49 protein-coding genes and 1 pseudogene (2 of these 50 only partly in view) are annotated in these 57,671 nt (G+C 55.3%); 38 read left to right on the forward strand and 12 right to left on the reverse strand.

The features are described from left to right. The 4 genes in view from ACI1P1_RS07865 to ACI1P1_RS07880 are tightly spaced (at most 44 nt apart) and all read left to right on the forward strand, a layout consistent with a single transcriptional unit that may run on beyond the window. Positions 1-309: the end of a sensor histidine kinase gene (locus ACI1P1_RS07865; protein ID WP_416215816.1), read on the forward strand. The gene continues 1,494 nt to the left of window position 1, outside the view; only the last 309 of its 1,803 coding nucleotides appear in the window; its start codon lies beyond the left edge, outside the window; it ends in the stop codon at positions 307-309. Then, positions 281-2,035: a response regulator transcription factor gene (locus ACI1P1_RS07870; RefSeq protein ID WP_416215817.1), complete on the forward strand. Its 1,755-nt coding sequence runs from the start codon at positions 281-283 to the stop codon at positions 2,033-2,035. The genes ACI1P1_RS07865 and ACI1P1_RS07870 overlap by 29 nt, the downstream gene beginning before the upstream one ends. A gap of 25 nt (positions 2,036-2,060) precedes the next feature. After that, positions 2,061-4,859 (forward strand): sugar-binding protein, encoded by a 2,799-nt coding sequence (locus ACI1P1_RS07875; protein ID WP_416215818.1) that lies wholly within the window; start codon positions 2,061-2,063, stop codon positions 4,857-4,859. Between the two features lie 44 nt (positions 4,860-4,903). Then, the gene (locus ACI1P1_RS07880; protein ID WP_416215819.1) at positions 4,904-6,988 is read left to right on the forward strand and encodes a beta-galactosidase; all 2,085 of its coding nucleotides are present in this window, start codon (positions 4,904-4,906) and stop codon (positions 6,986-6,988) included. Between the two features lie 158 nt (positions 6,989-7,146). Here the strand turns inward: ACI1P1_RS07880 and ACI1P1_RS07885 are convergent, their stop codons facing one another. After that, on the reverse strand, positions 7,147-8,412 hold the full coding sequence (locus tag ACI1P1_RS07885) for a BaiN/RdsA family NAD(P)/FAD-dependent oxidoreductase (protein WP_416215820.1): 1,266 nt from the start codon (positions 8,410-8,412) through the stop codon (positions 7,147-7,149). Between the two features lie 205 nt (positions 8,413-8,617). Here ACI1P1_RS07885 and ACI1P1_RS07890 point away from each other — a divergent pair, with 205 nt between their 5' ends. The 3 genes and pseudogenes from ACI1P1_RS07890 to ACI1P1_RS07900 form a co-directional block, all read left to right on the forward strand. Continuing rightward, positions 8,618-8,740, forward strand: a complete 123-nt coding sequence (locus ACI1P1_RS07890; RefSeq protein ID WP_416215821.1) for a hypothetical protein — start codon at positions 8,618-8,620, stop codon at positions 8,738-8,740. A 152-nt stretch (positions 8,741-8,892) separates the two neighbouring features. Beyond that, on the forward strand, positions 8,893-9,324 hold the full coding sequence (locus ACI1P1_RS07895) for a BrxA/BrxB family bacilliredoxin (RefSeq protein ID WP_416215822.1): 432 nt from the start codon (positions 8,893-8,895) through the stop codon (positions 9,322-9,324). Between the two features lie 62 nt (positions 9,325-9,386). Continuing rightward, a pseudogene (locus ACI1P1_RS07900) lies at positions 9,387-9,596 on the forward strand (pyridoxal-phosphate dependent enzyme); the annotation flags it as partial. Between the two features lie 194 nt (positions 9,597-9,790). Here ACI1P1_RS07900 and ACI1P1_RS07905 read toward each other — a convergent pair. Then, complete coding sequence (locus ACI1P1_RS07905; protein WP_416215823.1) at positions 9,791-10,408, reverse strand: MBL fold metallo-hydrolase; 618 nt, start codon at positions 10,406-10,408, stop codon at positions 9,791-9,793. Beyond that, positions 10,395-10,970 carry a PadR family transcriptional regulator gene (locus ACI1P1_RS07910; protein WP_416215824.1) on the reverse strand — a complete coding sequence of 192 codons (576 nt, stop codon included), beginning with the start codon at positions 10,968-10,970 and terminating at the stop codon, positions 10,395-10,397. The genes ACI1P1_RS07905 and ACI1P1_RS07910 overlap by 14 nt, the downstream gene beginning before the upstream one ends. 251 nt (positions 10,971-11,221) lie before the next feature. Between ACI1P1_RS07910 and ACI1P1_RS07915 the strand changes: the two genes are divergently transcribed. The 3 genes from ACI1P1_RS07915 (at position 11,222) to acpS (ending at position 13,326) form a co-directional block, all read left to right on the forward strand. Next, positions 11,222-12,016 (forward strand): adenine nucleotide alpha hydrolase family protein, encoded by a 795-nt coding sequence (locus ACI1P1_RS07915; protein ID WP_416215825.1) that lies wholly within the window; start codon positions 11,222-11,224, stop codon positions 12,014-12,016. 67 nt (positions 12,017-12,083) lie between these two features. Then, the gene (locus ACI1P1_RS07920) at positions 12,084-12,290 is read left to right on the forward strand and encodes a hypothetical protein (protein WP_416215826.1); all 207 of its coding nucleotides are present in this window, start codon (positions 12,084-12,086) and stop codon (positions 12,288-12,290) included. Positions 12,291-12,927: 637 nt separating this feature from the next. Beyond that, positions 12,928-13,326 carry a holo-ACP synthase gene (gene acpS / locus ACI1P1_RS07925; RefSeq protein ID WP_416215827.1) on the forward strand — a complete coding sequence of 133 codons (399 nt, stop codon included), beginning with the start codon at positions 12,928-12,930 and terminating at the stop codon, positions 13,324-13,326. A 17-nt stretch (positions 13,327-13,343) separates the two neighbouring features. Here acpS and ACI1P1_RS07930 read toward each other — a convergent pair whose 3' ends face one another. Beyond that, positions 13,344-13,703 (reverse strand): c-type cytochrome, encoded by a 360-nt coding sequence (locus ACI1P1_RS07930; RefSeq protein ID WP_416215828.1) that lies wholly within the window; start codon positions 13,701-13,703, stop codon positions 13,344-13,346. A gap of 158 nt (positions 13,704-13,861) precedes the next feature. Between ACI1P1_RS07930 and ACI1P1_RS07935 the strand changes: the two genes are divergently transcribed. Further along, complete coding sequence (locus ACI1P1_RS07935) at positions 13,862-16,756, forward strand: FAD-dependent oxidoreductase (protein WP_416215829.1); 2,895 nt, start codon at positions 13,862-13,864, stop codon at positions 16,754-16,756. A 614-nt stretch (positions 16,757-17,370) separates the two neighbouring features. Here the strand turns inward: ACI1P1_RS07935 and ACI1P1_RS07940 are convergent. Beyond that, on the reverse strand, positions 17,371-18,237 hold the full coding sequence (locus ACI1P1_RS07940; RefSeq protein WP_416215830.1) for an AraC family transcriptional regulator: 867 nt from the start codon (positions 18,235-18,237) through the stop codon (positions 17,371-17,373). Positions 18,238-18,640: 403 nt separating this feature from the next. On the opposite strand from ACI1P1_RS07940, the gene mutY reads away from it, so the two are divergent. The 6 genes from mutY (at position 18,641) to ACI1P1_RS07970 (ending at position 24,745) form a co-directional block, all read left to right on the forward strand. After that, entirely contained in the window at positions 18,641-20,029 is a 1,389-nt protein-coding gene (gene mutY, locus ACI1P1_RS07945) for an A/G-specific adenine glycosylase (protein WP_416215831.1), read from the forward strand. A 269-nt stretch (positions 20,030-20,298) separates the two neighbouring features. Continuing rightward, complete coding sequence (locus tag ACI1P1_RS07950; protein WP_416215832.1) at positions 20,299-21,048, forward strand: metallophosphoesterase family protein; 750 nt, start codon at positions 20,299-20,301, stop codon at positions 21,046-21,048. Positions 21,049-21,085: 37 nt separating this feature from the next. Further along, complete coding sequence (locus ACI1P1_RS07955) at positions 21,086-21,649, forward strand: RBBP9/YdeN family alpha/beta hydrolase (RefSeq protein WP_416215833.1); 564 nt, start codon at positions 21,086-21,088, stop codon at positions 21,647-21,649. 186 nt (positions 21,650-21,835) lie between these two features. Beyond that, positions 21,836-22,888 (forward strand): ABC transporter substrate-binding protein, encoded by a 1,053-nt coding sequence (locus ACI1P1_RS07960; RefSeq protein ID WP_416215834.1) that lies wholly within the window; start codon positions 21,836-21,838, stop codon positions 22,886-22,888. Beyond that, positions 22,885-23,595, forward strand: a complete 711-nt coding sequence (locus ACI1P1_RS07965; protein WP_416215835.1) for a GTP-binding protein — start codon at positions 22,885-22,887, stop codon at positions 23,593-23,595. The genes ACI1P1_RS07960 and ACI1P1_RS07965 overlap by 4 nt, the downstream gene beginning before the upstream one ends. Positions 23,596-23,719: 124 nt before the next feature. Further along, complete coding sequence (locus tag ACI1P1_RS07970) at positions 23,720-24,745, forward strand: ATP-binding cassette domain-containing protein (protein WP_416215836.1); 1,026 nt, start codon at positions 23,720-23,722, stop codon at positions 24,743-24,745. A gap of 937 nt (positions 24,746-25,682) precedes the next feature. Here ACI1P1_RS07970 and pyk read toward each other — a convergent pair. After that, entirely contained in the window at positions 25,683-27,113 is a 1,431-nt protein-coding gene (gene pyk / locus ACI1P1_RS07975) for a pyruvate kinase (protein ID WP_416215837.1), read from the reverse strand. 135 nt (positions 27,114-27,248) lie between these two features. On the opposite strand from pyk, the gene ACI1P1_RS07980 reads away from it, so the two are divergent. The 7 genes from ACI1P1_RS07980 (at position 27,249) to ACI1P1_RS08010 (ending at position 33,666) form a co-directional block, all read left to right on the forward strand. After that, positions 27,249-28,166 (forward strand): LysR substrate-binding domain-containing protein, encoded by a 918-nt coding sequence (locus ACI1P1_RS07980; RefSeq protein ID WP_416215947.1) that lies wholly within the window; start codon positions 27,249-27,251, stop codon positions 28,164-28,166. Between the two features lie 166 nt (positions 28,167-28,332). After that, positions 28,333-28,584, forward strand: coding sequence for a hypothetical protein (locus ACI1P1_RS07985; RefSeq protein ID WP_416215838.1), 252 nt, complete (start codon positions 28,333-28,335; stop codon positions 28,582-28,584). After that, positions 28,560-28,910: a hypothetical protein gene (locus ACI1P1_RS07990; RefSeq protein WP_416215839.1), complete on the forward strand. Its 351-nt coding sequence runs from the start codon at positions 28,560-28,562 to the stop codon at positions 28,908-28,910. The genes ACI1P1_RS07985 and ACI1P1_RS07990 overlap by 25 nt, the downstream gene beginning before the upstream one ends. 623 nt (positions 28,911-29,533) lie before the next feature. Further along, positions 29,534-31,000 carry a circularly permuted type 2 ATP-grasp protein gene (locus tag ACI1P1_RS07995; protein ID WP_416215840.1) on the forward strand — a complete coding sequence of 489 codons (1,467 nt, stop codon included), beginning with the start codon at positions 29,534-29,536 and terminating at the stop codon, positions 30,998-31,000. Between the two features lie 196 nt (positions 31,001-31,196). Next, complete coding sequence (locus ACI1P1_RS08000) at positions 31,197-32,153, forward strand: alpha-E domain-containing protein (protein ID WP_416215841.1); 957 nt, start codon at positions 31,197-31,199, stop codon at positions 32,151-32,153. Continuing rightward, on the forward strand, positions 32,150-33,013 hold the full coding sequence (locus tag ACI1P1_RS08005) for a transglutaminase family protein (protein ID WP_416215842.1): 864 nt from the start codon (positions 32,150-32,152) through the stop codon (positions 33,011-33,013). Before ACI1P1_RS08000 ends, ACI1P1_RS08005 begins: the two co-directional genes overlap by 4 nt. A gap of 239 nt (positions 33,014-33,252) precedes the next feature. Further along, positions 33,253-33,666, forward strand: coding sequence for a GNAT family N-acetyltransferase (locus ACI1P1_RS08010; protein ID WP_416215843.1), 414 nt, complete (start codon positions 33,253-33,255; stop codon positions 33,664-33,666). Between the two features lie 395 nt (positions 33,667-34,061). On the opposite strand, the gene ACI1P1_RS08015 is transcribed toward ACI1P1_RS08010, so the two are convergent. From ACI1P1_RS08015 to ACI1P1_RS08025, 3 genes are all read right to left on the reverse strand, one after another. Further along, entirely contained in the window at positions 34,062-34,766 is a 705-nt protein-coding gene (locus tag ACI1P1_RS08015) for a DsbA family oxidoreductase (RefSeq protein ID WP_416215844.1), read from the reverse strand. A 139-nt stretch (positions 34,767-34,905) separates the two neighbouring features. Beyond that, the gene (locus tag ACI1P1_RS08020; protein WP_416215845.1) at positions 34,906-35,568 is read right to left on the reverse strand and encodes a hypothetical protein; all 663 of its coding nucleotides are present in this window, start codon (positions 35,566-35,568) and stop codon (positions 34,906-34,908) included. 170 nt (positions 35,569-35,738) lie between these two features. Continuing rightward, complete coding sequence (locus ACI1P1_RS08025; RefSeq protein WP_416215846.1) at positions 35,739-36,419, reverse strand: hypothetical protein; 681 nt, start codon at positions 36,417-36,419, stop codon at positions 35,739-35,741. 221 nt (positions 36,420-36,640) lie between these two features. Here ACI1P1_RS08025 and ACI1P1_RS08030 point away from each other — a divergent pair, with 221 nt between their 5' ends. Together ACI1P1_RS08030 and ACI1P1_RS08035 are read left to right on the forward strand one after the other, a co-directional pair. Further along, complete coding sequence (locus tag ACI1P1_RS08030) at positions 36,641-37,387, forward strand: MerR family transcriptional regulator (RefSeq protein ID WP_416215847.1); 747 nt, start codon at positions 36,641-36,643, stop codon at positions 37,385-37,387. Between the two features lie 350 nt (positions 37,388-37,737). Then, positions 37,738-38,079, forward strand: coding sequence for a DUF1801 domain-containing protein (locus ACI1P1_RS08035; protein WP_416215848.1), 342 nt, complete (start codon positions 37,738-37,740; stop codon positions 38,077-38,079). 251 nt (positions 38,080-38,330) lie between these two features. Here the strand turns inward: ACI1P1_RS08035 and ACI1P1_RS08040 are convergent, their stop codons facing one another. Beyond that, positions 38,331-38,747 carry an NTF2 fold immunity protein gene (locus ACI1P1_RS08040; protein WP_416215849.1) on the reverse strand — a complete coding sequence of 139 codons (417 nt, stop codon included), beginning with the start codon at positions 38,745-38,747 and terminating at the stop codon, positions 38,331-38,333. Positions 38,748-39,052: 305 nt separating this feature from the next. Here ACI1P1_RS08040 and ACI1P1_RS08045 point away from each other — a divergent pair, with 305 nt between their 5' ends. The 6 genes from ACI1P1_RS08045 (at position 39,053) to ACI1P1_RS08070 (ending at position 49,466) form a co-directional block, all read left to right on the forward strand. Continuing rightward, positions 39,053-39,256, forward strand: a complete 204-nt coding sequence (locus tag ACI1P1_RS08045; RefSeq protein WP_416215850.1) for a nucleotidyltransferase domain-containing protein — start codon at positions 39,053-39,055, stop codon at positions 39,254-39,256. Positions 39,257-39,287: 31 nt separating this feature from the next. Beyond that, positions 39,288-39,854: a class I SAM-dependent methyltransferase gene (locus tag ACI1P1_RS08050; protein ID WP_416215851.1), complete on the forward strand. Its 567-nt coding sequence runs from the start codon at positions 39,288-39,290 to the stop codon at positions 39,852-39,854. A gap of 84 nt (positions 39,855-39,938) precedes the next feature. Next, positions 39,939-40,577, forward strand: coding sequence for a Vat family streptogramin A O-acetyltransferase (locus tag ACI1P1_RS08055; protein WP_416215852.1), 639 nt, complete (start codon positions 39,939-39,941; stop codon positions 40,575-40,577). 182 nt (positions 40,578-40,759) lie between these two features. Then, positions 40,760-41,869 (forward strand): hypothetical protein, encoded by a 1,110-nt coding sequence (locus tag ACI1P1_RS08060; RefSeq protein ID WP_416215853.1) that lies wholly within the window; start codon positions 40,760-40,762, stop codon positions 41,867-41,869. Between the two features lie 582 nt (positions 41,870-42,451). Beyond that, positions 42,452-48,856, forward strand: a complete 6,405-nt coding sequence (locus ACI1P1_RS08065) for an S-layer homology domain-containing protein (RefSeq protein WP_416215854.1) — start codon at positions 42,452-42,454, stop codon at positions 48,854-48,856. Positions 48,857-49,049: 193 nt separating this feature from the next. Beyond that, positions 49,050-49,466 carry a hypothetical protein gene (locus tag ACI1P1_RS08070; RefSeq protein WP_416215855.1) on the forward strand — a complete coding sequence of 139 codons (417 nt, stop codon included), beginning with the start codon at positions 49,050-49,052 and terminating at the stop codon, positions 49,464-49,466. A gap of 484 nt (positions 49,467-49,950) precedes the next feature. On the opposite strand, the gene ACI1P1_RS08075 is transcribed toward ACI1P1_RS08070, so the two are convergent. Beyond that, positions 49,951-50,565: a superoxide dismutase gene (locus ACI1P1_RS08075; protein ID WP_416215856.1), complete on the reverse strand. Its 615-nt coding sequence runs from the start codon at positions 50,563-50,565 to the stop codon at positions 49,951-49,953. A gap of 454 nt (positions 50,566-51,019) precedes the next feature. Here ACI1P1_RS08075 and ACI1P1_RS08080 point away from each other — a divergent pair, with 454 nt between their 5' ends. From ACI1P1_RS08080 to ACI1P1_RS08105, 6 genes are all read left to right on the forward strand, one after another. Further along, on the forward strand, positions 51,020-51,445 hold the full coding sequence (locus ACI1P1_RS08080; RefSeq protein WP_416215857.1) for a GNAT family N-acetyltransferase: 426 nt from the start codon (positions 51,020-51,022) through the stop codon (positions 51,443-51,445). Positions 51,446-51,604: 159 nt separating this feature from the next. After that, complete coding sequence (locus tag ACI1P1_RS08085; RefSeq protein WP_416215858.1) at positions 51,605-52,171, forward strand: DUF402 domain-containing protein; 567 nt, start codon at positions 51,605-51,607, stop codon at positions 52,169-52,171. 115 nt (positions 52,172-52,286) lie between these two features. Next, positions 52,287-53,474, forward strand: a complete 1,188-nt coding sequence (queG, locus tag ACI1P1_RS08090; RefSeq protein WP_416215859.1) for a tRNA epoxyqueuosine(34) reductase QueG — start codon at positions 52,287-52,289, stop codon at positions 53,472-53,474. Positions 53,475-53,530: 56 nt separating this feature from the next. Continuing rightward, entirely contained in the window at positions 53,531-54,094 is a 564-nt protein-coding gene (locus tag ACI1P1_RS08095; RefSeq protein WP_416215860.1) for a methylated-DNA--[protein]-cysteine S-methyltransferase, read from the forward strand. Beyond that, on the forward strand, positions 54,091-55,116 hold the full coding sequence (locus ACI1P1_RS08100) for an HD-GYP domain-containing protein (RefSeq protein ID WP_416215861.1): 1,026 nt from the start codon (positions 54,091-54,093) through the stop codon (positions 55,114-55,116). Before ACI1P1_RS08095 ends, ACI1P1_RS08100 begins: the two co-directional genes overlap by 4 nt. Before the next feature lie 58 nt (positions 55,117-55,174). Continuing rightward, entirely contained in the window at positions 55,175-57,052 is a 1,878-nt protein-coding gene (locus ACI1P1_RS08105) for a heparinase II/III domain-containing protein (RefSeq protein WP_416215862.1), read from the forward strand. A 385-nt stretch (positions 57,053-57,437) separates the two neighbouring features. Here the strand turns inward: ACI1P1_RS08105 and ACI1P1_RS08110 are convergent, their stop codons facing one another. Continuing rightward, a protein-coding gene (locus ACI1P1_RS08110) for a hypothetical protein (RefSeq protein WP_416215863.1) crosses the window boundary here: on the reverse strand, positions 57,438-57,671 show its 3' portion. It continues 33 nt past the right edge of the window; only the last 234 of its 267 coding nucleotides appear in the window; its start codon lies off the right edge, out of view — the gene reads right to left on this strand; the stop codon is at positions 57,438-57,440.

Below are 57,671 nucleotides of genomic sequence, written 5' to 3' on the forward strand. Positions count from 1 at the left end.
CAGGAGGGGAGGCTTGAAGTGGAAATGGAACTCAGACAAGGAGTTCTTGTTCTGTCCGTCCACGATAACGGGACAGCTCCCGAGGCGGCTGCTTTGGAGGCATGGAATAAGCGTCTGGACCACAGAGAGCCCTTATTGGAGATCACGGGCACGATGAATGTACACCGTAGACTCCGTATGAAGTTCGGACCTGACAGTGGCATGGAGATATACAGGAATGAATGGGGCGGCGTCAGTGTGAGATTGCTGATACCTGTAGATGAATGGAAAAAGGGGGAACATGATGTACCGGATTCTGGTCGTGGATGACGAGCCATATGTAGTGGACAGCCTGGAGGAGATGCTGGCAGATGCGTACAGCGGCAGGCTGGATGTATGCAAGGCTTATTCGGTGGAGGACGCCATCACTTTACTCGACCGTTCCAAAGCAGATATTGTTATCTCCGATGTCCGTATGCCTGGAATGGGCGGACTTGCGCTGCACAGGGAAATCAGGAAGCGTTGGCCGGCCTGCAAGGTTATTTTTCTTACCGGCTATGATGATTTCAGCTATATTCAGGACTCTCTGCGTACCGGTGGCGTGGTGGATTTCATTCTGAAATTGGAGGAGGATGATAGGGTTCTTGCAGCGGTGAACAAGGCCATCGGGGAGATCGAGACCCAGATGGACCACAGTCGCGCCCTGAGCCAGGCCCGCTACAGGCTCAAGGAGGCTGTCCCCCTGCTGCAGCAGGAATACTGGCTGCATCTGTTAAGGGAGCCTCCGGACAGTCTGGCAGCCATTGACCTCCAATTTGCAGCACTGGATATTCCCTTCAGGGGGGAGGAACCGGTACTTGTAATCGTGGGCAAGGTGGACCGCTGGCAGGAGGATGTGACCTGGTCGGATAAGTCGCTTCTGCTGTACGCCATTGCCAATATCGCACAGGAGCTGTTGGGACCAGAGGTGCGGTTCGCCCAGGCCAATTGGGATTACAACAGCCTGGTGTGGTTTTTGCAGCCGGGAGACTGGAGGAAGCAGGGGGCAGGGATAGAGCCGGGAGACACTGCTAATCTGGTGGAGAACAAGCTGCAGGAGCCCGAAGGTGAAATCCATCCTGCCCATACCTGGGGTATGCTGCGGGCTTATGCCTGGGGGATGCTTGAGGCAATTCAAACCGCCTGCAGCCGGTTTCTGAAGCTTTCTGTGTCAGCCGCTGCTGCAAGCGAATCCTGCTCCTGGTCCGGGGTAGGAGAAAAAGCAGACTCCCTTAAGTTCATACTCAGCAGTGAAGACGGCAGCGGGGCAGAGATGGTTTTGATCGATGAACGGGGGCTATACGCGCCGAAGGCCGGAGTCAGCAATCCCGATCCGGCAAATCCGACACCCGCTTACGAACAGCGCTTCAGGTATAAGATGAAGGGACTGGGGCTGTTGGAGTCTTATCTGGAGCGGAGAGAAGAAGCGCCGTTCCTGGCCCAATTCCACGAGTTGGCCCAGACTATGGAGGAGGCACCCGCCACATTGCGGCTGGAATTTTTCTGTTCTCTGTCAGTGCTGCTCCTCTCCTGCATCAACAGGAGGGACCCGGCTGTATTAGCACCCGCCGGTATTAGCCTGGATAAGCTCACCGATCTGAAACTGCATGCTTCCTGGAAGGAGGCGATCCAATATCTTGCCTATGTAGCCGGGCAACTCTTCCGGTTGCAGGAGAGAGAGCTGAACCGCAGCCAGGACCATCTGATTGAACGGCTGCACGACCATATTAACCAGCATCTCTGCGATGATCTGTCATTGACAAGGCTGGCGTCACTTGTGCATCTTCATCCGTTTTATCTGTCAAGGCTGTATGTCCGCCTTACCGGCAACAGCTTGTCCGATTATATTATCCAGGTCCGAATGGTCAAGGCCAAGGAATTGCTTGCCGCAAGCGAGTTGAAAATCCATGAGATTTCTTCTGCGGTGGGCTATGAGTTTGCCCCGTCCTTCAGCCGTGTCTTTAAGAAGCTTTGGGGAATGACACCCCAGGAGTTCAGGGATCAAAGCAATAGGTAAAAATCTATTTATGAGGGAAGTGGATATGATGAACCGGATGAAACGCTATCTCTTTCTGTTTGTTGCTTTACTGCTATTTTCAAGCGCAATCCCCGCATTTCCCGCCAAGGCCGCCGCTTCCGTTAGGCTGTCCTTTGACAACGCGGCCAGTGTGGCGGAGGCGAACCTGGCTGCAGGAGGGGGACAATCCCAAATCACCCTGGATAGCACCTTGTATTTTGGAAGCGCTTCATCGGGAAAAAGTGTCAAATTGGCAGACCGGCAGAGCATGTATTACCGGCTGAAAATCATGAATGCTTTTGACGGACTGGATTTGGCTCCCGGCCAAATTTATACCATTTCCGCCAGGGTCAGAGTCAACAGTGCAAGTGTGAACAAGGCGGGGATGTTTTTTCTGTCCGTAATCGACAGCACTGTTCCCCAGGAATATACGAAGGCCGCGGAAAGCTACCTAGCCACAGATCAGGGTTGGGCCGAGCTGAAGATGATCTATACGGTGGGAACGGCGCCTGTATTGGGAATTGCCGTGGAGCAGGTCTACGCGGACTCGCACAGAAATGTGGTATCTGCCGTGAATATTGACGAGATTATGATCAGTGAATACGAGGAGCCGGCCGAGCCAGCTCCCAGTGTCCCGACGGCGGTCTATAAGGGGACTCCTGTGATTGACGGGCAGTCCGATGCCATCTGGCAGATGGCGACTGAAATCAGTACGGATATCTTCAGCAAAGGCACCTCGGGTGCAACGGCCAAGGCCCGGCTTCTGTGGGATGAATCGGCTGTTTATGTGCTGGCCGCCGTATACGATCCGGTCAGGAGCGCGGTAAATCCTCTGGCTTACGAGCAGGATGCTATAGAAATATTCCTGGATGAAAATCACGCAAAAACAAAAATATTGGACTCGGACGATGCCCAGTACCGCATCAGCTGGGAGAATCGGCGGACGCTTGGCGGGCAGGCGCTATCCAGCTTTGCATCCGCCACTGCGGCTACGAATTACGGCTATCTGGTGGAGGCAGCGATTCCGGTGCAATATGTCTCCGCAGCGCCGAATGTGATCATGGGCCTGGAGCTTCAGGTTAATGACGATCCGGGAACAGGCAAGCGGGAATCTATCGCCAAATGGCGGGACCCCACCAATAATTCCTACAAGGATGCGTCCCGCTGGGGGACGATCCGGTTGGTGGATGCCACCTTGCCCAACGATGGAGTGGAGCTCAGCCTATATCTAGATGGGAAACGGGTCCCTTTCGATGCCGCCGGACCAGAACTGCGCAACGGGGTTGTGATGGCTCCTGCAGCAGAGCTGTTCACTGCGCTGCATGCGGCTGTAAGCTCGAATTCGCAGACCGGGACGGCCTCCATTGTCCTGGGCGGTTCGACACTGACAGTCTCGGCAGGCAGTTCGCAAGCATGGCTCAACGGACAGCCGATTGCCTTGGAGGCAGAGGCTGTAATGGAAGGAGGTTTCCTGCTGGTGCCCGTCAGTCTGGCCGAAGCGCTTGGGGCAACAGTAAGCTGGGATGCGGCCGCGGAAATCGTGTATATGAAGTCCAACCACATCTATATTCAAAAGGCCCAAACGCAGCAGGAAATATGGGGATTCGGCGCATCTGCCAACAATCCTGTTAATGATCTGAAGAATTCCCCCAACCAGACGGCTAAGGAGGGCATTCTTGACAAGCTGTTCGGAACATCGGGCAACAGTGCAGGCTTGAGCATCGTACGACTGGAGATCAATCCCTTCCTCAAGACGGATCCGGTTCCAGCCAACGCCTTGCAGGCAACGGCACATCCGGCTGAGGGTGTCTGGGATTGGGATACGGACCAGCATCAGATCTGGTTCTCCAATGAAGCTATTCAACATGGAGAAGATATCCGCTTCTATGCGGTTCCCTGGAGCGCCCCCGCCTGGATGAAGGATAACCAGTCCGAGGTTAACGGCGGCCATCTCCTTCCCCAGTATTATGACGCTTATGCCAACTATTTGAAAACCTGGGTGGAACGGTACCGCAATGTGCACGGATTTGATATCCGCTGGCTCAGTGTCCAGAATGAGCCGAACACCATTGTGCCTTACGCTTCTGCGGCCTATACCCATGAGGAAATGGATATTGTCGCAGGCAAGGTGGCTGATGCGGTTCATAACGCAGGGCTGCCTGTAATGGTAGGAGCGCCGGAAGGGAATACGCGCTTAACTACCCACGAATATTTGAGCAACATGAGTGAACAGACCAAAGCGAAGCTGGACTTTATTCCCACTCACTTTTATGGAGGCAATACCAACAATCTGGCTGGCTTCGGAAAGCCATTGTTCCAATCCGAGGTTTCGTATACGACCTCTAATGTAGCCAATATCAGTGACGGGGTGGATAACGCCAAACAAATCGCCGATGCGTTGTCATTAGGTTATCATGGCTGGCTGCGCTGGTGGTTCGTCTCCCCCAACAACGGGACCAGCGGAGAGTCACTGGTGCAGCTGAGAACAGACGGCACATACAGCTATAATAAGCGGTTGTTTACCATGGGACAGTTCAGCAGGTTCATCCGTCCCGGCTATGTGAAGGTTCAAGCGGAAAGCGGCTATAAGGGGCTGATCGTAACGGCGGCGAAGGACTCTGTTACAGGAAAGGCAGCGGTTGTGGTCATCAATGATTCCATGCAGGCTATTCAATCTCCAGTATACGGCCTGACAGCCCCGTCCGTGAATGTGTACCGGACCAGCGCTTACGAGGATATGGCTGCCTTGGGTCAGCAGACTGTTGTGAACGGAACCCTAACCCGCAGCTTCCCGGCGCAAAGTGTAACAACGCTTGTAGAGTAGACACATTCAAGCCAGAATGGAACGGAATTGCGGAGGGATAGCAGATGGAGACCAGAGAGACTATACGGATTGGCAGTCAGTTGTTTATCAATAAGGAAGACACACCGGAGCAAGTGCGGCGCTGGGTATGTCAGATGGGGGAGAACGGTCTTCTTGTAATCCGGTTGTTCATGGTTTGGGAGCAACTGGAGCCGGAGAAGGACAAATGGGAATTTGCCAATTATGATGCCTGCTTTGATCAGGCGCTGGAATGCGGGCTTGCAGTGGTCCCCACCCTGATGTCAGGCAGCCCGCCTGGCTGGATGCATCTGACGGACAGCATGCAGGAGCTGGCGGATCTGGATGATCCGTCGTTTGAAGCAAGCTCAGCGAATTATATTGATCAGGTGGTCAAAAGGTACAGGGATCATCCTGCCATGGATTCATGGATTCTGTGGAATGAGCCTACCCGAGTGATTGGGCAAGGACCGCATGGAGAGCAAGCCTATGTGCGTTATTTGGAGGAGGCCTTGGGCAGCATCACTGCCTTCAACGCTGTCAGCTACCGGCAGTTCAGAAGCTTCACGGAGCTGGCGAAGGCCGGCTGCGGCAGGGGGCAGGAAGGGCAATTGCCCTTCCGTTCCTTTGCCGAGCAGATGGTGAGGAGCCGCTTCTCGGTGCATAATCTGTGCCTGCATCTGGCATTTATCCGGGACCGGATTCGCAGACTGGACACCCGGCACCCTGTTCATATCAATCCCCATAACTTGCAGCGGGAGCTGCAGCATAAGGGACAGTCTATCTGGAGAGAGGCTGAACTGGCTGATTTTCTCGGCTGCTCAGCCCATCCCATGTGGCATTCGCTGCGCTTTCCGGGACGCAGATGGGGGCAGTCGGTCGCTTTTTTCGCCGACCTGATGAAAAGCGCTACCCTGCATCCCGCAGGACTGTTTTGGGTGACGGAACTGCAGGGAGGAACGACGCTGTATTCATCCAGCCATCCTTATACCCCGTCGGGTGACGTGGTCAGGCAGTGGATCTGGGAAGGATTGGGCTCCGGCGCCAGAGCAGTTGTATTTTGGTGCTTTAATTCCCGCAGCGGCGGGTACGAGGGGGGCGAATGGTCGCTTTTGAACCAGTTGGAGCAACCTTCACCCAGACTTGAAGCGGCGCGGGAGACGGCTGAGCTTCTGAAGCGCCATGGCGGACTGCTGGAGCTGTCCACCCCTGAACCGCCACAGGTGCTGATTGTATATTCCGAGGCATCCTGTGCGCTGGGGGAAGCAGAGGGGCAGGGAACGGAACCTGCATGCCCCCGGAACAAAAATATGTACATGGACGCTATCGCTGGAGCATGGCTGATGTGCTCGGATCTGTCCATCCCTGTCATATTCCGCAATGAGGAGCGTTTTGTTCGGGAGCCGATTCCTGATTCGGTGCAGGCTGTGCTGCTTCCAAATACAATTGTGTTGGGGCAAGCGGATTTGGTGCGGCTCGAGTTATTTGCCAAGGGCGGAGGAGTGATCATAGCAGACGGACTTTGCGGCATGAAGGATGCGGCCGGGAACATCGATCGTGAATCGCTGCGGAGGGTAGCTGCCTTGTTCGGTGCCGCAGTGCAGGATATCGAGACGGACGACAGCGGTCTGCTTATGACAGACGACAGCGGAACAACATGTCCGGGATGGTTCTATCGCTTGCTGCTGGCATTGGAAGAGGAGAGCTTGCCTGCAGCCTGGTTTGAGGACGGGAGGCCGGCGGTATCTTTGCGAGCGTTAGGAACTGGGAGGCTGATCAGAGTGGGCACCATCTTTTTCCAGTCCTATTTTGCCAACCCGGATGAGCGCTTGCTTGCATTCTTTGGCGGACTGATAGAATCATCGCTGAACAGACAGGATTTAATCCGCTTAGATAACGGGAGCAGCAATCTCCGCCTCCGCCGGTTAGCCCATCCCCAGGGAGCGGTTGTTATCTTGATCAACACGGGGCAAACAAGTGCAAAAGCCTCCTTGCTAGCGGCAACCTCAGGCCAACTGATTGATCTGGCCACAGGACGCATACTGGAGGTTACGGATAGTACCTTTCCCTGTCATCTGGAAGTAGAAGGGAACGGAACAGAAGTTTGGTTCTTCCGCAGAAATGATGCATAGCTGCAGAGACAGAACGCGACGGATTTGATTTATGGTTAGCAGAGCTATCAGCGGAGGAATAAAGGATCGCTAAGCAAAAGAGGGCTGCTCCCTAGTGAAGATTCCCACTAGTGGAGGAGCCCTTGTTTTTGCGGTGTATGCCTTATCATCCGGGTCGTTCATTGTAATGCCATTGCCGCCGCTCCGGTACCTGCCGCGTGGCCGGTGCTGAAGGCAGCGGTAATGTTGTAGCCGCCGGTGTAGCCGTGGATGTCCAGGACCTCCCCGCAGAAGAACAGCCCCGGCATCAGCTTGGACTCCATTGTAGCCGGATGGACCTCCTTCAGGTTTACTCCCCCACCGGTGACGAAGGCCTCCTCCAAGGACAGAGTGCCGGAAATTTGCAGCGGGAAGGCCTTCAGCACCTGGGCCAGAGTCTGGACAGGCTGCTTGGGCAGATTGTCCCCGGTGACCTCCTCCCGCAAGCCGGACTTGGCCAGCAGTATCGGGATCATCCGCTCCGGCAGGATACGCTTGAGCACATTCTTCAGCGCCTTCTTGGGCTCCTCCTGGGTTAGCCCGGTGAGCCGCCCGTACAAGGCCTCGGCGGATTCCTCCGGAAACAAGTCCAGGGTGAGACGGACGGAGGGGAGATCAAATTGCTTCCTCACCTTATACACAAATTGGCTGCATCGTAACGCAGCGGGTCCGGAGAGACCGAAGTGGGTAAAAATCACATCGCCCCGGTGAACCGCCGCTGTTTTGCCCTTCGGGGTCCACACCGATACGGCGATATCCCGCAGGGATATCGCCTGCAGCTCCTTGCTTTGGATAAAAGCATCCCGGCTGACCAAAGGCACCTCTGTGGGGAAAAGCTCGGTAATGGTGTGGCCCGCCGTCTCCGCCCAGGCATAGCCGTCTCCCGTTGAGCCCGTATGGGGAACGGACTTGCCGCCAACCGCCACAATGACTGCGCCGCTTCCGATGATTTCGCCGGTGCGGAGCTTCACCCCCGCCGTCCGGCCTTCCTCATACAGCACCTCTGCTACCGGCTGGTTCGCGCGTATGTCTACCTGGAGCGCTCTGACCCGGTCTACCAGGGCGTTAACCACGGTTTTGGCTTTATCCGTCACGGGGAACATCCGGCCATTGTCCTCTTCCTTCAGGCGGATCCCCATCTCCTCAAAAAACGCCATGATCTCCCGGTTGCCGAAGGCAGCCAAGGCGCTGTACAAAAACCGGCCGTTGCCGGGGATATGCCGGATCAGCTCATCCAGATCCTTGGCATTGGTCACATTGCAGCGCCCGCCGCCGGAAATTCCCAGCTTGCGCCCCAGCTTGTCCCCTTTATCCAACAGCAGGGTCCTGGCCCCGCGGCTTGCAGAGGCAATAGCGGCCATCAGGCCGGAGGGGCCGCCTCCGATCACAATCACATCATATAACATGGGAAAAAGGCCTCCATTATCGTCCTGATATATATGCTTATGGTGCCTAATCCGCCGCAGTAAGTCAAGCCGGAGGGCCACCTTTCCGGATGCGAAGCTGCCATTAAGAGGGAGCCTGCCCGTCATAGTCCCTCCGGCCATAGCGCATACTAACGCCGGCAGCTGCGAAGGCGCCGATCCGATAACCGGAAAGGAGATGACGAAGATGGCCAACAAAGGAACCTCCAAGATGGAAAAAACCAAGGACTCCCTGAAAAACTTCAAGCCGAACCGGAACAAAACGGCGGAGGATAAAATGATCGACGGACCCAATGCTCCTGCCGAATAAAGCAGGGACTCCGGGGTATGCCGCCAGCCGCCCATCCGCTTTTTGCCTGCCGGTAAAAAGGGTCAATCCAGTTGCGCGAAGAGGTCCGGCATGTGATAATACTACTTAAGATTAATTCTCAAAAGAAAATTAAGCTTAAGGAGGAAACATACATGTCAATGACATTTGATGCGTATATGCGCGATGTGGTTCAACCCATGCGCGAGGAGCTGACACGGCTGGGCGTGAAGGAGCTGCGCACCCCGGAGGAAGTGACAGAGGCTTTGGATAATGCAAAGGGAACGGCGATTGTGGTGGTCAATTCCGTCTGCGGCTGCGCGGCGGGCAATGCCCGTCCTGCGGTGGCCCAGGCCCTGCAGCACAGCAAGCTGCCTGACCGGCTGTACACTGTGTTTGCCGGACAGGACAAGGAAGCGACAGCAAAGGCCCGGGAATATTTCGCGCCTTATCCGCCATCCTCCCCGTCCATTGCCATCCTGAAGGACGGCAAGCTGGTGCAGCTGATTGAACGCCACCGGATCGAGGACCGCACCGCCGGCGAAATCGCCGCCGATCTGAAGGACGCTTTTGACCAATACTGCTAAACCAATACTGATAAAGACAAGTGCCTGAAAGCATCAATCCGTTCCGGGGTTCCGGGACGGTTTTTTTTGTTGCGGACAGCATCAAGGACAGAATCGGTTATGCCATGATAACCGCGGCAGAGGAGCAGGGTTTGATCAACAAGGACTCTGTCATCATTGAACCCACTAGCCGAAATACGGGAATAGCCCTGGCTTTTGTCGCTGCGGCCAAAGGCTACCGGCTGATTATTACCCTCCCGGAAACCTTCAGCGTGGAGAGGCGGAAGCTTCTTGCCAAAAAAGAGGGGCTGCTTGCGGGCATTTCCTCCGGCGCAGCAGCCTCAGCGGCAGCACGGGTGGCGGCAAGACCCCAAAATGCCGGAAAACCATTGTGGTGCTGCTGCCGGATTCCGGCGAAGGGTATCTGTCCACTACCTTGTATGAAGACAATTCATCAATAAGGCATAGACGGCGGGAGCAATAACCGTTAATGAACCGGAAATTGGCCGCCTTCCACAGGACTGCCGTGGGCGGGACAAACCCAGTCATAAGTCGATTGGGAAATGCGCTTGACGGAGTCCTGCAGGAGGCGGTCGTCCCAGTTCCAGCCGGATGGGTAAGGGATTAAGCTGCCCTTACGGTTTTTGACCAAATCGCCGGCAAACAGGATGTTCCCGTAGAGCAGACAGACATGCCCCGGCGTATGACCGGGAGTGGGGATAACCGTCACCTCGCCGAACCGCTCCCCGTATGCGGCGACCTGACCCGGCTTTTTGACAGGGATGAGATACGGCAGATATTTCTTGAAGCTTGGCCGATGGACAGCGCCTGTAATATACGGGATATCATCCGCCGAAGCCCATAGCTGCGCCCCGGACAGCTCCTGCAATGCGGCGGCATTGCCGATATGATCAAGATCATGATGGGTCAAGAGAATATGCCTGATATCTCCGGGTTGAACGCCCATCCCCGCCAATTCCTTCAGAATAGCCTTTCTCTGCCACGGGAAGCCGGTATCAATGAGCATCACTTCTTTGCCCATGATCAAATACACATAAGCGCCTTTGGTAGAATTAAGCACATACACCCGGTCATTGATTTTCATGCCCGTCCCCCTCCATTTCTTCAAGCTCGCGGATGCATTCCTCCGCCCACAGGATTAAAGCCTCATTGGACATACGCGCCCTTTTTTCAATAAACCGCCAATAGATGGGATTTGTACCGGAAGCTGCTGTTTCCGAAGCTTTCCGGATGCCGTCTCCGATGGCGGCAATGTGAGTTTCCCTCTCGTGCTTCTTTTGGGCCCAATACCGCTTCATTTGCTCCAGCATCCCGTCCCTGCCGATTTCCGCCCCAAAAAAGATCCGGACCAGAAATTCATCCCGGGTTTCCTTTGACAGCCATTCCGGAAAATCCTGCAGCCATGCCTGAAACGCATTTTTTCCTTCACTGGTGATGCTGTAGATTTTTTTGTCAGGCCGGTCCTGCTGCGGCTCGATGACGGATAAGACCCATTCTTTTTTCTCCAATGCAGCAAGCTCCCTGTAGATTTGGCTTAATTGAGCGGGCCAAAAGTTGCCGATGGACTGGTCAAACAGCTTTTTCATTTCGTATCCGGTCATGGATTGATAGCTTAATACTCCCAAAAGGGCAAACTGTAAGGACATATGACATTCTCCTTGGTCGCATTTCATATTATACTTGTTGAATAATATTATACATGTGTAATATAATAATTTCAAATTCTTATCATTCGTCCCGCTCTTGAAATCCCCGGTAGGAGGTCTATACTAGAAGCAGACAGATTTTTGAAGTGAAGTTATATGACCTGACTGGCGGGGAAAAGAACGGATGTGAAATTCTGTAACTAATCCCGTAACGGAATCTCACCAATTTCCAGTAGAAGGGTGGATGGACCATGAGCCTGCAGGAGGAGATCATTGCCCGGTTTGGGGTGAAGCCGGTGATTGATCCGGAAGAGGAAATCGGGAAGCGAGTGGCTTTCCTGAAACATCATATGAAACAGGCGGGAGCCCGCGGCCTGCTGGTTGCCATCACCGACGAAGCGGACAGTGCGGTAGCGGCAGCCTTGTGCAAACGTGCCGCGGACTCTCTGACGGAGGAATCGGGCAGGACTTATATGACCGTGGGTGTGCTGCAGCCATATGGCGAAGAACCGGAGCTGGAGGCATGTTATGCCTTGGCCGGTGCCCTTGGTCTCAAGCATGTGATCGAAACCAATACGGAGGATGCGGTGAACGAGATCGCCCTGGAATCCGAGTTTGGCCTCAAGTCCATGGGCATCCACCAGCATTTGGGACGGGGCGGCAAGGAGCGGGTTAAGGCCCGGACGCGCAGAATTATGCAGGGGGCATTGGCAGGAGAGCTGAACCTGCTGGTGGTAAGCCATGACCATGCCTCCAAGTCGGCAGCCGGAACATCGGCAGCAGAAGCCTGGGCTGGCACTGACGTCAGACCGTTGGCTTCCCTGACAGGCAATCAGATCCGCCAATTGGCTGCGGCTCTTGGCATCCCGGGGAAAGCCGCCGGTGTGTTAAAGCACGGGACGGCGGAATTCTCCCTTTCAGTTGTGAGTCTGGAGGACTTCAGCTTGTATCTGGAGGGCGGCACACTTCCCGAAGCCACCCGCGATAAGCTGGAGGAGCAGTACCGCCGCACGGAAAAGCTGCGGTCACTTCCGCCGGGAATCTGACCTGGAGCCCACGCATCTTCCTGCCCCTTTAGGGAAAGCTATTCCCAAGGAAGGGAGGGAGCCAGTGATGGATAAAGAAGAAATCCGGAAACTCGAGCCCAAGTATATCGGCAATACCCGTCATTTGACGGAAGGGGAGGCGGGGGAAATTATGCATGACCCTGCCAATGAAGAGGACGATGACAATGACGCTTTGAGCGGGATTGCTCTTGCGTCGCTTGCTTTTGCAGCACATGAAAGCGGCAATACCGGCGGTGGAGGCACCACGCAATAAACAATCCCCCCAATGGAACAGACCTTTTCGCAAAAGAATGGAACAAAAAGCCCGCTGTATCCGGCAAAACTGGGAACGGCGGGCTTTTTTTGCGCATATCAGGGTGTGTATCTATCGAGAGCCTAGCCTGGCTGCAGCACTCCCGGGAAAATGATAGCGTACAACAAATGTATGCTATTGGCATAAAAATCCGGGAAAACCGGCAATTATCATACATAAAATGGATGCTAAAAGCGCTCAAGATCTGGAAAATCGGCAGAATGGAGGGGATAGGATACATTTTATGATCGCTATTTGCGAGAATCGGGGGCAAATAACCGAATAGGATACATTTTATGGCGCTTACGTCCAATGGGGGAGAGGAGGAGCCGCTTGCAGCAAGACTCAACCATTTCTCTCTCACGCCAAAATGCACTGTTCGACGCAAAATTACCCAGGCGTTTTTCCGCTTTGGGGTATTATTTTGTATTTTGGCTGCGATCTATATAAGATGGAGTGAAGGCGCAGAAATGGGGCCAGTCCCCCCGATGCGCAAAAAATATGCATGTGGTCTTGGTATGTGTCCGCGGATGATGTAAACTGGTAAAATAATGCCGTTTTTGTAACACATCCTTGCAAAACGAACGGAGGCAGCGGTTTGATCAGGGGCATCGGCATGGACTTGGTGGAAATCAGCCGGGTCCAATCATTTATGGAAGGCCAATCCGGAGACAGGTTTGTCAGCCGTGTGCTGACAGCCGGGGAGCAGATGCTTGTTTCGGAGCGGAAAAACAGGGCCGCGGAGTTTGTGGCCGGGCGGTTCGCCGCCAAGGAAGCGGTTGTGAAGGCTTTGGGCACCGGTATTGGCGCAACGGTGGGGCTCCACGACATAGAAGTTCTCCCGGATCCATCAGGAAAACCGGTGGTGAACCTGTCACCGGGTGCACTGGAGCGCCTGGGATATGGGTCCGATGATCTCAAGCTCCATCTGAGCATCACCCACACGCGGGATTATGCAGCCGCATATGCCGTGGCGGAGACAGCCGACGGTATGTAAGCAGAAGGGCGGGACGTTTATTTTTTCGACGCCAGCCAGTCTGTTAAGAGCTTGATTTCGTCCTCGCTGAGGCGGTCCTTGTAGGCGATCATGCCGTTGCCGCCGTGCAGGATCTTGTTTTTGATCTCATCCGGGGTGAGTGTTGCCCCTACCTTGTCCATTTTGGTGTTGGCCATCTTGCCCTCCAGCTGCGGGCCGTGGCAAACCAGGCAGTTTTTCTTATAAAGCTCAACAGCAGCTTGGACATTAGGGTCTGTGGAATTTTCGTCCACTACCGGCTGTGCGGTTTTGCCGCCGGAGGTTCCGCAGGCTGCGAGCATTACCGCCAAAGCGGCGGGCAACAGGAAACCCGCTGACGTTTTACGGAATAGATCCATGTTGCGGATGCCTCCTTTCATTTGAACATATAGTGGGTAAGCCTGTTTGCTTCCCATTTCCAATATACGCCAAAGCGGCGGAGCAAGGCAACCAAACCAACCAATTAACGTCTGTTCGGCAGACGGGGCATAGAGGTACAGAAAGTGAGGAGAGCAGCATGAATCGGGCATTATCGGCAAGTTCCCGCCGGGCGCTTATCCATGATCTGGAGGCGGGCACCTTCGATCTGGTGATCATCGGAGGGGGAATTACCGGAGCAGGAATTGCATGGGACGCAGCCAAAAGGGGCTTAAAAGCAGTGCTGATCGAACAAGGAGATTTTGCATCGGGGACCAGCAGCCGTTCCACCAAGCTGATTCACGGCGGCCTCCGGTATTTGAAGAAGGGAGAAATCCGCCTGGTCAAGGAGGTGGGACGGGAGCGGGAGTGGCTGTACGGAAGCGCTCCCCATCTGCTGACGCCTGCGCCCATGCTGCTTCCCCTTTATAAAGGAGGCACCTTCGGGTATTGGAGTGCGTCTGTCGGCCTTGCGGTGTACGACCGGCTGGCAGGTGTTTTGAAGAGCGAGCGCCGGGTAATGCTCCGTGCGGGCAGAGCCGCCAAGCAGGAGCCGCTGCTTAATGGCGAGGGCCTGAAGGGGGCCGGGCTGTATTATGAATACCGTTCCGACGACGCCCGGCTTACGGTTGAGGTGCTAAAAACGGCCAACAAACACGGGGCTGTGGTAGTTAACTACATGCAGGCGGCGGATTTCCTGTATTACAAGTCCAAGGTATGCGGAGTGAGAGCCGTTGACCGGCTTACCGGGCTGGAGGTAGATATCCGGGCCAAGAAGGTCGTGAATGCGGCAGGGCCGTGGGTGGATCTGGTGCGGGCCAAGGACCATGCCATCCGGGGCAAAACCCTGCTCCTGACCAAAGGCATCCATCTGGTGGTCAGCCAAAGCAAGCTCCCGGTGAAGCAGGCGGCCTATTTTGATGCGCCGGACGGGCGGATGATTTTTGTGATTCCCCGGGGCAAAAAAACCTACATCGGCACCACCGATACGGTGTATAACGGCGATCCCGGCCTGGTCCGGGTAACGGAAAGCGACCGTGATTACCTGCTGAAGGCGGTGTCGGCGGTTTTTCCCCGGGTGAAGCTCACAGTTAATGATGTGGAAGCCATGTGGGCGGGGCTGCGTCCGTTGATCCATCAGGAGGGTAAAAGCCCGTCGGATATTTCCCGGAAGGATGAAATCTGGGAATCCCCCTCGGGGCTGATCACCATAGCCGGGGGCAAGCTGACAGGCTTCAGGAAGATGGCGGAAAAAACCGTGGATACCATTGCGGACCGCATTGCTTCCGAATCCAGACAGACCTTCGCCCCGTGCACCACGGACAGGGAAACCATCAGCGGCGGGGATCCTGGGCGCTGTGAAACCTATGAGGAGCTGCGGGAGCAGCTTTTGGAATATGGCGTCAAACGCGGATTGAACGCCAAAACGGTGAATGAGCTGTTGGACCGGTACGGCTCCAACATGACCAAAATCTATAAGCGGCTGGCGGAGCTGGACAAAGGCTTCCGCACCTGGAAGCCGGAGCCTTCCGCTGCCAAACGCGGCGCTGCGCCAGATCCGGGAAGACGGTCTGATGCCGGACGAGCGGACGGCGGCGGGAGCTTCGGCGGGCGGAGGGCACAGGCGGAGAGTTATCCGCCGGCAGCTGTACCGGACAGCGGTCGGTGGGCGTCCTCTGCTCCTGCGAGGGAAGGGGAACGAGGCCGGGTAAACGATGCGGGGCCGGGAGCGGAGAGCTTCCGGAGAGAGGAAATACCGGAACGGCCTGCTCCGGCATCCCCTTCCGCCTCCGCTATGGCCCGCAAGCCTGCCACACCAGAACAGGGCAAAATGAGCGCCGGGGAACGGGCGGCTTGGATCGAGGAGTGGAACCGCCGGGAGCAGAAGGCGGCTGCCGCCTCCAATGCAGAGGAGCGGGCCAAGTGGATCCGGGAATGGAACCAGCGGAAGCGGATTGCCGAAGAGGAAGAACTGGGGGCTCCTCCTGCAGCTGTGGAGTCTGCGGAAGCGCAAAAGCTGGATTTTGCTGCGACGAACGGTGGGGCTTCTGTTGATGGGCAGTGGGAGCGGGAGGTTTATGCCGATCCTGTTCAGCCGGACAAAACCTCCGCCCCGGTGGAGGATGCCTGGCGCAAGCTGGAGGAGCTGACGGGACATCTGCGGCATGAAGAGCGGGATGTTAAGCCGGGTAAGGGTCCTGAAGCGGAGATGGGCGGCGGTTACGAAAAAGCGGCTGAGGCGCCGCAACGCCCGGAAGAGGCTGGCGCTCCGGGGCTGCACAGGCTCGGAGCAACCGGGGAAGAGGAGCTTCCCGGGCGGAATGCGGCCTGGACCGACGAGGATGCCCGTGGCTGGTGGAGCGGAGCGGATGAGGCCGGCACCTGGAACAGGTTGGAGCGGGAAGTGGCCGATCATGGAGCTGCCCAAAATGAGTGGGCTCAGCCGGAAACCGATGAAGCGCGTGGACATTCCGGGGACTATGGGGAATGGGATCAGCAAGCCGAAGCTGATGCCTGGCAGGGCACAGATCGGGATGTTGAGTGGAATCACACCTCTGCTGCGGAGGACGGCTGGAACGAAGAGGAACAACCCGGTTGGTCCGGACCGGCGGATACCGAGGCGTCGGCGGAGTCTCCCGATGATTCGGATGGGTTAGAGGCGGAACCCTTCTACCAGAGCGAATCGCTGGATTTGGAGGAAGCAGAGGCGGAGAAAGGGGACGGATATTTCCATTCGCTGGAATACAAGCTGCTGAAGGCGGAGGTCCACTACTGCGTGGAGGAGGAAATGACCGTCCAAGCGGCGGATTTCCTGATCCGGCGTACGGGGCTCCTCTATTTTGACCGGGAGCGGGCGGAGGAAATCGCCATAGATGTCATCGAAATTATGGCGGAGCTGCTGGACTGGACCGAGCGTGAGGTAACGGACCAGAAGCTGCAGCTGGCCAAGGAATGGGAGCTTGCAACTACCGCCTACAAGTGGGAGCAGGACTAAACGGTTAATTGGCAGACGCGGGAATGAGGGCGCCGGGATAACCGGCGATGCCGGGGAAAACTGAGAATGCCCTGGACTTTAAGTAACCAGAGCTTTCCGCATGTATATGGCCTCCGGCTAAGCCGGGGGCTTGTTTGTTAGGCGGGATAGTAGGGGAGTGTGATTCTAGATGGGCGTGGGGCGAGTGAGGGTGTGGTGAGGAGTTACATGAACGTGAGTGTGAGAGTGCGAGGGCAAGCGTCAGCGCCAAGAGGGCAGTGTGTGCTGTTGGCGTGAGTGTGCGGGTGTGGGGCATTACATAGGACGGAGCAATAACGGACTGTGGGGGCGGAAGCGTGGGATGAAACTGTAACGGACCGTGGTTCCGCTATTTCGGGTAAAAGGGGCTGTTCCTGTTTTTAAAGGACCGAGGAGCCGCTATTTGCCTGGGAAATCCCCGAATGCACCACTTTGGAGGCAAATAAGGGCTGCTCGGTCCGTAAGATTCAGGAAAGGGCAAAATCCGGCGGAATAGCGGATCGTCGGTCCGTAAGAGGGGCAGCCCGTAAGAACAGCGGTCCGTAAGATGGCGGCGGCAAGATCCGGAGGACGACGTTATGCGGGAGGGACGAAGGTTATTCGTCCTTCCGTTTCACCGGGGCCAGGCGGTTGCGTTTGGCGTAGTCCCGGGGGGAGATGCCCTCGATTTTTTTGAAAATGCGGCTGAAGTAGAACTCATCGGTGTACCCCACACTCTGGGCGATGGCCTTGAGCCGGTAATCCGAAAGCGCCAGCAATTCCTTGGCCCGGTCGATTCGAAGGTGGGTGAGGTATTCGATGGGGCTGTAGCCGACGGATTTTTTGAACAGGCGGGAATAGTGGCTGGCGCTTAAGCCCGCCATTTGGGCCAGACCCTCCAGGGTAAGCTGCTCCTGATAATGGCTGATCATGTAGTCCTGGGTGTGGTCGATGGCCACGGTGGTATCTCCCGCAAGCTGCTGGGCGCGGAAGTCCTGGAGCAGCGATAGCAGGAATTCGTGAAGGTGGATGCCGCGGCGCATGGCGGTCATATGGCCCCGGCGCTGCCAAAGCTTGTCCAGCTGCTCCATCAGATGGATGAGCTGCGGCGTGTTATGAACGGTATAAGCGCCCTCTAAGGGGAATGGGCACTCCTCGGCGGGGCGGGCGAGCCACTGTTCTTTTTCCCAATAAGCCTCCGTGTAGTTGAACCGCAGGAAATAATACTCCAGCGGGTTCTCCGGCTCATGGCTGCGTTCGATGCGCATACCGGGGTGGTGGAAAAAAATCTTGCCCGGTTCGGCCGGATACGGAGTGCCGTTGATGGTGAAGGTGCCTTTGCCTTTGACAATCAGCCAGATGGAATGATACTTCATGACCACCAGTGGGCGCTGCCAGTCGCGGGCGGCTTTTTGATGGCCGATCAACAGGATATTGATGACCAGCCGGTTGAGTCTGGCGGCCAGGTCTCCGATATTCAGCATGGGTGCCTCCGTTTAAGGGTGTGTCTGAAAACTCCGAGGGGAGTAGATTTTACCGAATTTTCGTTCCGGGCAAGGCACTTTTGCGTTAGTTCACCGGAGGGTACGTCAAGCGAAAGTAACGATAGCTCGGGGCGAAAAGGCGGTGAAAGATGCCCTCAAGCGAGTTTTTAGACACGCCCTAGTTGAAATTGTCTGAAAAACATGAGACGCTATCCTGAAAGAACAGGGTACAGGGCGTAGAACACCCCGAAATCGATAAATCCGGTTGGAAAGTCTCTGTAAGCAAAGTATAAGTTTTGGCCTGTTGTAAAATCAACCCGCTTCTGCGGAAAGCTTCGCATTCCCGTTAGCGGGAGGCTGCGGCGCTGCCGGCGGCGGCCAAGCAAACAAGGAGGAACCCGTTTTGGATAAACAGCAAGAGGAGTTGGCACAGGAGCGGTTCTCGTTGCCCTTGCTAACGTGGTATAAAGCCGGGAACCGGGACCTGCCCTGGAGAAGGAGCCGGAACCCGTATCATATTTGGGTGTCGGAGATTATGCTGCAGCAGACCCGGGTGGAGACGGTGATTCCGTTTTTTAACCGGTTTATGGAGCTGTTCCCGACGGTGGACAAGCTGGCGGATGCGCCGGAGGAGCAGGTGCTGAAGGCCTGGGAGGGGCTCGGCTATTACTCGCGGGCGCGGAATCTGCAGGCGGCGGCGCGGGACGTGCGGGATCACTTCGGAGGGGTTGTGCCCCATACGCCGGAGGGGATTGCCAGCCTTAAGGGGGTTGGGCCGTATACCGCCGGTGCGATTATGAGCATTGCCTACAATCTGCCGGAGCCTGCGGTGGACGGCAATGTGATGCGGGTGCTGTCGCGGTATTTTCTGTTGGAGGAGGATATTGCCAAACCTTCCACCCGCATCGGGATTGAAAAGCTGGCACGTTCACTTATCCCCGAGAGTGAGGCGGGGGGATTCAACCAGGCGCTGATGGAGCTGGGCGCTACCATCTGTACGCCCAAATCCCCCCACTGCCTGCCATGCCCGGTGATGGAGCATTGCGCCGCCCGTCTGGCGGGCAGGGCGGAGGAGCTGCCGCTGAAGGCGAAGGCCAAACCTCCCCGCCCGGAGCACCGCGCCGTTGCCCTGGTAGAGGGCACGGGCGCCAACGCGGGGCGCATTCTGGTCCGCCAGCGGCCTGTCGAAGGCCTGCTGGCGCGGATGTGGGAGCTGCCGCATGTGCAGCTCCCGGAAGGGCTGCTTGCCGGAGGCGGGGATGCCGGTGACGGCATCTCCGCCGCTGCGGCAAGCCCGGGGCGTGGCCGGGGCGCAGCCCGCCGGCCGCGGGGGTTGGCCGCCGCCGGGAGCGGAGCGGCGGCGGGGCCGGAAGCCCATGGCCGGGCCATGGGCTTCCTGGCGGCTGCGCTGGCAGCGGAGGAGGGCGCCGCGGTCCTGCCGGTGGAATGGCTGATGGATGCGGAGCATCTGTTCAGCCATATCCGGTGGGACCTGGCGGTGTACCGCTGCCGGCCCGCGCCGGATTTTGGCGCCGTCGGAACGGCGGCGCAGGGCTATGCGGCGGCGGAGAGTGCCGCGTGGTACGGTGGGGCGGCTGCAGACAGCGCCGTCCCCATGGGCCAGGGCGCTGCTCCCGGCGCGGCGCCGGGGATGGCCCAGTCCCGCGGCAGTGGCGGCCTGCCGCCCCGCTACCGCTGGATGAGCTGGGAGGAACTGGACCAGCTGGCTTTCCCCAACGTGTTTTTGCGCATATTGAAAGCCTACCGGGAAGGAATCCAGGGGCAGCAATAGGGGCGCGTACTCGAAAAATCATACACAAACCACCGGCTAGTGGGTAAAACAGGTAATTATACTCGAAAAATCATATCCAAACCATCAGTTAGCGGAAAAAAGGTTAATTATACTTGAAAAACCGAATATAAACCATCAGTTAGTGGGCAAACCAGCAGCATGGGCCATAGCAATCGCATACACCCCAGCACATGGTACACAGAGGCGCCGCCCAAAAGGGAAGGGCGGGCAACCCCAAAAGCATTTAATAAAAATGGAGGCGGTTCTCGATGAAGCTTGCTTTTATCTCCGATATTCATGGCAATTACCATGCGCTGGAGGCGGTGCTGCTGGATATTGCCACCCTCAAGGCGGACAAAATTTATGTGCTGGGGGACTTGGTGTTCAAAGGCCCCATGCCTGCCGAATGTGTGCGGAGAATCCGCCAGCTGGATACGGTGGTGATCCAGGGCAATATTGACGAACTGGTGGGCTGCAATCTCATCCAGCCGGGTTTTGCCAAGTCAGAGGAGCAGCAGGCGGCCTTGCTGGAAGAAATGGAATGGACTCGGAAACAGTTAACCCCGGAGGAACTGGAATATTTGGCCGGCCTGCCCTTTTCCCATGAGGAGGAGCCCGTAAAGGGTCTGCGCTTCCGCATGGTACATGCCAATCCCCGCAATCTGCTGGAGCAGGTGCTGCCAACAGATGTAGAGGAGCAGGTGTTGACCCGCATGTTCGAGGGAACGGAAGCCCGCATCGTGCTTTACGGACACATCCATATGCCTTACCTCCGCCACATCGGTGGCAAGGTGGTAGCCAATACCGGCAGCGTCGGGCTGCCCTTTGACGGTAATACAGCCGCTTCTTATGCTGTGCTGGAGATTGATGAGCCGTATGCGGGCTCAGCACCTGTCTTCTCCCTGGGCATCCGCAGGGTGCCATACGATGTGGAGGCAGCAGTTCGTGCGTTCGAAGGGACGGAGCATCCTTTTGCGGAAAATGTGATAACCGCGCTGCGGGCGGGCAAACGCCCCTGACCCCGGCAGGTTGACAGACGAAATGGAGGAAAGTGTTGTGAAACGCAGCTTTTTGATTCTTTACGGTCTGGGCGGCAGTGGTCCTGACCATTGGCAATCCTGGCTGGCACGCGGGCTTAGCGCCCGTGGGGAAACGGTCCATTACCCCAGCTTGCCCAATCCGGATCATCCGGACAAGGAGCAGTGGCTTGCTGACCTGGCCCAATCCATCGATGCCATTCCCGAAGATGAGGAGCTGACGGTGGTGGCCCACAGCCTGGCTTGTATCCTGTGGTTCCATTATGCGGCCCAAGGAGTCCGGCGCAAGGCGGAGCGTGTGTTTCTGGTGGCACCGCCTTCCGTCCATACCAGGCTGGAGGAGGTAGCAAGCTTTTTCCCTGTGCCGGACCGTCTGGAGGAGCTGCAGCACGCAGCTGCGCAAACCCTTCTGATCCTGTCCACCACAGATCCGTATTGCTCCTTGGAGGATGCCCTCGTTTACAAAAGAATGGGCGTGCCCAGTCTAACCTTGCCTGATATGGGCCATATCAATGTGGCTTCCGGGTATGGCCCCTGGGAGTGGATTCTGAAGCTGTGTCTCAATGGCAGCCCGATTCTGTAAGGAGCTGCGAGGAAATTAGCGGTACTTTATTTCGTCGCAGTCTCTAAGCCGGGAAGAGCCACAACGGAAATATATCCATACTTTTCTTCCGGACTGCACCCTGATTCTTCAGGCGTGCAGTTTTTATGTTATATAACCTGACATAGACACAGAATTGTGCTTAGGCCCTGCTGGAAGAAGAATGGTATGATACGGGTAAAATGTCCGTTGGAGGTGGTCCGGTTGAACGGGAAAATCCAAGAAAAGGGATGGGCGGGATATGATTTTGTTCCGACGCTGCTGGCGATGATGCCCTGTCCGTTAAAGGTGCCGGTGGAGGAGGATTTCGCCAGGCGGGAGGAAGCGGGGGAATGGGCGGGCTTCGATACGTCGAGGATTGTGTTTGAGGGGAATGCCACCCAAACCGGATTTTATGAGCAGGTCAAGGCCTACCGGCATGAGGATGAGCTGCCGGAGCTGATTATCTCCCCGGGCATCAGCAGCTTTTTTCATTCGGATTTCCGGGAAAAATTCCTGGAGCGCGGCGTGTTTGCGGATGTGACGGACGGCTGGAGGGGCAATCCCCGTTTTGGCAATCTGGAGCTGGTTGATCCGAAGGGCTGGTATACGGTGCTTTGTGTGAACCCGCTGGTGATGGTGGCGGATCTGACCCGTTTGGACGGCCTGCCTGTTCCACGGTCCTGGGCAGAGCTGCTGAAGCCCGAGTGGAGCCGGAGGGTGAATATGCGGGGCAAAAACAACAAGGATTTTTGCGAAACCACGCTGCTGACCCTTCGCCATGTTTTTGGCCCGGAGGCGGTGGAGCGGTTCGGAGAGTCTGTGAAGGATGGGCTGCATCCTGCCCAAATGGTTAAGCTGGCGGGCACGGGACATGCCGATGCGCCTGCGGTATCGGTGATGCCGTATTTTTATGCCAAAACCATTCCCCGCAAGGACAAAACCGCCATTATCTGGCCGGAGGAGGGAGCTATCGCAAGTCCGGTGTTCCTGTTGGCCAAAGCCGCGTCGCGTGAGCGCCTCCAGCCGCTGACGGATTATCTCACAGGACCCGGAGTGTCGGCCTTGTACGAAAATGCCTGCTTCCCCGCCCTGAACCCTTCGGTGGAGAGCAAACTGCCGCCCGATGCCAAGCTGATGTGGATGGGTTGGGATTTGGTGTGGCATGAGGATATCGGATCGGTGAAGCTGGACACGGAGGAACGTTTCATGAGGGGCTACTGCAAGGGGCGGAGCCTATGAAGCTGATTACGTTGGCCGGGCCTCCCTCCAGCGGCAAAACCTCTGTACTCCTGCGCATTATTGAAGCGCTGAGTGAAGCGGGAAAACGCACGGGCGTAGTTAAATTTGATTGTATGGCCACCTTTGACGACAGGCTATACCAGGAAAAGGGAATTCCTGTTCTGGTTGGGCTGTCCGGGAATCTGTGCCCTGACCATTATTTTGTTACCAATATTGCCTCCTGTTTAGAGTGGGGAAGCTCCATAGGGGCGGATATGCTGATTACGGAAAGCGCCGGGCTGTGCAACCGCTGCTCGCCTTACATCCGGCAGGTCCAGTCGGTCTGCGTCATTGACCATCTGTCTGGGCTCAACACCCCTGCCAAAATCGGGCCTATGCTCAAGCTGGCGGATACGGTGATTCTCACCAAGGGGGATATTGTCTCCCAGGCAGAGCGGGAGGTGTTCCGCTACCGGGTGCGGAAGGCCAATCCCAAGGCGGAGATTATTCCGATGAATGGGCTTACCGGACAGGGAAAGGAAAGGGCGAGGGATGTGTTTTTGACGGCGCCGGAGGTAGAGTCGCTGGATGGCTCCAAGCTGCGGTTTTCCATGCCTGCGGCGGTGTGCTCCTACTGTCTGGGGGAAACCAGGATTGGTGAGGATGCCCAGATGGGCAATGTACGGAAGCTGTGGACGCCTGCAGAGGAGGGGGAGGCTGGGGGTTGAGGGCGGCGGCAGGTGTCTTGAGTGCATCCCCCGTCCGATGCTCCCAGGCACCTCATCGTGCGGATAGGCGTCATGGCGATTTGCAGCTTCCATACCACAAAACTAACAAGGAGGCAGAATCATCATGGAACAGGTGCAATCCATTACCATCTGCGGCGGCCGTGACAAAAACGGGCAGCCCGAGGACTGCCGGCTCCACCTTGTTCCGGGGGACATTGCGGCTGTGGTTGGCCCCACCGGTTCGGGCAAAAGTCGGTTGCTGGCGGATATCGAGTACCTGGCCCAGCGGGATACCCCCAGCGGCAGGCAGATATTGTTGAACGGCCAGCCCCCTGACCCGGCGGAGCGGTTCGGCATCGGTACCAAGCTCATCGCCCAGCTGTCGCAAAATATGAATTTTGTGCTGGATGCCACGGTGGGGGAGTTTATTGCCATGCACGCGGCTTGTCTGGAGCTAGAGGAGCCGGGAGGGAGCTTGTCAACTGAAACAGGAGTAGAGCAGGCGGGAATCGGCTCGCGAACCGGTTTTTCTGCGGGTGGGCACGGTGCGGGACGGGCAGAAGCTCTAGAGGGTAAAGGGAGTTATGGGGCGGGACAGACAGAGGCTGGGGAGGGTAAAGGGAGTTGTGGAGCGGGACAGACAGAGGCTGGAGTTGGTAAAGAGAGCTGTTCCAAAGCTTACGTGGAGGCGAGTGAGGTTGGGTTCGTCTCCCAAAGCGGCGGCCGGAGTCTGGCGGAGCAGGTGCTGGAGCAGGCCAACCGGCTGGCGGGGGAGGCCTTTACGCTGGACACACCGCTTACGGCGCTGAGCGGCGGGCAATCCCGGGCGTTGATGATAGCCGATACGGCCATTCTTTCCGACTCGCCCATCGTGCTGATCGACGAGATCGAAAATGCCGGCATCGACAAACGGCTGGCCCTGGAGATTCTGGTGGACCGCCAAAAGATTGTGATCATGGCTACGCATGATCCGATTCTCGCCTTATCCGGGCATTACCGGCTGGTGCTGGGTAACGGCGCCTTGAAGGGTGTGCTGAAAACGGAGGCGGGTGAGCTGGAGCTGCTGGAGGAGCTGCGTGCAGCCGATTTGCGGCTGGCGGCCATCCGCCGGGCGCTGCGGGCAGGGGAGCGGCTTCATCCGGGGGTGTAACCGGCACAGAAAGCGGTGGTCGATGCTGCATGGGGAGTGGGGGCCTGGAATGGGGTAACGGGCATTAGGCGTACGCCATCGTTTCACCATACGCCATCGTTTCAGCTTGCGCTGTCCGTGAAGTTGCCGCTGCTCGTGAAGCATGTACTGGCTCCCGAAGCATGTACTGGCTCCCGAAGCATGTACTGGCTCCAGAAGCATGTACTGCTCCTAAAACATGTACTCCTCCCGAAAGCATGCCCTCCCCGGGAAGCATAAGCAGTTCCTGAAGCTATTGCTGCCCTAAAGCATGAGCTGTCCCGGAAGCATTCACTGTCTCTAAGCATGCGCTGTCCATGAATAAAAGCGGCAGAACGGGCCTGGTGCCTCGTCCTGCCGCTTTGGCTGGTTGGTTCTGGAGCAGTATAATAAGGTGTACGTGCAAGGGGGAAATGATAGCGGACAACAAATGTATGCTAAACCGCCGGGAGTGGGGCAATCCGGGCAAATAAGATACATGTTTTGTATGCTATTGAGCCAAAACCGGCTCAAAACAGGATGAAAAATATCAATAGCATACATTGTATGGCGCTTACATGGCTGCTGGAGGCGGGTATGGAGCCAATAGCATACATTGTTTGGCGCTTACATGCTGCGACGGTGTGACAATTATGCTGGGTGTAGCGGGTATGAAGATCGTGACGAGTGTTACGCGTATGACGGGTGTAACGGATGTGACGAGCGAGACGAGCGTTACGGATGTGACGGTGTGACGAGCGTAACGGGCCTATCGGGTGTAACGAACGTCACGGACGTACGCGACACATGAATGTGGCCGGGCGCACGGTGTGTACGCTGGCCGGAGTATGTCGGTGTGTGTTGTGGCTATTCGTACTGCCTCATGTCTCGCCCCGCGCCAACAGGCAGGCCGCCTCTTCCGGCGGCCTGCCTATGCAGCTTACAGCGCGTCGCCCACGTGGTGGATACGCAGCAGGTTGGTGGTTCCGGTGGCACCCGCCGGAACGCCTGCGGTAACCACTACCAGGTCGCCGTCCTGCAGATGGCCGGCGGCCTTGGCCAGCTCCACAGCGGCCAGAATGGCCTCGTCCGTGCTGGCCACCTGCTCCTTGCGGAGCACGGGGATTACACCCCAGGACACGGTCAGCGCATGAAGCACGCTGGATTTGGAGGAAACGGCGATCACCGGCGCCTTGGGCTTGTGCTTGGCGATCATCCGGGCGGTAAAGCCGCTTTCGGTCAGCGCCAGAATTGCCTTGGCACCCAGCTCCAGTGCGGCTTGCGCTACGGCTTGACCGATTGCCCCGGTTACGTCGTGGGTTTTGCGGTCAGCCTGCAGGGTCAGCCAACTGTAGCTGTCTAATGCACCCTCTGCCTTGGCGGCGATACGAGCCATGGTTTCCACGGACTCCAGCGGATACTTGCCTGCGGCGGACTCGCCGGAGAGCATAACCGCATCGGTGCCGTCGAACACGGCGTTGGCCACGTCGCCTGCTTCCGCACGGGTGGGGCGGGGGTTCTGCTGCATGGACTCCAGCATATGAGTCGCGGTGATAACAGGTTTGCCGGCCAGGTTACAGCGGCGGATCATATCCTTTTGAACCAGGGGAACATCTTCAACGGGAAGATCTACACCCAGGTCGCCACGGGCGACCATAATGCCGTCGGCTACAGAGATGATGGCGTCGAGATTTTCCACACCCTCATCGTTTTCAATCTTGGCGATAACCTGGATATGGCCGGCGCCCAGCTCGTCCAGGATATGCTTGATCTCCAGAATATCCTCGGCCTTGCGCACGAAGGATTGGGCGATAATATCAATCTTCTGCTCCACGCCGTACTTGATATGGCGGATATCCTTTTCGGTGACGCCGGGCAGGCTGGTTTTGACGCCGGGAACATTGACGCCCTTGCGGGGCTTCAGACGGCCGCCGTTTCTAATCAGACAGGTGATCTCGGTGCCTTCAGCCTTCACGACCTCCAAACGGACCAGACCGTCGTCGATCAGGATGATGCCGCCGGGCTTCACGTCCTGGGGCAGCTGTTTATAAGTAACATGAATACGTTCTTTGGTGCCAAGCACTTCTTCGGTGGTGAGGGTGACGTGTTCGCCGGGAACCAGCTCTACGAAGGCCTCTTCCATCTTGCCGATGCGGATTTCGGGACCTTTGGTATCGATGAGGACAGCCACATAGGCATTCTCGGCGGCTGCCGCTTCCCGAATGTTGCGGATACGGGCGGTATGCTCCTCCGGCTCGCCGTGTGCGAAGTTCAACCGGGCCACGCTCATGCCTGCGCGAATCAGCTTGCGCAGCATCTCCGGACTTTCGCTGGCCGGTCCGATGGTACAGACAATTTTCGTTTTACGCATTACTCTCCACTCCTTGTCCGTGTTTAGTGCTTGTGAATTTTTTCTCTATCTCTTAGAATAAAGGAAAAGCAATCATAAGAAAAATATATATTTTTTCGTTTTTCATCAATTTTGATGTAGGAAGCAGGTGTAATGATGAATTTGCACGCCCTGAGGATTTTCCATACCGTTGCGGAAAAAGGGGGAGTGACCCGGGCTTCGGAGGATTTGCTGATCAGCCAGCCGGCAGTGACCGCCCAGGTGCGCAATCTGGAGAAGGAGCTGGGGTTTGCGCTGCTGGCTCCCAAGGGCCGGGGAGCGCTCCTGACGGACGGGGGCAGGCTGGTGGCGGATTATGCCAAACGGCTGTTTGCCCTGGAGCGGGAGATTGAGTCGGGCATCCGGGAGTACAAGGCCGGCTTCAGCGGCGTGCTGCGGATTGTAGCTACCTATCTGCCTGCCAACCTGCTTTTGCCTGAATGGCTGGCACGCTACAAGCAGGAGCATCCCCAGGTGGAGGTGGTGCTGACCACCGTAAATTCCCGGGAGGCGGTGGAGCAACTGCTTCATTATGACGCAGAGGTGGCGGTGTACGGGGGCGGCTGGGAAGAGCAGCCGGGGATTGCCTGGGAGCAGCTGCTGGAGGACGAGCTGTGGTTTATTGTTCCCAACAGCCATCCTTATGCAGGCCAGGAAATCTCTTTGGCGGAGATGATGAAGGTTCCTTTTATATTGAGAGAGGAAGGCAGCTCCACCCGGGAGCGGCTCTTCTCGCTGTGCCGGGCGCTGAATGTGAATCCGCCCAAGGTAGGCCTGCAGTTTAATGGTGTGGGCGAGGCGGTGCGTGCGGTTATTGCCGGGTACGGAGCGAATTTTATCTCCTCCATGGCGGTGCGCGACTATGTGGAGCGCAAGGAGGTATCCCGGGTGTTTGTCCGGGGCTTGACACTGATGAATCCCATCGCGGTATGTACCCGCAAGGAGGAGATGCTGTCCCCTGTGGCGGAAGCCTTCGTAGGGCTGATCCGCGGCGAGGTGAAATGGTGGCAAAAACGCCCCAGGGGCGGGGTATAACCAGCTTGAAGACGGTCAGCCGCGGCTTGGACTAGCGGTAAATCACGCGTGCCTGCGACCAGGACAATAACGATAAGAAACGCCTTCCGGATTTTGCGGAAAGGCGTTTATTCTTGTGTTCAGATATTCCTTTACTTGGTATAATCAGGGAATAAGGAGACCCCGGATGAAAGCGGCTAAGCCATGGCTGATGTTTGTTCTGCTGGGAGGGATGCTGGCCGCAGGCGGCTGTGAGGAGAATGGGGAAGGACAGTCTGGGGAATGGCCCCGACGTATGGGCAATGTCCCGGAATGGGCCTTCACCTTCATCCGCTGCTTCCGGTTTTTCTCTGCCCCCTACCTTAGGCGAACCGTCCCCCGAAGCAATAAACAGCACTATCGGCTGAGGCCGCAATGCCCGCCTTTAAGCCTTACCTGACGGAAACGGAGAATGGCCTGCGATTGGAGTGGGATACAACCCTCCATCCCGACGTAACCATTATGCAGACACTGGTTTCCCCGGAGGCGAACAAGCTTGCGGTTCATCTTGTAAGGCGTCTTGCATACGTTAAGGGAAGGGAACATTTTCTCATGGATGCCGTGATTGTGGACCCCGCCGGAAACAGCCTGCGGACCGTTCCCCTTGCGGATGTGCTGATGAATGACGGGATGGACAGCTACACCGGAAGTTCCTTGCGGTGGGACATGGTTTTGACCGGGAGGAAAGACTTATTCTCACAATGCCGGCAACGCGGCAGGGCATGAATGCAGTACGACGTGCAGGCTTTCGATATCCGGACAGGCATAACCTCTCTTCCCGTGCAAAATGTGATCCCTGATCCGAGCTAACGGGCTGGCTGGCGGACAGCGGCGCGGCGGCTGCTCATTGACCGAAAGACCCGTTGTTATATGGCGCAAGGGGAGGAGTTTGAAGATACAGGAAAACAAGGAGAGCATTTTATTCTGGTATCCAACCCCGGCCAGGAGCCAATCCCCTGGACAGTGTCATATCCAGGAGACTCTATAACCCTGTATGACTATTTTCCGGCCACTCAACGAACCCACCACACCCGCCTTCGCGGCAACGAGTATAGAAGCGGATATTGTCTATGATTCCGAAGAGGGATATATACATCTGAAATGATTCTCGGTCATGTTGGCCATTTATTCAAGTTTTCTGAAAAACCATGTAAAGATACTTGACATAAAAATGGGGCGAGACTACACTTATTCTTATAAAACTATAGAATCTACACTTTATTCCTTTTTGAACCCGCAATTTTATGTCATGTTTATGTTATATAGTGCTGAAATCGGATTGTTGAGGCGGTCGGAATGTTTCCCCGTGCGGATGATGGACGTTTTTTATATGAAGGGGGCTTGAAGCTATGGGAGCGGTGGAGCGGTCGCCGATTGCGCCTTATGCGCTGGAAGGTTTCTATGATGAGATGTTTGCGGAAAACGGCATGCAGGTCCGTTCCCATTACAGCCAGGTGTTCGATCAGCTCGCGTCCCTGAAGGCGGGGGAGGCGGGAGCCAAACAGGCGGCCTTCAACCGGCGGATGATGGAGGAGGGCATCACCTTCACTCTGTATTCCCCCTCCCAGATCCAGCCCCTGGAACGGACGATTCCCTTCGATCTGATTCCCCGGGTGATTCCCAAGGAAGAGTGGGATGTCCTGGAGAAAGGGCTCCTGCAGCGGATTACGGCCTTGAACCGGTTTGTGTATGACGTGTATCACGGGCAGCAGATTGTGAAGGATGGCATTGTGCCCCGGCGGATGGTGGTGGCCAACAAGTATTTCCGCCCGGAGATGATGCATGTGCGGGTGCCGGAGGATGTATATATCACTACGTCCGGCATCGACCTCATCCGCGATGAGCACGGCGCTTATTATGTGCTGGAGGATAACCTGCGTTGTCCCTCTGGATTTTCGTACCTGTTCAAAAGCCGCTCCATGATGAACCAGCTCTACCCGGAGCTGACCCTGTCCTCCTCCATCCGGGATGTGGAGCATAGCCTCAACCGGTTTCTGACTGTCTTGCGCAGCCTTTGCCCTACCCGGAAAAAAGACCCCGTCATTGCGCTCTTGACCCCCGGTGAATACAACTCCGCCTATTATGAGCATACCTTTCTGGCCCAGCAGATGGGGATTCATCTGGTTGAAGGCCGGGACCTGGTGGTGATGGACCATAAGGTGTTTATCCGCGGTCTGGGCGGACTGACCCAGGTGGATGTGATCTACCGGCGGATTGATGACGACTATCTGGACCCGCTTGCTTTTGACCCGACCTCCATGCTGGGGGTGGCGGGAATCATGAATGCCTACCGGGCAGGCAATGTGGCTATTGTGAATGCGCCGGGAACTGGTGTGGCTGACGACAAGGCTATGTACGCCTATGTGCCGGATATGATCCGCTACTACTTGAAGGAAGAGCCGATTATCGGGAATGTGCCCACTTATGTGCTGTCCCGGCCGGAGGAGCGGGGATATGTGCTGTCCCGTCTCCACGAAATGGTGGTGAAGGAAACATCGCTGTCCGGCGGATACGGCATGCTGATCGGTCCTTCCGCATCGGAGGCGGAAATCGATGAGTTCCGGGCCAAAATTATGGCTGACCCGGGCCGTTATATCGCCCAGCCCACCATCCGGCTGTCGCGGGCTCCCGTACTGACCGGAGGCCAGCTGGCGCCGCGGCATATCGACCTGCGCGCCTTCATCCTCATGGGTGGAGGAACAGCAGGAGTTCATGTGATTCCCGGGGGATTAACCCGCGTGGCCATGACGGAGGGTTCGCTGGTGGTGAATTCCTCCCAAGGCGGCGGCTGCAAGGATACCTGGGTAATGGCGTAATACGTTCCCCCAAAAGTGAAGTTGAGCTGACGAAGCGTATTCCGATTACTTTTGGGGGTGCCCCCGAAAAAAGCCCCCAAAAGTGAAGAGAGCTGACGAAGCTTAATCCGGTTACTTTTGGGGGAGCCCCCGGATACAAGACAAGATGAAGGATGAACGGAAAGAACAACTATCGTAAGAGAGGCGGGGGATTGCCATGCTGAACCGCAATGCGGAGGCTTTGTTCTGGATCGGACGCTACATGGAAAGAGCGGAAAATCACGCCCGTCTGGTGGATGTTCATTACCATATTCAGCATGAAGGAGATTTTGCCCACGAGGAGCATAAGTGGTCCCGTCTGGTGGATGCGTTCGGAGCCAGAGGGGATTATCTCCAGCAGTTCGAGCAGTTTACAGAGCGGGATGTGATTTCCTTCATTACCCTGGACAGGGGCTACGGCAATTCTCTGTTTTCCTGTGTGTCCCTGGCCCGGAGCAATCTGCGCACCATCCGGGAGAAGGTCCCGAGCGAGCTCTGGGAGGCGGCCAACTCCTTTTACCTGTGGCTTGGGGAGGTGCAGGTGGCAGATATTCTGGATGAGGGCCCCAATAACTTTTTCCGGCGGGTGAAGGAAAAGGTGGCGGTGTTCCAAGGTGTGGAGCATTCTGTTATGCAGCGGGAGCAGGAGTGGCATTTCATCGAATGCGGCCGTTTTCTGGAGCGGGCGGAAAATACGGTGCGGATTCTCCAGTCGGTACTTGGTGCCATCCGGGCGGATCAGGCGGCCCCTTACCCGTACCTGATGGCAGTTCTCAAATCCGTCAGCGGCTACCAAGCGTTCCGGCGGGTATATGCCGACGGGCTGTCCGGTCCGCATATTATGGAATTTCTCCTGACCAAGGAGAGCTTTCCCCGCTCGGTCTACTTCTCCTTCCTGCAGTTGGAGGAGCATCTGGAGGAGATCAGTCTCTACGAAGGGGAGCAGCCTTATTCCCAGCATGAAAAAGCACGGCGCAAAGCGGGCAGGCTGAAGGCGGAGCTGGGCTGTCTGGACCGTGACGATCTGGGCCTGCCGGAGACGGCGCTGCTGCTGGAGCAGCTGACGGAGGGCTGCCGCAGCCTGGGGAGGACCATGGCGGATACCTTTTTTCGAATGGAGGCGGCAGCCCAATGAAGCTGGAAATTCAGCATATGACCCGTTATTCCTACGCGGATTCGGCTACGGACAGTGTCAATGAGGTCCGGCTGACCCCCCGCACCAACAGCAGGCAATCCTGCTACAGCCATGAGGTAAGTGTGGAGCCGTCCACGGCTCTGTTGACCTATGAGGACTATTTCGGCAACCGGGTTCATGCCTTCACGGTGAATAAAGCCCACCGGCAGCTGACCATCCGGGTCAAGTCCGTGGTGAGCACCCAGGAGACGGTATGGCCGGAGCCTGCCCTGCGGCCGCAGGCGGAGCTGGAATTGATGCGGACAGATACCTTTTATGACCGGTTTGTGGAGTATCTGCTGCCGACGGTGTACACGGCGTTTACGCCGGAGCTTGAGGCGTATGCCCAACCGTACGGGCCAGGTGACGAGGGCATTTATCCTTGGGCCCAGGAGCTGAACAAGCGGATTCATGAAGACCTGACCTATGACCCGGATGCAACCCATGTGCACACAACAGTGAAGGAAACCCTGGAGCTGCGGCGGGGGGTCTGCCAGGAATACGCCCACCTGATGCTGGCGGTTTGCCGGTATCATGGCGTGCCGGCGCGGTATGTCAGCGGCTACCACTTTGTCGGGGATATCACCGGGAACAATGCGGATTTTGAGCAGGCGTCCCATGCCTGGGTGGAGGTGTTGATTCCGGGCAGCGGCTGGCGGGGCTTCGATCCCACCAACCAGGTGGAGACAGGCTGGCGCTACGTGAAGCTGGGCCACGGCCGTGATTACAAGGACATCGTTCCCGTGAAGGGCATCTACCGGGGCAGCGGCAGCCAAAACCTGACGGTGAAGGTGGACGTGCGCAAGGTGGAGGAGGATTAAAGCTTAGAACAGCAGTTATCCGGCATCAGCTGCTGATACGGCAGATATAGGAAAAGAAAGCCTGTCTGGTTCCGCGCGAATGCGGCGAAGGATGGGCTTTTTTTGGCGTGCGGCACAGGTTCCCCGATCCGGTGTGCGCCCTTTTTTTGTCTAGGCAAGATTGGAAAATTCCAGTATAATGCTCCCAAAGTATCATCAAGATCCGGCACCGGGGTTACATGAGTCAAGGGGGCATTCTAATGCATATCGAATTTGACGGTTACCTGATTAGCGATGACAAAATGCTGCTGTCGGTGGAGGCGATCTCCGGCTTTTTGGGGCGGAGCTACTGGGCGTCAGAAAGGCCTGTGGAGGTGATCGAAGCCTCCATCCGGAACTCCCTTTGTTACGGCTTGTACCATGAAGGCAGGCAAATTGGCTTCGCCCGGGCGGTCACAGATCTGGCCACCATGTATTGGCTGGCGGATGTGTACGTGGACGAAGCCTACCGTGGTACGGGACTGGGCAAAAAACTGGTGGATGCGGTGATCAACTCCGAGGAGCTGCGCGGCCTGACGGGTAGACTGGGTACTAAGGACGCTCATGAGTTGTACAAACAATTCGGCTTTGTCATGGATGAGGGTAAGGCCATGGCAAGGAGAGCGGGGGGCTAATCAGGTCACTCCGCATTGCAAAAGGAGCCATGGGCTAACATGACTTCTCCGCAGCAATAGCCGCTTTAAGGGCGGACAGCTTTAATGAGATGGATGACGCTAATAAGACCGTATCCTTTGACCTTGGGCGGTCTATTTGCGCATTTGTTCGGCTAACGAATCTGTAACACGCTATTTTGCCAAAATAGGCATGCTAATAAAATCTAACGAATCTCAGCCACGCTATTTGTCTCGTTTGAAGGCATTTGGGCGCCAATTCGGACAAATAGCGTTGCTAGGATTCGTTAGATTGAAGAAAGGCCCATATGTGGCCAAATAGCGTTTCTCAGATTCGTTAGAGATTCCTTACCGGCCAAAAACAAAGGAGCTACCCATTGAGCAGCTCCTTTTTCTCATTAATTAACCGAGCACGATCCGTCCTGGCAAATACCTGCGTCTCCATCATTGCCGATGATCTTCAGTGGCTGAGTTTCCTGCCAGAGTGTCTCCAGTGTTTTGAGGAAAACCTCTGTGGGTTGCGCCCCGGAAACAGCATACTTCCGATCGATGACGAAGAAGGGCACTCCGGTGACCCCCAACTGCTGCGCTTCCTCTTCATCAGCGCGGACGTCTTCGGCATAGTCGTTTCCGGCCAGCATCGTCAGGGTTGCGGTGCGGTCCAGACCGGCTTTTTGCGCCAAATCCGCCAGGGTGTTATGGTCACCCAAAAGGAGAGAATCCGTAAAGTAGGCCCGAAACAGCTCGTTGATGGCATCGTCCCGTTTACCTTCCTCTGCTGCGTAATGCGTCAAGCGGTGGGCATCGAAGGTGTTAGTCAATTTCATCGAGTCCATATTAAAGGTAAGCCCGACTTCTTTAGCCTGGTCAGTGAGATTTTTGTTCATGGCGATGGCTTTGTCGCGGGTCATGCCATATTTGGCAGCCAGCATATGGTGGACGTCATGCTCTACTGTTTGGGGAGCCCGGGGGTCCAGCTCGAAGCTTTTGAAGACCACTTCCACCTGATCCCGGTGGGCAAACTGCTCCAGGGCAGCCTCCAGACGATGTTTTCCTATATAGCAGAAGGGGCAGGCGAAATCTGACCATACTTCAATTTTCATGAGGTAGGCTCCTTTCGTTTTGAGATGTAACTATTATAGTTACATCTTCATTTTATAGTCAACCCGACTTAAATAATGAAGTATACATTATGGGACACTTTATAATAAAAGTGAAAAAGGATAAAAATATGGATTCATATTACTTAAACCTAAATTCTCCAGCCAGAGTATCCACGCCTTTTAGGTAGATTGAGACAACTTTGTCATCAATAAAGGTGACTACTGCTTCATTGCTATAAGTGTTAGTGATTTTTTCCTCTATCTTTTCAGATTGAATTGGAATCCCCCATGCTGCTTTAACACTTAGCTGAGCATCATTAACCATTACTTTTTTATTATTTATTTCAAGAAGGGTATTATAGTTGGTTTTGTCAAAGCATATCCCAGAGGGGAGTGTCAATGTGTGCGAGCTTTTCAAGAATGAATATTGACCCAAACTGGTTTGAATAATGACTTTTTCGTAAATGTGTCTTTTGAAGGTAAATATTCCTTCATTCCCCTTCTCATCAATCGCATTGTTAGTTAGTCTTTCCATAATCTGAATTTGCTCTAATAAGTTAAACTGATCAAATCGTTCGTTTGCGGTGAGAGGCAAGGTCCCTTTTTCGTGATCCACAAGCTCAGAGATGAGCCCCGTAATGAAGGGATAATAATAGTTTAAATTATTTGCGTATTTCTCTGTACCCTTTAATAGCAATGCATGTTGATTAGGCCGAATGATTTTATTATTTGTATAATATGCTATCAAAATAACGGATAAAAAGATCAGAAAGAATATGATATATGTCAGCTTTTTCTTCATTATGATTTTCCCCTGGACCTTGTATTTGTATTACAGTTTACAAAGTTTCATTATCTTTTAGCCTTACCAGTGGGTACACCCGCTGAAGTATTAATGACTTTTAATAAAATGAAGATTGCTTTCAATATAAAATGGGATCACCCGAGACCATATTAAAATTTAGATTCATGCTAATCTGTTTTTTCAATAGATGCTGCTTTCTCTGGAATGTCTCCGTGTACTCTCCTTGTATAGTTGACTCGGCCACCTAGAAATTCGACAGCCCATATTGTACCTGTGGTTATATTCTTGATATGAACAGTAGCGACAACCCCTCCAAACCGATCCGGCTGTCCTTCTGGGGTTTGATCTAGATATTCGAAGATCATGGAAGGAACAGAGTTTCTCATGTATGCCAAAGCCTTGTATTTATAGCCGCGGTTCCTGCGATGCTGCCCATACCCTACATAAGCCAGACACACTGTCACTAAGAACATACAGAGGAGGGTGAGGCCAATTATTTCGTTTATAAAATCTTCCTCTTCATTCACAGCAAGAAGCACCAACGGTGGAGTGGATGGATCTCGCTTGGCCATAGGCATTAATCTGCCGTTATTAAATCCAACTTCCTGGATTTCTCCTGTATTTACATCTCTGAGACGAACATCGACGAAATGGCCTGCAAGTGGCCGATACTCGCTAGGGGTTTCATCCACATATTCAAACTTTGTGGAAGGATCAAACTTTTTCATATAAGCCATAGCCCTATATTTATAAGTACTGGTTTTCTGGTGATGCTCATACCCTGCGTAAGCCAGACCCACCATCAGTACAATCAGACATAGGAGAGTAATGCCAACTTTTTTGCTCATCAAGTTCACCCCTCTTTTGGTGAAGGTTATTCGGTATTCAAATTTATAGAATTATTGTATAAGTTTGTTTGTGAAAGTGCACGTCCTATTATGCCTATTTTGAGGGTTAAACTTTAATGCAATGAACATTTTTTACCACAACGCTGCTTATTCCTTAAAAAAATAATTGACTCTCACGTTACGTGATCCTTTAGAGTAAGTGGTGAAGGGAGATGCAGAGGATGAAGGTAAAGGAAGTCGCCGAGCTGACGGGGGTCAGTGTGCGCACGCTGCACCACTATGATGAGATCGGGCTTTTGAAGCCGGAGGAAAAGACGGAATCCGGATACCGCATTTACTCCGGCGCCAATCTGGAAACTCTGCAGCAGGTCCTGTTTTTCCGGGAGCTGGGGTTTTCCCTGACGAAGATCAAGGAGATTATCACGGATCCTGACTATGACCGCACCGAAGCGTTGGCGCTTCAGCGGCGGATGCTCGTGGACCGACGCGGGCAGCTGGACCGGATGATCAAGGTGATCGACCAAACCATCCGACACCATAAAGGAGAGATTCACATGACCGATAAAGAGAAGTTTGCGGGATTTGATTTTACCAAAGGCAACCCGTATGAGAAGGAGGCGCGGCAGCGCTGGGGCGACAAGGCGGTAGACAGCTCCAACGCCCGGTTGGGGGCCATGTCCAAGGAGGAGCAGGAGAAGCTGGGGCAGGAGATGAATGAGATTTACTTCAAGCTGGCCGACTTGCGACACATGTCCCCTGAATCGGATGAAGCTCAAGCTGCCATTAAGCTGTGGTGGGAATATCTCAACCGGATGGGCAGCTATTCGCCTGAAGCGTTCAAGGGTCTGGGCGAGATGTATGTCTGTGACGAACGTTTCACCAAGAACATTGATAAGTTCGGTGAAGGGTTGGCCGTATTCATGCGGGATGCCATGGCGGTATTCGCGGATCGGGCGGCTGCCGAATAAGAGAGCCTCTTGAAGGCAGCGGGGTTAAGCAAGCCACCGTATATTGACCCGCGGAGCATCTATAATGAGCCGCAGGCGCCCAGCGACTTGTGTAAGATCAAGCCCCTGGCTGCCTGCGGCTTTTCTTGATTGTCAAGCTTAAAACAAATTTATCCAAGGAGCTTGCCGGGCCAGGTTCTAAGGAGAAATTTAACTTTTAAACCAGGGTCGGGAAGGGAAATCAGTGGGGAATGTTGAAAAAAAGATGAGTGAATTTTATTGGACTGTCGATTCATAACGAGAAGCTGCGAGGCAGGCTTGCTTCCGATTGTGCAACTGAATAAATGAAGGTTACGGGAGGAGAATGACAAATGAACCAAGAGGTTACCGACTTTATCGGGAAAGTCAAAGAATCGTGGCAAGCCGGTCTATGCCAAGAATTACGCCAAGTCGTCCACAGTGCCATTCCCGATGTTCAGGAACGCATACAATACAATAAGCCTCATTTCCTGAAGAACAAAAAGTATGCAGCGGTGATCTCGACCTCAAAGGATGCTGTTAGCTTCACGATTTTCAACGCGGCGGAGCTGGAGCTGCCCGAAGGAATGTTCGACGGCCCCCCGGAGCGGAAGACGATCAAGTTCCGTAGTGGTGAGCAGATTGATAGCGGAATGCTAACCGATTTGGTAAAACAAGCCTCCCGTACTCTCTAGCACGAAAGCCGCCCAGCATCGGGGCGGTTTCTTTCCGATATGTCGATTATTCCATTGATGATTCTTCAGTGGGTATGATCATGAATAGTTGGATCGTCGCCGAAACTAGAGCTCACGCAAGAAAACGGAGAAAACAAAAACAGGTCTATCATGGTGGCATCTGACCATAATCGACCTGTTCAATATAACAAGCATATCAAGCTTACTGGAAATTGCTTAAAAATGTTGGCGCAGGGGCCGTCTTTTGCTATTTAAAAACTACTGTATTGCCATTTATACGTTAATTCCCTATCATCAGAATGGTATCGCTGTTTAAAGCTGTTAATAAGCCACTGATCATTTTTACAGGTAAGAATAAACTGAAAATCTAAAAGTCCTGTGTTTGTATAAAAGGTTACCACCGCACCATTTTTTGTGTGTTCCACCTTGCTGGGAGTATTGCTCTTGACCCCCGCGAATTTTGGCGGAGAATTGATGCCGATATAATAGGTTCTGTCCTTTTTCGTCAAATAACGAAGATAAATTTTCTCCGCCTCCGCTTTATAATTTGCGAATACAACAGATGTATCCTGGCTGGAGTCTTGCGTAAGAGGATAATATTTCACCTGTAATTCATCGATCTGTTGGGTAAAATTTAATACCAAATCTATTAAATCTCTGTCATTCACGGTATTGGCCTCCCAGATTAGCAGGTTCAAATGAACTGACATTTTTTAACGCTTATCGTAACACCCATCCAGTACGATTACAATTCTATAATTTCAATAACTGTAGGGTAAGCCAGTTGAATATTGACCTTATGAAAGAGTTAGTTTTATAATCGAACTATGTAAGTCCGGTGATAGCCGGATGCATCCGTGATCGGATGCCTACCGTTTGGGGCCGTAGGCACCAGGCGACTTGTGAAAGATCAAGTCCCTGGTTGCCTGCGGCCTTTTTGCGTTCAGTTACTGAAAATCGAGGAGGAATTGCTATGAACGAAGAACAGGTAAAAGCCATCTACGTATGCTCGTCTGTAGCTAGAGGCGAAGCCGATGCCCATTCCGATATTGACCTGCATCAGGTCTACCGGGAGCCGCTGGAGGATTACAGCCGGGTGGAAGAGATTTTGTCTCATTATGCCAAACCCCATAACCTGGCAAACGGCGTTATGCTCCAACAGGTTTGTAGCGGCTGATATGTTCAACAAAAGGAGCTTACACGATACGATGATTACAACCACCATCAAAGGTATGGAGCTGCAATTCCAGACGGAGAGCAGTCTGTTTTCGCCGCGGCGCATTGACAAGGGGACATTGGCTTTGCTATCGGCTATCGAGTTTGACCCAGAGGACAGGGTTTGTGATTTGGGATGCGGCTATGGGGTCGTCGGGATAACGGCGGCCAAGCTCATCGGTCCGGACCGGGTTCTGATGATCGACAATGACCCGGAGGCTGCTTCCTGCGCCCGGGAGAATGCCCGGCTTAACGGCGTGCCGGAAGCGGAGGTTATAGTGAGCGACGGTTTTTCCGCCACCCGGGAGACCCATTTTACCAAGATCATCACCCACCCGCCTTACCACGCCGACTTCTCGGTGCCCAAGCGGTTTATTGAGAAGGGCTTCAACCGTTTGGCCCGGGAGGGGCAGTTTTACATGGTGACCAAACGCAAGGAGTGGTATAAGCAGAAGCTGATCTCGATTTTTGGCGGGGTGAGCATCCGGGAAGTGGAGGGGTATTATGTTTTTATGGCGGTGAAAAAAAACGGCAGCTATGCTTGTGCCAAAGCAAGATGATTGTGCGGGAGGGAGCCCATCCGGTACAATCAATACAGAATGGCCGGTGGGGGACAATGCCGCGCCCAAAAAGGAGTGACGCCGATGCCGAACTACGGACCAGATCCGGACGCCATTTTTCCCAATCCGCAGATCAAGCAGATTTGTTTCATCAAAAATGTCATTACCCGTCCCAATATTATTGTGGGCGACTATACCTACTACGACGACAAGGATGGGGCCGAGCGCTTCGAGGAGCGGGTGACCCATCATTACGAGTTTATCGGCGACAGGCTGATCATCGGCCGGTTCTGCGCCATTGCCCGGGGTGTGGAGTTTATTATGAACGGGGCCAACCACCGGATGGGCTCAGTCACTACGTACCCCTTCAACATTATGGGCGGCGGCTGGGAAAAGGCGACTCCCTCTCTGGAGCAGCTGCCCTACAAAGGCGACACCGTCATTGGCAATGACGTGTGGATCGGGCAGAATGCGGTGATTCTGCCGGGTGTGCACATTGGCGACGGAGCCATTGTCGCAGCGAATGCAGTGGTGGCCTCGGATGTGGCCCCTTACACCATCGTCGGCGGCAATCCCGCCCGATTGATCCGCAGCCGCTTCGATGAGGAGCTGACGGAGTACCTCCTCCGGCTCCAATGGTGGGACTGGCCCGCGGAGAAAATTTTCCGCCATCTGGATGTGCTGTGCAGTGCCGATCTGGAGCAGATTCGCCGTATGCAGTGATGTAAGGCGTATAAAGCGCATTATGGAGCGAATAGCCCGCCTGGGAATACCGGGACGGGCTATTTCTCTGATTTACCCCATATAGCTCGTTCTGCAAAAATGTCCAATTGCCGGTCCAATTCCCCAGCTTGTATAGTGGGGGACATAATGACGGGATAAATAATGAATGGAGGAATGGCGCAATGACAGCTTTTGCTTTTACACCCATTTGGGAGGGAGCGGAAGGAAGCTCGATTCTGGGGATGAACGGCGGCCTTCCCGAGAGCCCGGACAGAAGCCTGCTGGTGTATGCCCGGAAGCAGCATCTGGACAGAGCAGACGATCACCGGACGGAGATTTGGGTGTGCAACTACGATCTTACCGGCCACCGGAAGGTGTACGAGGTAATATGCGGCAACCATAACGGGCCTTCGGCGACTTTTTTGAATAATGACTGGATTGTTTTCCGCGGGCAAAATGAACAGCAGTTCAGCTATTTCCTCATCTATGATATCCGCCGGGAGCAGGCGGTGTACGGTCCCATCATCGCCAAGGAAAGCCACCGCGGGGAAAACGGATTTTATCCGTTCAGCATATCCGACCAATATGTGGGACAAAATCCGGATTACCCGGAGATTGGCCGGCCGGGTGTGTACACGTTGGAGCTGGCTACGGGGAAAATCCGTCAGGTGATGGACAGCGAAGATTTGTTGGCGTTTATCCGCAGCCGTGGGCTGACTCCCAACGAAAATACCATCCGGATGAGCCATGTTCAGTTGAACCCCTCGGCAACCCGTGTAATGATGCGGCTTTCCGTGGAGGAGTGCAAGGTGCTGGGCGCTTTAGGCTGTTATGATCTGGAGACCGGGGCGTGGCATCTGATCCCTGACAAACCGATCCATCAGCTGTGGTATGACGATGATTCGTACATGGCTATGTACCATCATCATGACGGTAAACGGATCGTGAAGGAAACCAGCCGGATGAACCGCTACTCACTGGACGGGGAGATTATTGAGCCGCTGGGGGGCATCGGCAATCATATTGACGGGTCTCCGGACCGGAAATGGTTTGCCAGCGATACGTGTTTTCCCGGTTCCTCCATCGATATCCGGTTGTACCGCAAGGGGGAGCTGGAGCCTGTGGCAGTGCTGGACTCCCATCCTTTCCATGAAGAAGTGTTCGGGCTGCAGGTGCATCCCAACCCGACCTTTTCCCAGGATGGCAAGCGGATTTACTTCAACCGGCTGGTGAGCAAAAATCGGGCTGTGGCAGGGTTTGTGGATATTTCCGACCTTATCGGAAAGGGTTAGCGGGATGATACGCTTGATCAGGTGATAGGTATGAGCAGATGATAGGCAAATTATAGTTTCAAGTGTGCCCTGACCGGCGTTATGCGGGTTGGGGCTTTTTGACGATGGAGGCGGGGCGCGCAACTGCAAAAGTGCATCTATTTTTGTCGGATTTCGTCATAACCGGACTCATCCTGCAAAAGTGCAGTTAATTATGCGTTCTCCCCCCAATCAAAATCCTGCAGCCGGAAATAACTGCACTTTTGCAGGTAAAGCTGCCCAACCGGGGGTTTCTCCGGAAATAACTGCACTTTTGCAGTTTGCTGTGTGAGAAAGTGGGGTTATGCCCATCTTAAGCTGTGTTGGAGCGCACCGTACAAGAACCCAAGAACCCAAGAAGCCCGGCACGGAGCTGAGCATCCGGCAGGCCTTTTTGGCATGCCCCTAAGATTCCCAAAACTAAAAAAAGCCCAAGGGACCTAAAAATAACCTCCGTAGACAGTATATGAAAAGTGCGCTACCCTAGGGTGGAGTTGGCAAGGGGCTGCAGCTAATCCGGAGGCGCGGCCTGTGCCGCAGAGTTTCATTTTAGGGAGGGAGTGCATGATGAACATAAAAAGGGTTTTGATAGGGTTGCTGGTATGCGTTTTGATGCTTTCACCTTTTACACAATTGCAAGCGCTTACTGCAAAGGCCGCCGTGCCTGAACCGGAAGGACCGGTGATGGAGATTTATGCCGAGCAGTTTGATGATCCGGATAATTTTGGCTCGACGGGAGGGGTGACTATTCCTCAGCCATGGATTCAAGACGGAGGCAAAAGCGTAGCCAAAACCTCCGCTTCCACCACGGCCCCGTCCACACCCAATATGGTGAAGATCGATTCTACGGATGTGCTGGCCCTGCCCTTGGATCTGACCGGCTACGGAAATATCCAGGTGAGCTATTACACCCGGGCTTCCTCGTACGTGAGCGGAAGTGTGTATGTGGAGTGGTCCTATGACGGCGGCGCCAACTGGACGGTGCTGGAGGAGTTCAAGCCGAATCCCGGAGCTGCCTCCGATCCCAACAAGCTGAAGACCTGGGCTTTGGACGCACAGGCTAACAGCAATCCTGCCAACAAGCTGCGTTTCCGTGCGGCGGCCCCTGTGGGCAATCTGTATTTTGACAGCGTATCTATAATGGGGCAGGCCATTCCGGGCATTCCTCCGGCAGCGACGCCGGTGCCTATTCCGGAGCCGGTGGAGCAGCCGCCTTTTGTCCCGCCGGCCGGAGTGAAGATGTATGAGGATGTGCTGGTGGGTATGGCGGGGAACCGGGAGATTTACGCTTCCATTGCTGTTCCCGAGGTAGCTCCGGCTGGGGTAATGCCGGCTGTGGTTTACATCCACGGAGGCGGCTGGAACCACGGGGACCGGAAGCAGGCCTTGGGCAACATTTCCAACTATGTGCTCAAAAGAGGCTATATCGGTGTGGCCCTGAGCTACCGTCTGACTCCCGAAGCACCGTTCCCGGCGCAGATTCAGGATGTGAAGCTGGGCATCCGTTTCCTGCGGGCCCATGCGGCCGAATATTTCATCGATCCCAGCCGGATCGGTGTATGGGGGTCGTCTGCAGGCGGACATTTGGCTGCGCTTTTGGGCACCACCGGCGACTTGGAGGCGGGAAGCCCTATCACCTTGGACAACGGGAATACAGTGCCGGTGCCTGATTTGAGCGGAACCGGCGGCTGGCCGGAATACTCCGACAAGGTTCAGGCTGTAGCCGACTGGTTCGGCCCCGCTGACTTCACGACGGAATTTGCCAATAATTACAGCTCCGTAACGGCGCTTCTGGGCGGTAAAAAGGCATTCACCGTGCCCAACGAAGCCCGGCTGGCCATGCCGGGGACCTATGCTTCTCCGGATGATCCGCCCTTTTGGATCCGCCACGGCGATGCCGACAGCACGATTCCGTATGAAAACAGCGTCAAGTTCGCCGGACAGCTGACAGCGGCAGGCGTGCAGGTGGTGGATTTTAAGCTGGTCCCCGGGCAGGGACACGGCTTTACGGGAACGGCCTCGGATACCGCCAACGCGGAGGCGTGGACTTTCCTCGACCAGTATGTGAAGAACAGGGTGGTAACGGAGCCGATTATTTACAAGCCGGGTTACGGGCCGGGAGGCACAGATCCGGGAAATCCAGACCCGGGCAACGGAACGGTCCATCCGGGAAGTCCGTCTGTTCAACTGGACACGGCGGCGTGGACCATGGCAGCCGGTGCGAACAAGGAGCTAACCGCTGCGGTGGCTACTACCGGTGATACCGGTACGGTTACGGTTACCTGGTCCACGTATAACAGCGCTGTAGCCACAGTCGAATCTCTGGGCGGGCTGAAGGCGCGGGTCACAGGCGTAGCTCCGGGCAGCACAAAAATTGTGGCCACCGTCACATCCTCCGTCTACCAGCAGGCTGCGGAAGCGGAAGCGGTGGTGACGGTTACTCCAGCCGAGCCCAACCAGCCCGGACAGCAGGTGGAAAAGGAAATCGCCGTCCTGACACCGATGGATGACGCGCTGATCGACAGCAGTTTGGCTGACACCAATATTAATTCGGCAACCGGGTCAAGCCAGGGGCTGTTCAGCGTATCGGCAAGCGGCTCAAAGAAAAAGTACGTTTATTTCAAGTATGATGTCAGCGAAGCGGTGAATCCGGCCTATCAATATACCTTCCAGGTAGCCGCCAAAAAAGGCTCTGCCAATACGGATGTGCCTTTGCAGCTATATGGCATCCCGGATAGCAATTGGAGTGAAGCCTCTTTAACCTGGAACAATGCTCCGGTGAAGGATCTGGCTTCCGGCGAGCTATTGGGCGGCTTCACGGTAGATGCGGACAAAGGCGGGAGCCCTAAGGTGTACACCGTGGACGTTACGGAATATGTGCGTTCCCGGCTTGCTGACGGAACCGTTGTGTTTATGCTTGGGGATGCGGAGAATACGGGCGTATCCTTCAACATTTACTCCAAGGAGGCCAACGGCACCAGCAATCCCCGGCCTGCTTTGAGGGTAATGGAAATCATTGATCTTTCCGGAGATATTGCCCCGCCCTATTGGCCGGAGGGCTCTCTCCTGAAGGCAGAGAATCTGGGGACGGACTTCGTGGACCTGCTGTGGCCGCAAGCCTTGGATGACTCCACCATCGACCGTTACCTAGTCTACCGCAACAATGAGCTGGCCGCTACTTTGGCGCCGGAAGCAAGCACCTACACCGCAGCCGGGTTGACCCCAAATACCGAGTATACCTTTAAGGTGGCGGCTGTAGATGCGTCGGGCAAAATCAGCATTACCCCTTTGACGCTTACCCGGACGACGCTGGCGGAGCCGATTCTTCCTCTTCCGGTAGAGGCGGTTATTGCCAGCAGCAGCGACGGCAATATTGAAAGCAACACCATCGACAACAACTCGTACACCCGCTGGTCGGCCAGCGGAGACGGACCATGGATCCAGTTTGATCTGGGCGAGATCCGGCAGATAGGATATTTGGGGATCGGGTTTTACAAAGGGGATACCCGCAAAACCCAGCTGGAGTTCGAAACCTCCGTCGACGGTATCAACTGGACCCCCGGCTTCAACGGCTGGTCCTCCCGGTTGACCACGGCCCTGCAGGTGTTTGATCCGGAGGATGTGAATGCCAGATATGTGCGCATTACCGGGCGCGGCAATTCCGACGGCAGCGTGTTTACCAGTCTGACGGATGTGCATATTTATCCGCCATATGCCAACGGGGATACGCCGGTTGCGCTGGTACCCTACATTTTGCCGGGGCCTCCTCCCGGAGCGGTGCCCTTCACCACCCCCGGTTTAACGAAGCCGGACGGAAGCGCACATGCCCTTCATATCCCTAATCCGGTAACGGGGCGGACGCTGAATGTGCTGAATTTCGGCGCTGATCGGGCAGATAACGGGCATGATGACCGCCCGGCCATTCAAGCGGCGATAGATGCGGCAGCTGCAGGGGATGAGGTATACATTCCCGATGGGGTCTATAATCTGCGGACCTCACCGGACGGTCTGGCCAATCTGTTTTTGAAAAGCGGCGTCAACATCCGTGGGGAAAGCGAAAGCGGTACAGTTCTCCGGACCTCCTTGGACATGGTGAAAAACAGCACTCTTTTCAAATCCGCCAAGCAGCATAACCTCCAAATTTCCGGCATGACCTTAACCTCTGCCTGGAACAAGGAATACACAACCGATCATAAGGTCAACAATCCTCAAGCCGGGGGACCGGACAGCCTGATCATGATCAGCAACTACGGTGAAGACCCTTCATACAACGTGACTATCCATCATGTCACCGTGGAGAAGTTCCGGCGGATGGCTATCCGCATTGAGAACAGCCATGATGTGATTGTGCGGAACAGCACCTTCCGCAATGCTACCGATGTGGGCCCCGGCGGCTCCGGCTACGGCGTGGCTATCCAGGGAATGCCCAAGGTGGACCGGCTGGGTTTTGCCAACGATACCCTGTGGAATCTGGTGGAGGATTCCCGGTTTGAGGGGCCGTATCTGCGCCACGGCGCCTTGATCCAGAATGTGGCCCATAACAACACGGTGCGCAACAATGTGTTCATCCAGACCAAGCTGGATGCCATCGATCTTCACGGGGAGCTGGAATATCTCAATGAGATTTCCGGTAATCTGGTGGAAAATATCCTGACCGGCGGAGCCGTCGGCCTTGGCAATACCGGCGGCACAGCTCCCAGCAACCACAGCAAAACCGGCCCCGGCAACCTGATCCGGGACAATCTCATCCGCAACAGCCGTGAGGGGATTGTGGTGACCATGGGGACACCGGATACGGTGATCGTGAACAATGTGATCGAGAGCACGACGGATATCGCCGATGCATCGGGCATCAATATCTTGAATGGTCCCGGCACGGTTATCCGGGGCAATACCATCCGCAATAATACCGCCAATGGATATTGGGCGATTCTATTGGAGCACGACAACGGCGACACCAATGCCAACTATATCGGCGAGGGTGATCCGGAGAATGTGCGTATTGAAGGCAATGTACTCACAGGCAACACCAACGGTATTGGATTGTTTGCAGGCAAGGGGATCCGGCTGAAGGGTAATGCTGTGGAAAGTGTTGTAACCAATTTTTACCAAAACAAAGGGGTAGAGGCGGTTACCGAGGAGCTGTCGGATGATTGGCGGCTAAAGCAGCTAGCGCTCAGTACAGGAGCGCTGGAACCGGTGTTTGCTGCGGATACCCTGGCTTATTCGGCCCAGGTAGCTTACGAAACAGAGGCGGTCACAGTGACAGCCGTGGCAGACCCTTTGGCTGCTGTTACCATTGCCGCCGGTGCTGAAGAGAGCGGCAGCACAACAGAGGACGGCAGCATAACAGAGGAAGGCGGCTCAGCAGCGGATGGCGGCTCAGCGGCTGTTATACCATCGGCGGAAGGTGAGATAACCTCAGCTTCGGCGGAAGGAAGTTATACTGCAACCCTCCCGTTGGAAGTGGGGCAGAACCGAATCGTCATCACGGTAACCGCCGAAAACGGAGATGCAGCCGACTATACAATCGATGTAACGCGGTTGGTGCAGGACACCTCCGGTGGCACACCCGGCGGGGAAACTCCTGGTGGGGGAGACCCGGGTAACGGAACGCCTGGCGGGGAAACTCCTGGTGGGGGAGACCCGGGAAGCGGTTCGCCCGGTAACGGAACGCCGGATGCCGGTTCCTCATCTGAGGAACCCGATGATGGCTCCAGCAGTGTGCCCGCGCCTGGCTCGGTTGGCCCGGTAGGCTCGGCTAATCCAACTGCATCTGCAACATTAGCCGATGTGGATGCTCCGCTGTTGGAGAAGGCGTTGGAGTCATCGGCTGGCGGGCAAGTGCTGTTGAAGGCAATGGAAAGCTCCGGCCAAGGTAATCCTCCTGCGGAGGGGGTACGCCTTAACGGAGCTGCCCTGAGCAAGCTGCTGCAAGCCGGGCATGTGGATACCCTTGTGGTGGAAACCGCCCAGGCCTCTTATGCGCTCCCCGTGAAGGAACTGAATATGGCGCATCTGGCCAGCGAGTTGGGCACGGAAGCAACCAAGCTCCAGCTTGAGATAACGGCGCGGACGAATGGCACCGCCGAAATCTCCGCCGCAGCTGCAGGCTGGAAGGTAGCCGGAGCTTGGGAATTTTCCGTCAAGGTATCTGCACCGGACGGCAAGGAACAGGAGTTGAAGGACTTCTCCCGGTATGTCAAACGGACGGTTAAGCCCAAGGCTGGCACATCCCTGAACGAAGGCTCATTGGCTGTTGCCAGAATGGCTCCCGCGGCGGATGGCAGGTGGGTACTGGAGCCGGTTCCTTTCCGGGTGACAGGCGGGGAGGTTCACATTTACAGCCGCACCAACAGCACGTATTTGTTGGTACAGCATACACGCAGCTTCACAGATCTGAACGGGCATTGGGCAAAGAACAGTGTGGAACGGATGGCGGCTCACATGATTGCCGATGGTGTAGTACCTGGAGAGTTCCAGCCTGACAAGATTGTAACCCGCGCTGAAGTGGCGGCTTTCCTGGTCCGTGTGTTAGGGCTGTCCCCATCCGCCTCAGGGGAACACAATAGCACCTTCAACGATGTCGGCGCAGCCGATTGGTTCGCGGCTGCCGTCCAGACGGCCTCTGCGATGAAGCTGGTGGAAGGTTACGGCGACGGCAGCTTCCGTCCGGGAGAAGCCGTTACCCGCCAGGAGCTGGCGGTGATGGTCCACCGCGCCGCAGAGCTGGCCGGTATGAACCCGGCTGCGTCCGCTTCGGCTGCAGCTCCGGCGCAGGCGTCGTACAGCGATGACGCGGCCATCGCCGCATGGGCCAAACCGGCCGTTGAGGCCCTTACCCGGCAGGGTCTGTTGGGCGGCACGCCGGAAGGCAGCTTTGCTCCCGCCGCACTGGCCACCAGGGCCGAGAGCCTGGCACTCCTGGACCGCATGCTGGTCCAATTAGATTTTTCCGATGGTCAATAAAAACTAACATTTGGCATTAACAGGTTCCCAGTATCATGGGGACCTGTTTTTTTTGTTTCGCAGCAACGCTGCATCTGCATATTATTTCTAATAATTTCCACATATCCATGCCGGTACTGCCTTTCAGGCACCTTGTCGTGCATTATCCCCTTTAGTCAGGAATGGTGAAAGTAAAAGGGAAGGCAGCAGAGGAATGAAGGAGAGCAGTAGAAGAAAGCAGAGGGGGAGCAGAGATAAAACAAAGAGGAGCTTAGAAAGGGGGAAGGAGGTGAGTAGAGAAATGGAAGGGGAGCGGAAAAATAAAGTGATACGGAAAGACAAGGGAGAGCTGACAGAAGCTAAAAAAGAAGGGGCAGAGGAAGTAGAAGGGGCAGAGGAAGAAGAAGCAGGGGAAGAAGAAGGGGCAGGGGAAGAAGAAGGGGCAGAGGAAGTAGAAGGGGCAGGGGAAAGAAGAAGGGGCAGAGGAAGAAGAAGCAGGGGAAGAAGAAGGGGCGGGGGAAGAAGGGGAATTAGAGGAAAGAAGTGCGATAACGGCGGAAAAGTAGGCAAGTTGAGAGCAGAGGCGAAAAAGGGAACAAGGTTTGGAGGACACCCCGGGAACTCAAGGTGATGGCAAAAGAATCTAACGGCGGCCAGAGCTCTTATTTGGCCATATTAGGCCTTCTAAAAATTCTAATGGCGGTCAGAGCTTTTATTTGGAGGGTGGGGCCCGATTTTGGCTTCATTGGAGCATAATAAGAGCGCTCACTTCCGTTAGATATTTTGAAATGTTATTTTGGCCCAAATAAGAGCGATCACTTCCGTTAGAATGGGGCTCCAGAGTTAGGATAATCGTTCCTGAGCTAAATGGATAGTGTCCCGCAAGTCACAGAGAATGTCATAACCTGAGCGAAGGGGATAATACCCGACAAGGAGTTAAACGGGGAATCACTCACCTGTTGTTTACCATAATATTCCATATAAAATTCTGGGCTTAAACAGCAGCCGCCCACGACATTGACCATTGCACCGGACTTTCTTCCGGCACCGAGCCCATCCACAACCAAACGAAAAAAGCAGACCCGCAGGTCTGCTTTCTATTTCAGGAAGAAGGTTTACTTCTTCGCAGCTTCGTAGCGTTTGTTGACTTCTGCCCAGTTTACCACGTTCCAGAACGCGGAGACATAATCCGGACGTTTGTTTTGGTACTTGAGGTAGTAGGCATGCTCCCACACGTCCAGACCGAGGATCGGGGTTTCGCCTTCCATTACCGGGGAGTCTTGGTTGGCGGTGCTGTATACCTTCAGCTTGCCGTCCTTGCCAACCACGAGCCATGCCCAGCCGGATCCGAAGCGGGTAGCGGCAGCAGCAGCGAAGGTTTCCTTGAACTTGGCGAAGCCGCCCAGCTCCGATTCGATAGCCGCGCCTACAGGGCCAGTCGGGTCACCGCCGCCGTTCGGGCCGATTACTTCCCAGAACAGGGAGTGGTTGTGGTGGCCGCCGCCATTGTTGCGGACCGCGGTGCGGATGTCTTCCGGAACAGCGTTCAGATCGGCGATCAGCGCGTCCAGGGACTTGTCGTGCAGCTCAGGATGCTTATCCAGAGCGGCGTTGAGGTTGGTTACATAGGTGTTATGGTGGCGGTCATGATGGATCATCATGGTCGTTTCGTCGATGTGGGGTTCAAGCGCATTGTTTGCATACGGAAGAGCGGGTAATTGATGGGCCATGGTAATAAATCCTCCTTCAAATTGGGTCAATTTGGTTTATTTAAATCCGGAACTTCTTTACAAACATTATTATCCACGAATTATGATAATAATGCAACATAAATGTTTAGAAAGTCCGAATCTTCATCCAATCTTCATTTTAGTCTAAGTCAATTGAGGAAATTTATGCATGCATCGTCAAGCACACCCCCATGGATTTACCCAACTTTAGAAAGGTTGAATCAGTATGAGGAAAAAATTTCTTTCAATCATACTAGCACCATTTACCTACCAACAATACCTATATATGTTTGTAAACGCTTCATATTAAGCGCTTTCAAGAGAAAACAAGAGCATTATGGCGATTCATAAAGATTTCATTAATATTTTTCTCAAATTCGGCAGGAATCAGGTTTATTATGTCGAATTTACTAAGTCTGACCTCAAATTGGAGATAGGAGCGCGATCCAAGCCTATGGTTGTACGTTCATTCCAGTTGTCCGATTATGGGAAAATTACGGATTTGTTGGAGCTTGTGTTGGATGAAACCTGTCTGGAGGAAACGATGACAGCATTCGCGCGCCAGTTGAACTGGGACAGCGGGCTGATCCTGGTGGCTTCCGAAGACGAAGAAGTCCTGGGTGTGATGATCGGAACCATCCACCGTAACAAAGGCTACTATTACCGGGTTGCCGTTCACCCGGACCATCAGCGCAGAGGGATTGCCCGTTCCTTAATGGAAGGCATGAAGCAGCGCTTTTTGCACCGTAATATTCAGCATGTTGCAGTTCCTGTGGACGACTATAATGAGCAGCTGCTTCCCGTATATGAGAAGCTGGGCTGCGGCGAGGAGAACTTTAACCGCTCCTACGGGAAGCTAAGTATTCTTGCCGGCTGTTAACCGTTTCTTTTTTCATATTTATATTGCCAGAATGAACCTATAGGCATATCTTTCGCGAATCGTTGCATTTGGCGGAAAGATATGCTTTTCTATATATGAAGAGTTGTCTTATTATGAAATTGTCTATGCGTAAAGACCCGGACAGGAGGTGAACCGGCCATGGCGAAGCAGGGCGAATCCTTTACCTTAATCAAGAGCTTCAAGCACGACGGGCATTTGCACCGGGTATGGCTGGAAAACTGGGAGATTCCCCAGGAATCTCTGGCCTCCGCACACCGGGACGGTGCGTTCCGGGTCTTCGTGAATTGCCATACGCGCATCCAGGAATCGGACGGCAGGGAATGGACCAGTCGGATTCCGGGCGTTTCCTTTTTTTTACCGGGAAAATGGTTTAATGTTGTAGCACTCCTGGAGGATGAAGGGATCCGCTATTATTGTAACGTGGCTTCCCCTTTCTACCAGTCGGGCGAGATTATTACGTACATCGATTATGACCTGGACGTAATACTCAACCAGAAGGGAGATATCTACGTTCTGGATGAGGATGAGTACAGCAAACACCGGAAGCTCTACCATTACTCCCTGGCTGTGGAGGAGAAGGTGAAGCTGGGGCTGGAGGAGGTTCTGGAGCTGGCGCGAAGCCGGGGGGAGCCCTTCTGTGACGAATCGGTGCTGGCTTATTTTGAAATGTGGAAATCGATGACCGGTCAGGGGGCCAAAGCCTGACGGACGTTATTCTTTGAAAGCCCTGCTACAAGGGCGTATCCGGCGGTCGGGCTGCGGGGGAAACCACGTGTGCCTGGGACCGCCGATTTATTATAGAAAGCGGGGAGGAGAGGGCTTGGGCAATGTATCGGACGGCCCGGTTGGCGGCTATGGCGGCGGCTGGCGGCGGCTGAAGGAGGAAATACTGGCAGCCCTGCCGCAGCTGGGCATCGATAAGCTGGGTTTTGCTTCGGCGGAGCCCTTCATCGGCCTCAAGGAGCAGCTTCTGCGGCACAGGGAGATGGGGCGCGAATCCGGCTTCGAGGAGCCGGACTTGGACAAGCGCACCCAGCCGGAGCTGCATCTGCCCGGGGCCCGTTCTATCCTCTCCGTTGCTTTAGCGTATCCGTCCAAGCTTCAGGATCCGCCCCGCTCTGGCCCCGGCGCTCCACGGGGAATGATGGCCCGCACCGCATGGGGCGAGGATTATCACCGGGTGCTGGCGGACCGGCTGAACCGGCTGGCCGCTTTTATCCGGGAGCGGGTTCCGGAGGCCCGGTTGGAAATCATGGTGGATACGGGAGCCTTGTCGGACAGGGCGGTGGCAGAGCGTGCCGGCATCGGCTGGATCGGCAAAAACTGCTCCATTATTACCCCGGAATTCGGTTCCTGGGTCTATCTGGGCGAAATGATTACCGACTTGCCGTTTCCGCCGGACATACCTCTGGGTGATGGCTGCGGGGATTGCACCCTCTGTCTGGATGCCTGTCCGACGGATGCCTTTGCCGGGCCGCGGCAGCTCAATGCCAAACGGTGTCTCTCCTTTTGGACTCAAAGCAAGGACATCATACCCGAGGAGTTCCGGGTTCCCTTGGGCAACCGGCTGTACGGCTGCGATACCTGCCAGCAGGTTTGTCCCAAGAACAAGGGAAAAAATGCGGTGCATAACGCCGAGCTTCAGCCGCTGCCGGAGCAGGCCAAACCGCTTTTGCTGCCCATCCTGGCGATGAGCAATAAGGAGTTTAAGGAAGCCTTCGGCAGCACGGCTGCGGCCTGGCGGGGGAGGAAGCCCATTCAGCGCAATGCGGTGCTCGCTCTGGGACTGTTCCGGGATCCGGCAGCACTTCCGGAGCTTCGCCATATCCTTCTGGCCGACCCCCGGCCGGAGCTTCGCGCCGCGGCGGCCTGGAGCATCGGCCGGATGGGAGGAGACGGGGCCCTCCGGATCTTGGAGGCTGCCCTGGCCGAAGAGAAGGAACCATCCGTCCAGGACGAAATCGGATTATGCCTGCTCCCATGGAAGGAGCAGGACGGACACGTATAATTACCGCTTGTGGAAGCGGCATGGGCGCTATTTTCACATCAGTCAGGAGGGTCATTATGTCGGTTATGTATTACGGGTATCTCCCTAGTCCCATCGGGAAGCTGCTCTTGGCGGCAACGGAGCGTGGGCTCTGCCGCATGGATTTTGAAGAGGGCTTGGATATGGATGTGGAGCTGGCATCCCTGGCTGCTTGGGCAGCGAAGCTGGACGGTGTTTCCGCCGAGTCTGTAGAACTGGTTCAGGGCGGTGGCTATATTCCCCAGGCTGTAAAGGAGCTGGAGGAATACTTCCGTGGAGAACGGACGGCGTTTACCGTTCCGCTGGATGTGCGGGGCACCCCTTTTCAGCAGCGGGTATGGCAGGCGCTTGTGGACATTCCCTATGGCACCGTCTGTTCCTATAAGGATATCGCCGAACGGATCGGCTCGCCCAAAGCGGTACGGGCTGTTGGCGGCGCCAATAACCGGAATCCCCTGCCCGTCATCGTTCCCTGCCACCGGGTAGTCGGCGCAGCAGGCCATATGGTGGGCTACGGGGGCGGCTTGCCCATTAAGGAAGCGCTTCTCCGCCTGGAGGGGGCGGCGGTCCGCTACACAATCCCCCAAGAGGCCGGCCTATGAAATACGTACACATTGACACCGTAGAATCCGGAGATTTTTTGGGCAGAACGATTTTTTCCTCTAATGGTGCCGTGCTGTTGTCCGAAGGGGTGCAGTTAACGGTTTATATGATTAATACTTTACGACGTATCGGCGTCACTATGCTCTATATCAAGGACGAGCATCTTCAGGATGTGGAAATCGATGATGTGGTGTCCGAGGAGAACAAGCGGGCTGTGATGCAAAAAATGGGCGAAATGCTTCAGTCCGTCCGCTCGGGCAAGGAGTTCAACACCCGGGCCGTCAGCATCAGCATTGATAAGCTGCTGGAGGATGTGATGCAGAACCGGGAGGTGCTGCTGCAGCTCACCGATATCCGCACCAAGGATAACGAGCAGTACGTCCATGCGCTGAATGTGTGCACCATGGCTGCTTTGACGGGTATTAATATGGGGCTGTCTGCTACCCAGGTGAAGGAACTGGCGACGGGCGCTCTGCTTCATGATGTGGGCAAGGTGGAGCTGCTTACCGACGATGATTCTGAGGATCTGCGGAAGCACCACACCTGGCGGGGCTTTGATCTGTTGAAAAGCAAGCGTGAGCTGAGCCTGCTGATTGCCCACGTGGCATTCCAGCATCATGAAGCTCCGGACGGGACGGGTGTGCCCCGCGGTCTGGAGGACGAGCAGATTCACTTGTACGCCAAAATTGTGGCTGTGGCCAATACCTACGATAATCTTCTATATAATCCGGCCACCGGGGAGAGAGGCAAACCCCATCTTGTTATCGAAGAGCTCTCCGCTCTGTCCGGCACCAAGCTGGACCGGGAGGTGGTGATCCAGTTTCTGCGCACGGTGTCCGTCTATCCCACCGGCACCAGCGTCCGCTTGAGCAATCATGAGGTAGGTGTAGTGGTGGGCCAGCACCGGGGGCTGCCGGGACGTCCGGTTGTGCGTGTGATCAAAAAGGATGACGATGATCTCACGGTGAACGAATTCGATTTGGCGAAATTCACCACGCTTTTTGTGGATGCCGTGCTATAATAGTCTCGTACCCATTAATTGAAACGTTTCATTAAAATGGTGTCGGGGGGATTTTTCCGTGTATAATTTCCGTGAAATCAGGGAGGCTATCTGCTCGGAGACAGCAGGGTGGACGGCTTCCCGGACTCCTTTCGGAGTGGACTGGAAGGAGAATCTGAGCAAGCTGAAGGCGCAGGAGGTTTTTGCCGGCTTTATTGAGGAAACGGTTGCAGAGGCCAAACGAGCGGTATCGGAGCCTGTTGGTGTGCTGCCTTTTTCTCTTTTTCACATGTACGAAAAGCAAGGGACCCGTCTGGAATATGAACGGCCGTACTTCGACCGCCGCCGCAGATTGGCCGGGTTGGTTTTCGCCACCCTGGTGGAGGAAACGGAAGAATACCTCCCTGCCCTGGAAGATATGATCTGGGAAATCTGCAATGAGTTCACCTGGTGCCTGCCGGCCCATCTGGAGCATGGTTTGGAAAAGGTGGCTGCTTTTACTCATGAGCCGGAGTCGGTTATTGACCTGTTCGCAGCCGAGACCGCCCACAGCCTGGCGGAGTGCCTGTATCTCCTGGAGGGCCGGTTGAATCCGTGGATTATTTACCGGGTAAAAAAGGAGATTGAAAAGCGGACGTTCCTCCCGCTGTACGAGGAGCCCGCCCGGTTCCGGTGGGAGTCGCAAACCCATAACTGGTCTGCGGTCTGCGCCGGAGCTGCCGGTATGGCCCTGCTTCTCCTGGAGACAGACAAGGAGCGGCTGGCCGGTGTGATCGACCGTCTGGTGCGCGCCATGGAATGTTACCTGGAGGGGTTCCTGGAAGACGGCGGCTGTGCAGAGGGCATCGGATATTGGATATATGGCTTTGGCTATTACACGTATTTTGCCGAGATGCTGGAGGCGTACACGGACGGGAAAATCCGGCTTTTGGACAATGAAAAATGCCGCCGGATCGCGGAATTCCCGCTGGCTATTTCGCTGTCTGACGATAGCTTCGTCAGTTTCTCCGACTACTCCGGCCGTACGGGACTCAGCCCGGGTTTGGTCTGCAAGCTGGCGGAGCGCTTTGGGCTGGAGGTGCCGTATATGTCCGCCCCCCGTTTCCACGGTGACCATTGTTACCGCTTTGCCCATCTGTCCCGGAGCTTCTTCTGGTCCAAGGGTGAGCTCATGGGCCACCATACCCCGGAAGGCGAGTGGGAGCTGGAGGATCTCCAGTGGGTGGTGAGCCGCCGCGAGATGGAAGGTGGCCTTGTGGCTTTCGCTGCCAAGGGCGGCCACAATGATGAGCCGCATAACCACAATGATGTGGGCAGCTTCATCCTTCACGTGAACGGCAGCAGTTTGCTGACGGATCTCGGTGCCGGGGTGTACACCAAGGAATATTTCGGGCCGAAGCGCTACACCTTCCTGCATAATGCCAGCCGCGGCCACTCGGTTCCGGTGATTGACGGGCTGGAGCAGCAGAGTGGGCGTGAGTTTGCGGCACGTGTGGTGGAGAAGGCTGTTGAGCCGGGTGCAGTCCGGCTGGTGCTGGATATGGCGGCGGCGTATCCTGCGCCTCACTTGACGGAGCTTCGGCGCAGCTTCGACTGGAAGGCCGCTTCGGGCGGGCAGGAGGGCACGCTTGTGCTCACCGACCGGTTCGGCTTCGAACAAACCCCGGCAGCTCTGGAGGAGGTGTTTGTCTCCCGGGCGGAGCCGGTGCTGTCGGCGGACAGCGTGGTGTGGCAGAGCGCCGGGGGTTCGGTGGCGCTGGCGTATGACGCGGCAGCTTTTGCGCCGGAGGTGGAGGTTATTCCCACGGAGGCGCATCAAGGGCAGCCGGTGATGGTGTACCGGCTGATGCTGAAGGCGCTGGAGCCGAAGGCGGAGACGGTATTCCGCGGCGAGTTCCGCGTGACGACCGCAGGTGCTGCCGGTGCTGCTGGAGCTGGCGAAGGCAGCGGGGAGTAGGGCGGCAGGCGCGGAGTAAGTGCGGAATAAGCTCAGCGCGGCCGGGAGCAGAGTGCTGCGGTGATAAGCGAAGAGCAACCGCGGCAGCGGGCGGAGCCTTATGGGCTCCGCTTTTTTGTGTTTACGAGAGTGTACATAGGGGGCAACAACTCCCAGCAACCCGGCAGCTCCAAGAAACCCCAGGTAAGCCTAAGTAACCCCGAGTAACCCCGAGTAACCCCGAGTAACCCTCTGCCAGCTCTCCGGCATTGCTGCATTGCACTTCTCGCGGCACCTCACAGGGCAATGAACCAGCACACTTATTTTCCACAACACCTCGAAATGCAAAACTGCAGTTATTTCCGGCTACACCCCCGGATGCGTACCCCCAAATGCAAAAGTGCATCTATTTCCCGGCTAAACGAGTGGTTTGCCTGGTTGCCGCTAAAATAACTGCACTTTTGCAGTAAAAGCTGCCATTTAGCCGGATATCTGCAAAATTAACTGCACTTTTGCATTTCGGATGATTCGTTGCATCCCCTGCATCCTCCCAAATCGCCACCAACGCCGCCAACGCCACCAACGCCACCAACGCCATCAAAGCCACCAACGCCACCAACGCCATCAAAGCCACCAACGC

The organism is Paenibacillus mesotrionivorans, from assembly GCF_046098205.1.
GTDB classification, from domain to species: Bacteria; Bacillota; Bacilli; order Paenibacillales; family NBRC-103111; genus Paenibacillus_AR; species Paenibacillus_AR mesotrionivorans.

Bases quoted from the DNA above. Each gene is read 5' to 3' on its own strand.
- ACI1P1_RS07870 (WP_416215817.1), top strand. From the start codon at position 281: ATGATGTACCGGATTCTGGTCGTGGATGACGAGCCATATGTAGTGGAC.
- ACI1P1_RS07875 (WP_416215818.1), top strand. From the start codon at position 2,061: ATGATGAACCGGATGAAACGCTATCTCTTTCTGTTTGTTGCTTTACTG.
- ACI1P1_RS07880 (WP_416215819.1), top strand. From the start codon at position 4,904: ATGGAGACCAGAGAGACTATACGGATTGGCAGTCAGTTGTTTATCAAT.
- ACI1P1_RS07885 (WP_416215820.1), bottom strand. From the start codon at position 8,412: ATGTTATATGATGTGATTGTGATCGGAGGCGGCCCCTCCGGCCTGATG.
- ACI1P1_RS07890 (WP_416215821.1), top strand. From the start codon at position 8,618: ATGGCCAACAAAGGAACCTCCAAGATGGAAAAAACCAAGGACTCCCTG.
- ACI1P1_RS07895 (WP_416215822.1), top strand. From the start codon at position 8,893: ATGTCAATGACATTTGATGCGTATATGCGCGATGTGGTTCAACCCATG.
- ACI1P1_RS07905 (WP_416215823.1), bottom strand. From the start codon at position 10,408: ATGAAAATCAATGACCGGGTGTATGTGCTTAATTCTACCAAAGGCGCT.
- ACI1P1_RS07910 (WP_416215824.1), bottom strand. From the start codon at position 10,970: ATGTCCTTACAGTTTGCCCTTTTGGGAGTATTAAGCTATCAATCCATG.
- ACI1P1_RS07915 (WP_416215825.1), top strand. From the start codon at position 11,222: ATGAGCCTGCAGGAGGAGATCATTGCCCGGTTTGGGGTGAAGCCGGTG.
- ACI1P1_RS07920 (WP_416215826.1), top strand. From the start codon at position 12,084: ATGGATAAAGAAGAAATCCGGAAACTCGAGCCCAAGTATATCGGCAAT.
- ACI1P1_RS07930 (WP_416215828.1), bottom strand. From the start codon at position 13,703: ATGGATCTATTCCGTAAAACGTCAGCGGGTTTCCTGTTGCCCGCCGCT.
- ACI1P1_RS07935 (WP_416215829.1), top strand. From the start codon at position 13,862: ATGAATCGGGCATTATCGGCAAGTTCCCGCCGGGCGCTTATCCATGAT.
- ACI1P1_RS07940 (WP_416215830.1), bottom strand. From the start codon at position 18,237: ATGCTGAATATCGGAGACCTGGCCGCCAGACTCAACCGGCTGGTCATC.
- ACI1P1_RS07950 (WP_416215832.1), top strand. From the start codon at position 20,299: ATGAAGCTTGCTTTTATCTCCGATATTCATGGCAATTACCATGCGCTG.
- ACI1P1_RS07960 (WP_416215834.1), top strand. From the start codon at position 21,836: ATGATACGGGTAAAATGTCCGTTGGAGGTGGTCCGGTTGAACGGGAAA.
- ACI1P1_RS07965 (WP_416215835.1), top strand. From the start codon at position 22,885: ATGAAGCTGATTACGTTGGCCGGGCCTCCCTCCAGCGGCAAAACCTCT.
- ACI1P1_RS07970 (WP_416215836.1), top strand. From the start codon at position 23,720: ATGGAACAGGTGCAATCCATTACCATCTGCGGCGGCCGTGACAAAAAC.
- pyk (WP_416215837.1), bottom strand. From the start codon at position 27,113: ATGCGTAAAACGAAAATTGTCTGTACCATCGGACCGGCCAGCGAAAGT.
- ACI1P1_RS07980 (WP_416215947.1), top strand. From the start codon at position 27,249: ATGAATTTGCACGCCCTGAGGATTTTCCATACCGTTGCGGAAAAAGGG.
- ACI1P1_RS07985 (WP_416215838.1), top strand. From the start codon at position 28,333: ATGAAAGCGGCTAAGCCATGGCTGATGTTTGTTCTGCTGGGAGGGATG.
- ACI1P1_RS07990 (WP_416215839.1), top strand. From the start codon at position 28,560: ATGCCCGCCTTTAAGCCTTACCTGACGGAAACGGAGAATGGCCTGCGA.
- ACI1P1_RS07995 (WP_416215840.1), top strand. From the start codon at position 29,534: ATGGGAGCGGTGGAGCGGTCGCCGATTGCGCCTTATGCGCTGGAAGGT.
- ACI1P1_RS08000 (WP_416215841.1), top strand. From the start codon at position 31,197: ATGCTGAACCGCAATGCGGAGGCTTTGTTCTGGATCGGACGCTACATG.
- ACI1P1_RS08005 (WP_416215842.1), top strand. From the start codon at position 32,150: ATGAAGCTGGAAATTCAGCATATGACCCGTTATTCCTACGCGGATTCG.
- ACI1P1_RS08010 (WP_416215843.1), top strand. From the start codon at position 33,253: ATGCATATCGAATTTGACGGTTACCTGATTAGCGATGACAAAATGCTG.
- ACI1P1_RS08015 (WP_416215844.1), bottom strand. From the start codon at position 34,766: ATGAAAATTGAAGTATGGTCAGATTTCGCCTGCCCCTTCTGCTATATA.
- ACI1P1_RS08020 (WP_416215845.1), bottom strand. From the start codon at position 35,568: ATGAAGAAAAAGCTGACATATATCATATTCTTTCTGATCTTTTTATCC.
- ACI1P1_RS08025 (WP_416215846.1), bottom strand. From the start codon at position 36,419: ATGAGCAAAAAAGTTGGCATTACTCTCCTATGTCTGATTGTACTGATG.
- ACI1P1_RS08030 (WP_416215847.1), top strand. From the start codon at position 36,641: ATGAAGGTAAAGGAAGTCGCCGAGCTGACGGGGGTCAGTGTGCGCACG.
- ACI1P1_RS08035 (WP_416215848.1), top strand. From the start codon at position 37,738: ATGAACCAAGAGGTTACCGACTTTATCGGGAAAGTCAAAGAATCGTGG.
- ACI1P1_RS08045 (WP_416215850.1), top strand. From the start codon at position 39,053: ATGAACGAAGAACAGGTAAAAGCCATCTACGTATGCTCGTCTGTAGCT.
- ACI1P1_RS08050 (WP_416215851.1), top strand. From the start codon at position 39,288: ATGATTACAACCACCATCAAAGGTATGGAGCTGCAATTCCAGACGGAG.
- ACI1P1_RS08055 (WP_416215852.1), top strand. From the start codon at position 39,939: ATGCCGAACTACGGACCAGATCCGGACGCCATTTTTCCCAATCCGCAG.
- ACI1P1_RS08060 (WP_416215853.1), top strand. From the start codon at position 40,760: ATGACAGCTTTTGCTTTTACACCCATTTGGGAGGGAGCGGAAGGAAGC.
- ACI1P1_RS08065 (WP_416215854.1), top strand. From the start codon at position 42,452: ATGATGAACATAAAAAGGGTTTTGATAGGGTTGCTGGTATGCGTTTTG.
- ACI1P1_RS08070 (WP_416215855.1), top strand. From the start codon at position 49,050: ATGAAGGAGAGCAGTAGAAGAAAGCAGAGGGGGAGCAGAGATAAAACA.
- ACI1P1_RS08075 (WP_416215856.1), bottom strand. From the start codon at position 50,565: ATGGCCCATCAATTACCCGCTCTTCCGTATGCAAACAATGCGCTTGAA.
- ACI1P1_RS08080 (WP_416215857.1), top strand. From the start codon at position 51,020: ATGGTTGTACGTTCATTCCAGTTGTCCGATTATGGGAAAATTACGGAT.
- ACI1P1_RS08085 (WP_416215858.1), top strand. From the start codon at position 51,605: ATGGCGAAGCAGGGCGAATCCTTTACCTTAATCAAGAGCTTCAAGCAC.
- ACI1P1_RS08095 (WP_416215860.1), top strand. From the start codon at position 53,531: ATGTCGGTTATGTATTACGGGTATCTCCCTAGTCCCATCGGGAAGCTG.
- ACI1P1_RS08100 (WP_416215861.1), top strand. From the start codon at position 54,091: ATGAAATACGTACACATTGACACCGTAGAATCCGGAGATTTTTTGGGC.